The organism is Lysobacter sp. 2RAF19 (genome assembly GCF_052115395.1).
Classification (GTDB): domain Bacteria; phylum Pseudomonadota; class Gammaproteobacteria; order Xanthomonadales; family Xanthomonadaceae; genus Noviluteimonas.
Genome location: NZ_JBFRGO010000003.1, coordinates 166,133 through 221,028, shown reverse-complemented (window position 1 = coordinate 221,028; position 54,896 = coordinate 166,133). Strand labels below are relative to the sequence as shown.

Genomic DNA, 54,896 nt, shown 5'->3' with positions numbered 1-54,896 from the left:
GATGTCCGCGGTCTTCGAAGCGCGGTATCCGGGCATCGTGATGCAGGCGGTGCTGCTGACGATGGGCACGCTGTTCGCGCTGTTGATGGCCTATCGCTCGGGCCTGATCCGCGCGACGGAAAACTTCAAGCTCGGCGTCGTCGCGGCGACCGGCGGCATCGCGCTGATCTACCTCGCCACGATCGTGATGCGCATGTTCGGCACCGACATTCCCTACATCCACGAATCGGGCGTGATCGGCATCGGCTTCAGCCTGTTCGTCGTCGTGGTCGCCGCGATGAATTTGGTGCTCGACTTCGATTTCATCGAATCGGGCGTCGCGGCCAACGCACCGAAGTACATGGAGTGGTACGGCGCGTTCGGCCTGATGGTCACGCTGGTGTGGCTGTACGTCGAATTCCTGCGTTTGCTGTCGAAGTTGCGCGACTGAGGTCTGCACGCAAGGTTCGCGGTGGCTTGACCCCACCCAAAAAGAAACCCGCCATCGGCGGGTTTCTTTTTGACCTCCCCTGGAGCGGAGGTATTACACGCGCTTGGCGATGGCCTTGGCGAAGGACATCGTGTTGCCCTCGCCGCCCAGGTCGGGCGTGAGCGAATCCTTCGCTTCCAGCGTGGCGATGATCGCCTCGCGCAGCTTGGTCGCCTTGTCCGTCATGCCGAGGTGGTCGAGCATCTGCGCCGCGGCGAGCAGCAGCGCGCACGGATTGGCCAGGCCCTTGCCCGCGATGTCCGGCGCCGAGCCGTGCACGGCTTCGAAGATCGCCGCATCCGTGCCGATGTTCGCGCCCGGCGCGAGGCCCAGGCCGCCGACGAGGCCGGCGCACAGGTCGGAAATGATGTCGCCGAACAGGTTCGTCGTCACGATGATGTCGAACTGTTCGGGCTTCATCACCAGCTGCATGCAGGTGTTGTCCACGATCATCTCGTTGCACTGGATGTCGGGATATTCGGCCGCCACGATGCGCGCGGTCTTGAGGAACAGGCCCGAGGTCGACTTCAGGATGTTGGCCTTGTGCACCACCGTCACCTTCTTGCGACCGGTGCGGCGCGCGAGTTCGAACGCGTAGCGCACGATGCGCTCCGAACCGCGGCGCGTGACCTTCTGCGTGAGCAGCGCGGTCTCGCCGTCTTCCGACACCGACTGGCCTTCGCCGATGTACGCGCCTTCGGTGTTCTCGCGGACGGTGATCAGGTCCACGCCGGTCGGGAAGCGCGACTTGGTGTTCGGGAAGCTCTTGGCCGGGCGCACGTTGGCGTAGAGGTCGAAGCGCTTGCGCAGCTCGACGTTGATCGAGCTGAAGCCTTCGCCGACCGGCGTGGTCAGCGGGCTCTTGAGCGCGATGCGGTTCTTGCGGATCGATTCCATCGTCGCCGCCGGCAGCAGTTCGCCGACCTTCTCCAGCGCCGTCATGCCCGCTTCGGCGAACTCGTACTGAAGCCCGAGGTCCATCGTGTCCAGCACGTGGAGCGTGGCCTCCATGATTTCGGGGCCGATGCCGTCGCCGCGGAGGACGGTGATGGTGTGCGATGCGGGGGTCTGCGTCATTGGAGGCGTTCCGGACGTGCGGACGGCACGCAGGCGCGTGCCGTCGGGGTGTGGGAGCCCGCAATTATGCCAGACCGGGGCGGGGCTCCGTCCGGGGGCGTAGGGTCAGCCGTGATCGTGGGCGGACGCGGACGCGGCTTCCCCGGACTCGAGCTTGTCGAGGAAATCCACCGCGCGCCGCAGGTGCGGGATCACGATCGAACCACCGACCACCAGGCCGACCGAGAAGGTTTCGAACATCTCGTCGCGGGTCACGCCCGCCTCGCGGCACTGCGCCACGTGGTAGCTGATGCAGTCGTCGCAACGCAGGACCATCGAGGCGACCAGGCCCAGCAGCTCCTTGGTCTTCACGTCGAGCGCGCCGGCCTGGTAGGTCTGCGTGTCCAGCGCGAAGAAGCGGCGGACCACCTGGTTGGGCTCGGCCAGGATCCGCTCGTTCATCCGCTTGCGGAATTCGGTGAATTCGCGGACGCGATCCCCGCTCTCGCCGGAATCGGCGCCGCCCTCGCCGCTCATGCGCCCACCAGCAACGGTTCGAGCTTGCCTGCGCGATGCAGCGCCATCATGTCGTCGTAGCCGCCCACGTGCGTATCGCCCACGAAGATCTGCGGCACCGACGTGCGGCGCGTGCGCTCGACCATCTTGTCGCGCTCGCCCGGCGCGGTGTCGATGCGCACTTCGTTCCAGGCCAGGCCCTTGCTCTTCAGGAAGTTCTTGGCGGCGACGCAGTACGGGCAGATCGCCGTGCTGTAGATGGTGATGATGGGGTTGGTCATGGCGGCTCCGGAAACTTGTGGCGCTGTGCGATGGTCGGGAATATGGGACGACACGCCGCGCATTTCCACCCCTTTGGGGAAGCATGGGTGCAACACTGCGTAGGCGCACGCGGCCCGAAGCGTGGTTAGATGAATTAACCGGTGGTTCACCGGCCCCGTGCGAGGAAGCCTGCGTGCAGACCCCCATTCGATTCCGACCACGCCTGGCCCCGCTCGCCCTCGCCGTGCTGGCCACCCTGTCCTTCGCCGCGCCCCTGCTGGCGCAGAACACCATCAACAAAACGCGCCTGCCCGACATCGGTTCGTCGGCCGGCGAAGTCCTCGGCCCGTCGCAGCAGGCCGAATACGGCGCGATGACGCTCAGCCAGCTGCGCCACTACGGCTACATCCTCGACGATCCGCTTTTGGAGGACTGGCTGCAGGCGGTCGGCCACAAGCTGGCGGCCAACAGCGACAAGCCGCGCCAGAAATTCACCTTCTTCCTGATGAAGGACCGGCAGATCAACGCCTTCGCCACGCTGGGCGGCTACGTCGGCACCAACGCCGGCCTGGTGCTCGCCGCCTCGCGCGAGGACCAGGTGGCCAGCGTGCTGTCGCACGAAATCGCGCACGTCACGCAGGACCACGTGCTGCGCGGCGTCGAACGCGCGCAACGCGAAAGCGTGCCGATCCTGCTCGCGATGCTCGGCGCGATCCTCGTCGCGCAGCAGGCGGGCGGCAATTCCAGCGACGATGCGACGATGGCCGCGTTGTCCGCCGGCCAGGCGCTGATGTACCAGCGCCAGATCGACTACACCCGCGACAACGAAGCCGAAGCCGACCGCGTCGGCATGCAGACCCTCTGGCGCAGCGGCTACGACCCCAAGGCGATGGCCGAATTCTTCACCACGCTGCAGGGCTGGGTGCGCGCCAACCAGGGCGGCTCGCGCGAACGCACGCCCGATTACCTGCAGACCCACCCGATCACCGTCACGCGCATCAGCGAAGCGAAGGAACGCGCGGCGGCGCTGAAGGACACCAACAACTTCGCCGCGCCCACCACCGCCAACGTGATGCTGCCGGGCAACATCCGCCTGCCGCAGGCCTCGCTTTCGGCCGCGGGCACCGGCAACTTCGGCTGGGCGAAGGAACGCATGCGCGTGCTCAGCGCCAACACGCCCGCCGAGGCCGTGCGCGAATACGAGCAGATGCGCAACAAGGCGCCGCTCGACGACGCCCAGCAATACGGCCTTGCGCTCGCACGCCTGCAGGACAACCAGCCGGCGGCCGCGATGTCCGATCTCGACCCGGTGCTGAAGAAATTCCCGAACGACACGTGGCTGCAACTGGCGATGGGCGAAATGGAAGCCCGCGCCGGCAAGAAAGCCGATGCCGATGCGCGCTTCCAGCGCCTGGTCGACCGCATGCCGCGCAATCGCGCGGTGGTGCTGACCTACGCACAGGTTTTGGGCGAACGCGGCGATGCGGCTTCGGGCAAGAAGGCGCAGGGCATCCTGCGCGCACTGGCTGCGGTGGCCGCGGACGACCCGGTCTACCAGGAGACCTTCGCCCGTGCGAGCGACCTGGCCGGCGATCCCATCCGTGCCGGCGAAGCCCACGCCGAAGCCGAGTACCTGAACGGCCGCCCGGAACGCGCGCTGGTGCAACTGGAAAACCTCAAGAAGCGCGGCGACCTCGACTATTACGCCCGCGCCCGCATCGACGCGCGGATCGCACAGATCACCCCGACGGTGCTCGAACTGCACCGCCAGGGCGTGAAAGACGACAAGGTCGATCGCGATTGACCCGATGACCGTGTCACCCCACGGTCACAAAACCGTCGTCTACTGGCACCATGGTCCGCAAGACGCGGGCTCCATGGGCCCCCGACGCCAACACCATGCTCAAACGCATCCTCATCGTCGACGACGAACCGGCCATCCGCGACATGGTGGCCTTCGCCCTGCGCAAGGCCGAGTTCGAACCGGTCCACGCCGGTGACGCCCGCGAAGCCCAGTCGGCGATTGCCGACAAGGTCCCGGACCTGATCCTGCTGGACTGGATGCTGCCCGGCACCAGCGGCCTGGAACTCGCCCGCCGCTGGCGCAAGGAACACCTCACGCGCGAGGTGCCGATCATCATGCTCACCGCGCGCGGCGAGGAAAACGATCGCGTCGGCGGGCTGGAAGCGGGCGTGGACGATTACGTCGTCAAGCCCTTTTCCGCGCGCGAATTGCTGGCCCGTATCCGCGCGGTCATGCGCCGCTCGCGCGAAGACGACGAGGACGGCAGCGTCAAGGTCGGCGGTTTGCGCATCGATGGCGCGGCCCACCGCGTGTTCGCCGAGGACGCGCCGGTGCAGATCGGCCCGACCGAATATCGCCTGCTGCATTTCTTCATGACCCACCCCGAGCGGGTCTACACCCGCTCGCAACTGCTCGACCACGTGTGGGGCGGGAGCGTGTACGTCGAGGAACGCACTGTCGACGTCCACATCCGCCGCCTGCGCAAGACGCTGGAACCCCACCAGCTCGACCCAATGGTCCAGACCGTGCGCGGCGCAGGCTACCGCTTCTCCGCCGCGGTCTAGACTGGCGGCATGCCACCCCGCGCACGACAGACCTGGACCCGCACGCTCGGCCAGCTCGCCGCCGTCCTCGGTGGCGCGGTGGTCGTCGGGCTGATCGTCGGGTATCCGTGGCCGGTGGTGACGCTCGCGGCACTGGGCATCGTCGCCTGGCACTACACGCGCCTGCATGGCGTGCTCTCCCGTCTGTCCGCGGGGAGCCGCGTACCGCCGCCCCAGGGCGAAGGCGTGTGGAACGAACTCGACCGCCAACTGCACCGCAGCCAATCCGACGTGCGCGCGCGCAAACGCCGCCTGATCGCGATGCTGCGCGCCTATCGCGCCGCGGCGATGGCCCTGCCCGACGCGGTGGTCGTGATCGAACGCAACAGCCAGCGCGTGCAATGGTTCAACCCCGCGGCGACGACGCTGCTGGGTTTGCGTTATCCGCGCGATGCCGGCGCGCCGCTCGGCGAACGCCTGCATTCGATGTCGCTCTCGCGCTGGCTCGCCGCCGGTCGCAACGCGGAGCCTCTTCAAGACACGCCCTCGCCCGTCGACGCCACCACGCGGCTGAGCCTGCGCCTGATCCCGTACTCGGAAGACTTGTGGCTGCTCGTCGCGCGCGATGTCACCAAGCTGATGCGCCTGGAGCACATGCGCCGCGACTTCGTCGCGAACGTCTCGCACGAACTGCGCACGCCGCTGACCGTCGTCCACGGTTACCTGGACCTGCTCGATCCGGCCGACCAGCCCGAGTGGGCGCCGATGCTCGCCGAGATGCAGCGCCAATCGCAGCGCATGACGCAGCTCGTCGAAGATCTGCTGACGCTCTCGCGCCTGGAAGCGCAGGACGGTGTCGTCGACGATCCGGTGTCGATGGCCTCGATGCTCGCCACCCTGCGCCGCGAAGCCGAAGCGCTGAGCCAGGGCCGCCATCGCGTCGTCGTCGACGACATGACGCTGGCGCGCGGCACGCCGCTCGACCTGCGCGGTTCGACGAAGGAACTGCACAGTGCCTTCTCCAACCTGGTCAGCAACGCGGTGCGCTACACGCCGGTCGGCGGCACGATCACCGTGCGTTTTGCCCCCGAAGCCGACGGCGCGGTGCTCGCGGTGAACGACACCGGTTACGGCATCCCCGCCGCGCATCTGCCGCGCATCACCGAACGCTTCTATCGCGTGTCCACCAGCCGATCGCGCGAAAGCGGCGGCACCGGCCTGGGCCTTGCGATCGTCAAACACGTGTTGAACCTGCACGGCGCCCGCCTTTCGATCGACAGCGAAGTCGGCCTGGGCAGCACGTTCGCAGGCCACTTCCCCGCCGATCGCGTCCTGCCGCGCGACCCCCACGACGGCTTCCTTGCCCCGGCTGAGGCAGAATCCACGCACGCCCCGTCGACGCAGCCATGAACGCCGCCATCGAAACACCCCAGGACGTCGACCCGCTCCGCGACCCCGCGATGTACTTCAATCGCGAGCTGTCGCAGCTGGACTTCAACTTCCGCGTGCTCGCGCAAGCGCGCGACCCGCAGGTCCCGCTGCTCGAGCGCCTGCGCTACCTGTGCATCTCCTGCACCAACCTCGACGAGTTCTTCGAGATCCGCGCGGCCACCGTGCGCCATTCGCAGGACTTCGGCGTACCGCCCGGCCCCGACGGCATGGCGCCGGCGACGGTGCTGAAGGAAATCCATGCGCGCGCGCAGGACCTGGTCGATGCGCAATACCGCTGCTGGAACGAAGAGCTGCGCCCGCAACTGACCGAAGCCGGCATCCGCATCGCGCCGCGCGACGCGTGGACCGCAAGGCAAACACGCTGGCTGCGCGATTACTTCCGCGACGAAATCCTGCCGGTGCTCTCGCCGCTGGGCCTGGATCCGGCGCATCCGTTCCCGAAGATCCTCAACAAGTCGCTGAACATCGTCGTCGTGCTGAAGGGCAAGGACGCGTTCGGCCGTGCGGGCCACCTTGCGATCGTGCGCGCGCCGCGTTCGTTGCCGCGCATCATCCAGATCCCGCCGGAAGTCTCCGGCGGCCCGACCGACTTCGTGTTCCTCTCCGCCGTGCTGTCGGCCTTCGTCGACGAGCTGTTCCCGGGCATGCAGGTGAAGGGCGCCTACCAATTCCGCGTGACGCGCAACTCCGAGTTGATCGTCGACGAGGAAGAAGTGGAAAACCTCGCGCTGGCGTTGCGCGACGAACTCGTCGGCCGCGGCTACCTGCGCGCGATGCGCCTGGAGATCGCCGAGCAGTGCCCGACCGAGATCGTGCGCACGCTGCTGGTGAATTTCGATTTGCCGGAGAACGCGGTCTATCGCATCAACGGCCCGGTCAACCTCAATCGCGTCATCCAGGTCTACGACCTGGTGCAACGCGCCGACCTGAAATACGCAGCCTTCCAGCCGCGCAACCTGCGGGACATGGACGCGATGTTCGAACGCGTGTCCGAAGGCGACGTGTTGCTGCACCACCCCTTCGATTCCTTCGCGCCGGTGCTGGAGTTGATCAAGCAGGCGGCCGAAGACCCGAACGTGCTGGCGATCAAGCAGACGCTGTATCGCGCGGGCAAGGACTCGCCGATCGTCGACCAGCTCGTGCAGGCCGCGCGCAACGGCAAGGACGTCACGGTCGTCGTCGAGTTGCGCGCGCGTTTCGATGAAGAAGCCAACCTCGGCCTGGCCGATCGTTTACAGGACGCGGGCGTACAGGTGGTCTACGGCGTGGTCGGCTACAAGACGCACGCCAAGATGTTGCTCATCGTGCGCCGCGAAGGCCGCAAGCTGCGCCGTTACATCCACCTGGGCACGGGCAATTACCACTCCGGCACCGCGCGCGCCTACACCGACTTCGGCTTGATCACCGCCGATCCGGATATCGGCAACGATGTCGACCTGATCTTCCGCCAGCTCTCGGGCCTGGCCCCGGCGGTGAAGCTCAAGCGCCTGCTGCAGTCGCCCTTCACCCTGCATGCCGGCGTGTTGCAACGCATCGATCGCGAAACCAAGCACGCACGTGCGGGCAAACCGGCGCGCATCGTCGCCAAGATGAACGCACTCAACGAGCCGCAGGTCATCCGCGCGTTGTATGTCGCCTCGCAGGCGGGCGTGGAGATCGACCTGATCGTGCGCGGCGCCTGCGCGCTGCGCCCCGGCGTGCCGGGCGTGTCGGAGAACATCCGCGTGCGTTCCATCGTCGGGCGCTTCCTCGAACATCATCGCGTGTACTGGTTCGCCAACAACGGGGATCCGGAACTGTTCTGCTCCAGCGCCGACTGGCTGGAACGCAATCTGCTGCGGCGCATCGAAACCGGCTTCCCGGTGCTTGCACCGGACCTGGCCGAACGCGTGCGCGAAGAAGCGCTGGTCAATTACCTGGCCGATAATTTGAACGCGTGGGCGCTCGACGCCGACGGCCGTTACGAGCGCGTTCGCGCGCAGGGCGATGAAATGCCGCATTCGGCGCAGAACTGGTTGCTGGCGAAAATCTGCACGTGAACGAAATCCTCGCCCGCCCCCGCGCCACCGCCCTGCCCTTGCAGGACGGCGATCTGCTCGCCGCCGTGGACCTTGGGTCCAACAGTTTCCACATGGTCGTGGCGCGATACGTGCTCGGCCAGTTGCGCGTGGTCGACCGCATCCGCGACATGGTGCGGCTCGCCGAAGGCCTCGATGGCAAGGGCGGCCTGGATCCGGCCGTGCTGCGGCGCGCCTTGGTCAGTCTGGAGAAGTTCGGCCAGCGCCTGCGCGAGATTCCGCCGCAACGCGTGCGCGTGATCGCGACCAACACCGTGCGGCAACTGGCAATGCCGCAAGTGTTCCTGTTGCCCGCGGAAACCGCGCTCGGCCATGCCATCGAAGTCGTGTCCGGCCGCGAGGAAGCGCGCCTGGTCTACCTCGGCGTCGCGAATGCGCAGCCACCCAATCCGGGCGAGTTGCGGCTGGTGATCGACATCGGCGGCGGTTCCACCGAATGCATCATCGGCTCGGGCATGGATGCGATCGAACGCGAAAGCCTGCAGGCCGGTTGCGTCGCCAGCACGCGGCGTTTCTTCCCCGACGGCAAGCTCTCGCGCAAGCGCTGGAACAAGGCGCTGACCGAAGTCGCCGCCGAATTCCAGCAGTTCTCCAACACCTATCGCGCGCTGGGTTGGCACGAAGCGCTCGGCTCGTCGGGCACCAACAAGGCGATCGGCGAGATCTGCGCGGCGATGAAACTCACCAAGGGCGCCGTCACCGCGCAGGCCCTGCCGCAGGTGCGCGATCGCCTGCTGCAGGCCGAGACGATCGACCAGATCGATCTGCCCGGCCTCTCGGCCGAACGCAAGCCGATCATCGCCGGCGGCCTGCTCGTCCTCGAAGCGGCCTTCACGGTGCTGGGCCTCGAGCGCATGGCGGTGAGCAAGGCCGCGCTGCGCGAAGGCGTGTTGGTCGACATGCTCGGCCGCGGCGGCGCGGACGATCCGCGCGATGCTTCCGTCGCCGCGCTGATGCAGCGTTACGGCATCGATCCTGCGCAAGCGGCGCGCGTGAAAGAAACCGCGCTGAGCCTGTTCGACCAGGTCGCCGCGGAATGGAACCTGCCGATGGAAGCCCGCGCGATGCTCTCGCGCGCGGCGCAACTGCACGAACTCGGCCTGGCCATCGCGCACAGCCAATATCACGTGCATGGCGCCTACGTGCTCGAGCACTCCGATATTTCGGGCTTCTCGCAACAGGAACAACGCGTCCTCGCATCGCTCGTGCGCACGCATCGGCGCGGCATCCCGAAATCGGCCTTCGATCAGATTCCCGATCGACTGCTCGCACGCACCAAGCGCGCCGCCGCGCTGCTGCGCATCGCCGTGTTGCTGCACCGCGCGCACGAACCCGACGACATCCCGCGCGTGGAAGCCGTCGCCAACGGCGATAATCTGCTGCTCACGCTCGACAAGCGCTGGATGGACCAGCGCCCGCTGCTGCGCGAAGACATCAGCGGCGAGCCAAAGGATGCGGCCGACCTGGGCATCACGCTGCGCATCGGCGCGGATTGATCAATCGCGGAAATCGCTGCCCTTCAGCCGCATCTGTTTCGCAAGCGTGGCACGCAGCCCCGCATCCGGCGGCTCTGGCGCATCGCCTCCCAGGCGGCGGTGCAGCATGCGTTCGATGAGATACAGATAGGCCTCGCGCGTGCGCGGGTCGGCGACCGAGTGACGCGCATCCTGGTCGACGAACAAGCTCACGTCCTTGCCGTGCGACTGCAAGGCCGCCGCATAGTGCAGCACGCTCCGGATCGGCACGCGCTCGTCGTCGCCGCCGGCCAGCAGCAACACCGGACGCGAGAGTTCGGCGGCATGCGCGATCGGCGACTGCGCGCGCAAGCGCGCGGCGACGCCCGCATCGGCGGGATCCATGTCGAGCAGGCGCATGCTCGTGGACATCGGGATGCCCGGCGCCATCTGGTCGACGCTGCGCGAATACCAACGCAACACCCATCCCAGGTCGGCCGGCGGCACCGCGGCGACGCCGGCGCGGAACAAGTCCGGCTGGAACGTCACGCCCAGCAAGGTCGAGTAGCCGCCGAACGAAGCGCCCACGATCCCCGCGCGCGAGACATCGCCCATGCCGTTGCCGGCCAGGAAGCGCACGCCTTCGACGATGTCCTGCTGCACGCGGCCGTTGCCGAAGTCGCCTTTTCCGGCGCGCATGTAGGCGCGACCGAAACCGGTCGACCCGCGGAAGTTGGGTTCGAACACGACGTACCCGCGATTGGCGAGCAGTTGCGAAACGCTGGAGAACTCCGGCCCGACATGTGCGAACGGCCCGCCGTGGACGTTCGCGACGATCGGCGCACGTGCCGGATCCACGCCATGCGGCACCAACACGTAGCCGTGGAGCGCCATGCCGTCGGAGGCGCGGTAAACGAAAGGAATCTTTCGAGAAAGCGCGCGTTCGGGCAGCACGGGCGCGGGCTTGCCCCGCCAGAGCGTCGCGTTGTCGTTCAACAGATCGGCGAACGCGCCCGTCGCCGGATCGTAAACGTGCAGGCGCTCGCCCTTCATCGTTCCCGCGCGCTCGCGAACGAGCCAGCGCGTGGTCCCGACTTCGATGCGCAGGTTCCGTTGCGGCCAGTGCGCCTGGATGCGCGCGACGTGGCGTTGCGCGTCGGGCGTGAGGCCATGGTTTGCCGGCGTCGGCGTGCGGTAGCCGGCGATGATCGGTTGCTGCGTGCGCGCGTCGATCGCGACATCCTGCATGTCGGCCACGCCCTGCGGATCGACGTGCAGCGTGGTCAGGGTGTCGTCGGCTTCCAGGCGTGCGAGGCGGCGCAGGTTCGATCCGACGTCCGTGAGCAGCGTGGCGGTGCGGCCGTCCGCGGACGCCGCAAGCAAGGTGCAGCGCTCGAGGTCGACGCATCGCAGCGCGGGCGCAATCCGCGCACCGCGCACGCGGAACACGGTGTACTGCGCATCGGCCACGCGCGTGAAGAACGCCAGTTGCCCGCGCGCGTCGAAGGCAACGTCGACGATCTGCCGCGTGTCCTCGCGCAACAGCGTTTGCTTGCCGTGCGCGTCGATGCGGAAGACGCGCCAGCGACGTTCCAGGCGCGACACCACCGGCGGGCTTTCGAGGACGAGGATCGCCGCCGGCAGCACCGGATCGGCGGCGATCAAGGTGCGCGGCCAGCGGCCACCCAACTTCGCGATCGCGCCCGAACCGCCCTGCCCCGCCATCGCCAGCGCGAACACCTGTCGCGTCGATTGCAGGAACAACCAGCGCCCGTCGCGCGACCACGCCAGTTCCTGCGCATCGGTGTTGGCAAGTGTGCGCACCGGTGCGCCGCCGCTGGTCGAGGCGATCCACAGCGCACGATTGCGCCCTTCATCCCGCAGCCACGCCACGCGGCGCCCATCGGGCGACAACCAGGCGGCGTCGAGACTGGAGGTCGCGAGGAACGCGATGCGCGGCAGCTGTGGTGCGCGTGGCTGCGCACGTTCGGCGGCGACGGCCGCCTGCAGCGCATGCACGTCGAGCGCCTCCTGCGCCATCGCGGTGCCGCAAACGGCCATCGCGAAGGCGAGCAAGCCCTGCCCGAACCACTTCGGGATCCTGATCATCGTGTGTTCTCCGGACTCAGGCGATGGCGGGCTGCGCGGCGATTGCGATGTCGTCCACCGTTTCGCGCTTCGGATACAGCAGCCACAAGGCCATCAACGCAGGCAGGCTCACCACGCCGCAAACGATGACCCAACCGATGCGTGCGCGCGTCGACAGGTCCGTCTGACGTGTGCGCCACACTGCGCCGAACAGCGATACGAGCATCAGCAAACCCGCAAGCCACTGCATCGCGATCGGCACGGGCGCGGGGTGTTTGGGCAACGGCGCCATGCCGCCGGCGAACGCATTCTTCGCGGCCTTCTGCACCGCATACAACACGGGCGACGGGAACCAGTTCTGGTAGCGCCACGCATCGAAGTAATCGCGATCGACCTCGCGTCGCGCGACGGCATGGACACCGCCCTTGTCGTCGACGCGCACGATCTCCTGGAATGGCAGCGCACCTTCCGCGTTGTAGGACGAGCGCACGAAGGAGAAGGAGAGCAGCCAACCATCGAGCAACTCCATCGCATCCACGCGCTGCAGGTCGCCGGGCGCACCGGGCAAGGCGACGCGCTGGCGCGGCACGAGCACGCCATCGTCGCTCTCCAGCTCGCGCGCATCGTAGAAATACAGGGCGCGATCGCTCAATACGGCGACGTCGTCGCCCGCTTCGCCGACACCGGCCAGGCGTTCGCCCTGCGGCAGGCGCACGCGCGGCAGCACGAGCTGCGCGTCTTCGTCGAACTGATACACCGTCGCGCGATCGAACAAGAGGTTCTTCGGGCCCGGCATCACCGGGGCCGGGAACGGTTTGTCGCCGGCGATGCCGAGCGTCCCGACGCGCCGCCGATCACTGAGCCGGTAGCCTTCGAAATGCATCGTGTCGTGGCTGAACACCCAGCGGATCGTGCGCTCGCTGTCCGGCGCTTTCGCGTCGAACTCCATCGGCGCCAGGTTCATCAACTGTCCGCGCGCGGGTACGGTCCGCAGGCTCGGCCCGACTTCGAAGATTTCCGAGATCCGCGCCTGTTCGCGCCAGAGCGGTGCTTCGAGGTCGTGGCTGTTGGCGAGGCCGAGCCGGAACACATCCTTGCCTTCGGCATTCTCCAGTTCCTTTTCGCCACCCGCCTTCGGCACCTCGACGTTGTTGGGATGCGAGCCCTGCGCGATCCACGCGAACTCGAAGCCGAAACCCACGAGCACCAGCGCGATCCACATCGCGACCTGCAGCGGCGCGCCCACGATCACCGTGCTCACCAGGCCGCGCGGTGCCGCGCTGAGATCGGGCTTGAACGCCGCGAACACCATCGCCGCCAACCACGCGAGCGCCAACAATTGCAGCAACAGCGCGCCGGTTCCCGTGGCTTCGGACCCCGCGAACAAGGCCAGGAAGACACCGGCGCTGAAGCCGACGCGACGGTTCGAAAGCATCACGTAGCAGCCGGCGAGGTACGCACACGTCGCGATCAACCAGGCCGAAACGAGCAGCAACACATGGCGCGTATCGACGACGCGCGGCGTCATCCATTCCTGCCAACCCGCCACCACCAGCGCCGGCAGCAGGAGGCCGATCGCGAGCAGCAAGGCCGCCGCACCGGTGAGCGCGAACGCGATCTTCCCCGGCGGGATCGGACGATGCAGCAGGTTGAGCCACGTGTTCGGCCGGCGATATCCGCCCATCTGGTACAGGCCGAGCAACAGGCCCACCGCGCCGTATGCGATGGCGAACACTTGGTAGACCATCTCGGGTTGTTGCGCGAGATCCACCACGCGCGTGAGGAAGCCCAGCACGATCAGCTGGATGGCGGCGCATCCAGCGGCCCACCAGCGAAAGCGCAGCATTTCGGCTTTGAACAGATCGATCATGGGGAAGTGTTCCGGAGGCTTCATGCATGCGCCTGCGTGGGCGCTGCGTGGTTCTTTGCGAGGAAACCGTTGACGGCGCGATCCAGGCTCACCGGCATGCTCTGCACCGAGCGCGCGCCGCTGGCGCGCAGGAACTGCGCGAAGTCTTCGTCCTGGTCGAGCACCAGGTAATGATGCAAACCGTCGAGCCGCTGCAGTTGCAGCAGGCCCGGCACCGATTGCGGATCGGGGCCCTTGAAGGGAATGTCGGCCACCCAGTGCGTCACGCGCGCACAGAAATCGTCGGGCGCCGACATGTGCATCAGGCGCCCGCGCTCGAGGATGATCAGGTTGTCGGCGACGCGCTCGATCTCCTCCATCTGGTGCGAGCAATAGATCACCGTGCAGTCGTCGGTGGCGTTGCTGTACATCAGCGATTCGAGGAACGCGCGCTTGGCCACGACGTCCAGGCCGAGCGTGGGTTCGTCGAGCACCAGCAGTTCCGGGCCCTGCGCGAGTGCTAGCGCGAGGTTGAAGCCCGCGCGTTCGCCGCGCGACAGCTGCGAGACCTTCTGCTCGGGCAACACGTGGTAATGGCCCAGCACGCCCTGGAAGGCGGCTTCATTCCAGCGCTTGTATTGGCGACGATGCATGTCGATCACCGCGGCGATGCGCATCCACCCGGGCAAGGTGTGTTCTTCGTTGACGAAGCCGATGCGGCCGCGATCATCGGGGGTGAGGCGCTGCGAATCCACGCCGAGGATGCGCGCCGTGCCGGCCGTCGGCGGCAGGAAACCGAGCAGGATGCGGAAGAGCGTGGACTTTCCGGCGCCATTGGCGCCGACCACGGCGTGGATGCGGCCGCGCGGCACGCGCAGGTCGAGATGATCCAGCGCCAGCTTGCGCCCGTAGCGCTTGCTCAGCGCCTGCGTCTCGATCACGTAATCGTTCGAAGTCATGGATTGCGCACTCATCGCGAAGGCGGGTCAGGCGGACTTGCGGGGCGCAAGCGCGAGAAACTCGTGGATCAGGCGCGCCTGCACCTCGTCAGGCGCGAAGTCGAGCGCGATCACGTCGTGCAGGAAGCGCTGGATCGCTTCGTCCAGGCGCCGGCTGCGCTCGGCATCGCTCAATCGCTGGCGCGGCGGCGCGACATACAGGCCCAAGCCCTGCCGCGATTCCACCCAACCTTCGGCGATGAGCTCGGCGTAGGCCTTGGCGACCGTGTTCGGATTGACCGTCAGCTGTTGCGCCAGGCCGCGCACGCTGGGCAGTTGGTCGCCCGGCGAGAGCTCCGCGGTCGCGACCTTCATGCGCACGGCGTCGACGATCTGCTTGCTGATCGGCCGCGGGTCGCCGGTGGCGATCTGCAGCATCAAGGCCTGGGTGCGGGGCATCGGGGTGTCCTAGGTGTACTGTGGTGATTAGTACAGTACGAACACCGCGCGGGTGTCAAGCACCCGGCCGACGAGTGGTCGCGCGGAACTGTCACGCGCGAGCAACCGGCCCGTCATCGCCGCCGACCACCCTGCGCCCCATGCGCTACGCCATCGTCACCGAAACCTGGCCGCCCGAAGTCAACGGCGTTGCGCTGACCGTCGAAGGCCTGGCGTTGGGCCTGCGCGCACGCGGCCATGCGATCGACCTGGTGCGCCCACGCCAACCGGGCGACGGCGATGCACCCGATGACACCCTCCTCGTGCGCGGCTTCCCGCTGCCGCGCTACCCGGGCTTGCGATTCGGTGCGCCCGCATTGGGCGCGCTCACGCGGCATTGGAATGCGCAACGCCCCGATGCCGTCTACATCGCAACCGAAGGTCCACTGGGCTGGGCCGCGCGCCGCGTCGCGCGCCGCATCGGCGTGCCGGTCGCCACCGGTTTGCACACGCGCTTCGATCACTACATGCGCGATTACGGATTCGGATTCCTCGAACCGCTCGCGCTGCGCTGGATGCGCCGCTTCCACAACGCCGGCGACGCGACGATCGTGGCGACGCGGGAATTGCAGGACGAACTCGCACGACGCCGCTTCGACAACCCGTTGCGACTGGCGCGCGCGGTCGACGGCACACAGTTCCATCCGGTCAAGCGCGACGCGCAACTGCGCGCGACCTGGGGCGCGGGCGACGGCACGCTGGTCGCGATCCACGTCGGCCGCATCGCCGCCGAAAAGAATCTCGCACTGGCGATCGCCGCCTTCCGCGCACTGCAACGCGTGCGCCCGGAGTCGCGCATGGTCTTCGTCGGCGACGGCCCGTTGCGCGCATCGCTCGCGCAGGCGAATCCCGACCTGATCTTCGCCGGCCTGCAGCGCGGCGAAAACCTCGCAAGCCATTTCGCGAGCGGCGACGTCTTCCTCTTCCCCAGCCGCAGCGAAACCTTCGGCAACGTCACGCTCGAAGCGATGGCCAGCGGCGTGGCGACGATCGCCTTCGACTACGGCGCCGCGCGCGAACACCTGCGCCACGGCGAACACGGCCTGCGCGTCCCCGACGGCGACGCCGCCGCCTTCATCGCCGCCGCCGTGCGCCTGGCGCGCGACGAAGTCGGCCTGCGCCGCATGCGCGTCGCCGCGCGCGGCGCGATCGAACACCTGCACCCCGACCAGGTCGCCGCCGAATTCGACGCCCTGCTCCAACTGCTCGCCCGCCGCAGGAGGATCGCCGATGCCCAGCTTGCCCCGGATTGACTCGGCCTGGTGCCTCAAGGCCAATCACTGGTGCGAACACCGCGGTGTCCGCGCCGTCTTCGCCCTGGTCAGCCGCCTCGGAGACGGCGGCGCCTGGTATGCACTGATGGCCGCGATGGTCGTCTTCGATGGCCGCCACGGCCTGTTCGCCGCGGCGCACCTTGCAGTGACCGGCGCCATCGCAGTCGGCTTGTACGCGCTTCTGAAACGCTGGACGAAACGGCCGCGCCCATTCGCCTCCGATGCACGCATCCACGCGTGGGTCGCACCGCTCGACGAATTCAGTTTCCCATCAGGGCACACCCTGCACGCCGTGGCATTCACGCTCGTCGCGCTGGCGCATTACCCAATCCTTGCATGGATCCTTGTGCCGTTCGCATCGACCGTCGCAGTTTCGCGCGTCGTCCTCGGCTTGCATTACCCAAGCGACGTATTGGCCGCAACGGCGATCGGCACGGCAATCGCATCGATATCGTTGTGGTGCGTCCCAGGCGTAACCCTGTTCTAGCACCTGCTACGGCAACGATCAGCTTCCTGCAAAGCGCGCTTTGCAGACCCCAATGAAGGCTCGAGCGAAAGCCCACTGATCGAAGCGACCCGCAAGGTAATGCCCCAGCGTGGGGAGTTTCAAATTTTTTTCCCAAAAGAATTTGGAACTTCACACGTTCGGGCGGCGCGCCAATGACGCAAGTCGAGCTCTTGCTGCGAACGGACGCCTCGCCACCTGATGTGGCGAGGCTAGTCCGAAGTCAACGCTGCAACGCGTACCAATCCACCTTGCGCGTCACCACCATCACCGTCGCCAACACCACGAACAACAGTCCCGCGCCAAGCACCAACGCGTTGTCCTCCGACACCAACACCCCATACAACGCCGCGTACAACGTCGCCAACATCCCCGCGAAACCCAACCCGCGCACCACACTCCGCAACACCGCACTCAGATAGAACCCGAGCAACCCGATGCACACCGCAGCCGACGCCAGGTAAGCCGAACCAAACGGGATGTGCTCACTCAGACTCACGAGCAACAGGAAGAAAATCGCCAACGCCAGACCGACCAGCCCGTACTGGATCGGATGGATCGGCAACTGCTTGATCAACTCGAACATGAAAAAACCGACGAACGTCAGCAACACGAACAGAATCCCGTACTTCGTCGCGCGATCGGCCAGCGTGTAACTGTCCACCGCGTCGAACAGCGTCACGCCCACCGCGTCGATCCCCGACGACGCCGTGTCCGCACCGCGCATCGACGCCAACCGCAGCAGGTTCGCCGGCTCGTTGCTGTCGAGGAAGGACGTCTGCGCACTGGTCGCGAGCGAGGAGATCTCCCACTGCGCGCGAAATCCCTTCGCATCCACCGTGCGCGTGCGCGGCAGGAAGCTGCCGCCGAAGATCGGATCGGGCCACGTCGACTTCAACGCGAACCGGTTGTCGCGCGCGATCGGCACCAGCGCGAGCGCTTCGGTGCCGCCGATCACCGCGTCGAAGGCCAGGTCCATCGCAAGCTCCTGTCCCGCCACCGGCGCATCCAACCGCGCATGCACGCCGCCGATCGGCTGGCTGCCGAAACCTGCCTTCAAGGGCAGCGCCTTGCCATTCAAGCGCAAGGTCGGCGTACCGACGAACCCGCGCACGTCCGAAGCACCGACGCTGAGGTAGGGACGCCCGATGCGTCGCGGATGCACGCCATCGGCAGGAATCTGCGCGCGAATCGCCGCGACCGCATGCATGCCCAGTTCGTACACCGGCACGCGATACAGCCCGCGCTTGCGCGTGTCGGGTTTCATCGTGCCGTCGATGACCAGCGTTTCGGGGAAGAAGGTCCACTTGCCCGCCTGCTCCTTCAGCACCTTTCGCGTGCCCTGCGGCGTGACCTCGTCCTGTTCGACGAGTTCGACATAGGGCACCACCAGCACGGGCCCCAGCACCGCCTGCCTGCCGGCGCTCGTGGCGGCCACGTTGGCCACCGCCTCGGCGCGATAGGCCTCGCGCTCCTCGATCGTGCGATGGATGAGCATCAAGGGGATCAGCAAGCCGAGCGTGAGGAAGAAAACGACGACCGCTTTGAAGGCGAAGCGCATGGCAGGTCCTTTCCTGGCCTTGGGATGCGCGCAGCTTCGCGCCGGTGCGTGCGGCGCCGATGGCGAATGTGTGTGGCGACGGTGAAGTCAGGCTTCGGGCAATTCGAGCGTGGCGATCGCACCGCCGTTCGGGGCGTTTTCCAGCGTCGCGCGGCCACCGTGCAATGCGGCCACCTCGGCGACGAAGCACAGGCCCAGGCCGCTGCTGCGGCTGCCGCCTTCCGGGCGCGGCAAGGAGTAGAAGCGTTCGAACACACGCGGCAATGCATAGTCCGGGATGCCGGGGCCGGCATCGATCACGCGCACGAGGCACTGACCCTGTCCGTCCGATGCGACTTCGACATCGATGCCGCGGCCCGTCGGCGAGAACGACACCGCGTTGTCGAGCAGATTGACGATGGCCTGCCGCAGCAGGAACGGATCGCCTTCCACGTGACACGCGCCGCCCTTGAGGCGGATCTCGACATCACCTTTCGCGCAGTGCGCGATCGCATCCTCGGCCACGTCGTTCAAGGCGAGGCGATCGCGCACTTCCAGCGTCTGCTGGTGTTCGACGGCAGCCAACGCCAGCAACTTGTCGATCATCTGCGCAAGGCGCTCGCTCTGCGCGCGAATCGCGCCGGCGAAACGCGCGCGGTCGGCTTCGGCCATCGGCGCTTCGAGCAACTCCGCGCTGCCGCGGATCGCGGCGAGCGGGCTCTTCATCTCGTGCGTCAACGTGTGCACGTACTGCTCGACGTATTGCTTGCCTTCCAGGCGCACGCGCATGGTTTCCAGCGCCTGCCCGAGATCGCCGAACTCGCCGGCGGCATCGGGCAGCGTCGCGCGCTCACCCGCAGTCACCGCATGCGCGTAGCGCTGCAACGCGCCCAGCTGTCGCGAAAACCACCACGCCGTCGTCAGCCCGATCAACAGGGCCACGCCCATCAACAACCAACCCCAACGCATCACCTTCGACTGGCTGCGCGCGATAAACGGCGCGAGTGTCTGATTCGGCTTGGCGACGGTGAGCACTCCGACGATGCGGCCGTTCGCATCGCGCAAGGGCGCCGCGACGTGCATGACCGTCGAATTCGGATCCGCGGGATCGCTGCGCGTGGACCGCGCGCCATAACGCCCGTGCAGCGTGAGGTAGACGTCGTTCCAGCGCGAATAGTCCTTGCCGACATCGCGCCCCGCGCTGTCGAACACCACGATCCCCTTCGCATCGGTGACGTAGATGCGCGTGGTCACCGCGCGCTTCTGGAACCCCCAGATCTGCGCACCCGGGTCGCGCGAGCGCACGGCCTTGACGCGTTGCGCGAAGTGCCCGTCGGCGATGTGCCCTGCGAGGAAATCGTCGGTGGCGATCTCCGCGAGCACGTTGGCCGTTTCCGCCAACGTATCTTCCATTGCCTGGCGAACGCCGGGCTTGACCTCGGCGACGAACACGCGTGCGAGCAGCAGCGCCGCGAGCGCGACGATCGCGAAGTACCCGAGGAAAACGCGCAGGCCGATGCGCATGCCGCGTCAGGCGTCGATCGAATAGCCGATGCCGCGGTGCGTGCGGATCGGGTCGCAGGAAGGGTCGAAGGCGTGCAGCTTCGCGCGCAGCGTCTTGACGTGCGTGTCCACGGTGCGATCGCCGCTTTCCAGCGCGTCGCCCCACACGCGGTCCATCAATTGCGCGCGCGTGAGCACCGCACCGGGCCGTTGCAGGAGCGCGGCCAGCAGGCCGTATTCGTAGCGCGTGAGGTCGAGCCAACGCCCGCGCCAGCGAATGCGGTGGCCTTCGGCATCGTGCGCGAACCCGTTGCCCGGCGCCGGTTCCGGATGCGCGGCCACGCGCCGCAACACCGCGCGCACGCGCGCCACCAGTTCGCGCGGCGAGAAGGGCTTGGTGACGTAATCGTCGGCGCCCAGTTCGAAGCCCAGTACCCGCTCGGCCTCGGCCGCGTGCGCGGTGAGGAAGATCACCGGCAGGTCGCCCCCGCGGCGCAATTCCCGGCACAGCGCGAAGCCGCCGAGGTCGGGCAGGCCGACATCGAGGATCGCCAGGTCGAAGGGCGTTTGTCCCGCGGCCTGCAGCGCGTCGCCGGCGGTCAGGCAATGGCGCACGTCGAAGCCGTCCTCGCGCAAGGCGTAGGCCACGGTGTCGGCGATGGCGGTCTCGTCTTCCACAAGCAGCAGGCGCATGCGCGGAGCATAGCCGCCCAACGCGTATCCTGCGCACCATGAACTACCGCCACGCCTTCCATGCCGGCAACCACGCCGACGTGCTCAAGCACGTCGCCCTCCTCTCCTTGTGCGAGGCGCTGCGCGCCAAACCCGCCGCATGCTTCGCGCTGGATACCCACGCCGGGCGCGGCCTGTACTCCCTCGATGCCGTGGCGGCCAAGCGCACGGCCGAGGCCGAGGGCGGCGTCGCGAAACTGCGCGCCACCGGCGACGTCAACATCACCCGTTACCTGGCCGCCATCGAAGCCTGCCGCGCCGCGCACGGCCCGCGCGCCTACCCCGGTTCGCCCTGGCTGCTCGCGCATGCCCTGCGCGAACAGGACCGCATCACCTGCTGCGAATTGCAGCCCGATGAAGCGTCGATCCTCGGGATCGAGTTCCGCGACGACCCGCGCGTGAACGTGCAACGCGGCGACGGCTATGCGGCGATGAAGGCCCTGCTGCCTCCGCGTTCGGGCCAGACGCGTCTTTCGCGTGGGCTGGTGCTGATCGATCCGCCGTACGAAGCGCAGCTGGAGGAATTCGATTTCGCGATCACCGCCCTGCGCGATGGCCTGCAACGTTGGCCGCAGGGGATGTTCGCGCTGTGGTATCCGATCAAGCTGCGGCGTTCCCTGCCGCCGTTCTATCGGCGGGCCGCGGCACTGGAAGCGAAATCGGCGCTGGTCATCGAGTTGCTGGTGCGTCCCGACGACTCACCCTTGCGCATGAACGGCAGCGGCTTGCTCGTGTTGAATGCGCCGTGGCAATTCGACCGGCATTTCCGGCCGACGCTCAACGCACTGCGCAATACGCTGCAGGAAGCCGCGGGCGGCAACGCGCACATGGAGTGGTTGCGCGCGCCGGCTTGAAGCGCGCTCGTGAATCAGAGCGTCGCCGGCCCGTAATCCTGGTCGCGCGTGCTACATCCGGGCATTTCCGGTTCGAAGAAACTCCAGCGCACCGTCTGGAAACGCGCCTTCAGGTCCTTCTCGATCGCGTTGATGCCGTCGATCAGCGCACGCGAGCTGCCGGTTTCGTGCATCTCGGCGTGCACCGACACCATCATCTCGTTGCCCAGCTGCAGCGTGATCAGGCTGATCACGCGCGAGATCTCCGGGCGACCTTCCAGGAAGGTGCGGATGTCGGCCTGCACTTTGACATCCACGCTCTGCCCGATCAGCAGCGCCTTGACCTCGACGGCGACGAATATCGCCACGACGATCAGCAACACGCCGATGCCGATGGTGCCGATCGCATCCCATGTCGGGTTGCCCGTGACCACCGAGAGACCGATCGCGACGAGTGCGAACACCAGGCCGAGCAGCGCCGCCAGATCCTCGCCGAAGATGACGACCAGTTCGGCCTGCCGGCTTTCATGGAACCACTGCCACAGCGAACGTTCGCCGCGGCACTTGTTCACTTCCTGCAGGCAGGCGCGCATCGAGATGCCTTCGGCGACGATGCCGAAGGTCAACACGCCGGCGGCCCACCACCAATGCAGGATCGGCTGGGGGTTGTGCAGTTTGTGCACGCCTTCGTAGAGGCTGAACATCCCGCCGACCGAGAAGAGCATCAACGCCACGAGGAAGGACCAGAAGTAGATGGCCTTGCCGTAGCCCAGCGGGTAATCGGCGTTGGGCGGCTTCTTGGCCTGCTTCAGGCCCAGCAGCAACAACAGCTGGTTGCCGCAGTCGGCCAGCGAATGCACCGTCTCGGCGAGCATCGCGCTGGAATTGGTCATGTAAGCCGCAAAGCCTTTGGCGCAGGCGATGGCGAAATTGGCCCCGAGGGCGAAGAGGATTGCGCGATTGGAGTCGCCGCTGCCGGCCATTGGCGTTTCGATACATGAATGGGAGAGCGCGCAAGCATAACAATCGGGTGCGTTAGGCTCGGTGTTGGCGGCCGCTTAACACGCGTCTAGAGCTGGGCTTCACCTGCCCTCTGGCAATGTCGCTGAATGGCGGCCCGCAACCGACTTCCCCCGTGGCACGAACAGATCCGGCTCAGCAATGGGCGTGAGGTGCTCATCCGTCCGATCCGGCCGGCCGACGCCGATCCCTTGCGGCAGGGCTTCGCCCTGCTCGAGCCCGACGAAATCCGACAACGCTTCCTGCACGCGGTGCGCGAACTCACGCCCGAGATGGCGGAGAAACTCGCGCGGCCCGACGCCAAGCGCGAATTCGCGCTCGTCGCCGCCGAACCCCTGCCGCCGGGCGAAGCCCTCGTCGGCGCAGTGGCGCGCGCATCGATCTCCGAATCCGGCCGCGAGGCGGAGTTCGCGATCCTCGTCAGCCACTACATCTCCGGGCTGGGCCTGGGCCGACACCTGATGCGCCGCCTGGTGCGCTGGGCGAAGGGCCGCCGCCTGGAACGTCTGTGGGGCGACGTGCTCGAACACAACCAGCCGATGTTGGCGCTCGCCGCCTCACTGGGGTTCCGTCGTGAACCCACGCAGCAGCCCGGATTGGTGCGCGTGGTGCTGGACCTGCAGCCCAGTCGCGACACGCACGTGCACGACGAACCGCAAGCCGCCTGAGCCCCGGTAAACTCGCCGTCCTCCTTCCCGCTGGCCGCGAAAGCGTCCGGGCGATGCGCTGCTTTTCTTCGCGGACACGATGAACGACATCACCGACTCCCTGACCCCGCCCCTTCCCCGCGCCGGCCAATCGCGCGCCTGGTGGCGCGCGCCCGCCTCCGCCTCCGCGCTCGCCTTCCACATCGCGCGCGCCGCGCGCGTGCACGAGGGCCCGGTGCTCGTGGTCGCGAAAGACAACCACGGCGCGCACCAGCTCGAATCCGACCTGCATACGCTGCTCGGCGACGACGCATCGCTGCCCGTGCTGCCCTTCCCCGATTGGGAAACGCTGCCCTACGACCAGATCAGCCCGCACGCCGACATCGTGTCGCAGCGCCTTGCCGCGCTGCTGCGTCTTCCGACGCTCAAGCGCGGCATCGTCGTCGTGCCGGTGCAGACGCTGCTGCAACGCGTGGCGCCGGTGCGTTACGTGGTCGGCAACACCTTCGACGTGCGCGTCGGCCAGGTGTTCGACCTGGATGCGGAGAAGCGCCGCCTGGAAAGCGCGGGCTATCGCAACGTGCCGCAGGTTTTCGATCCCGGCGACTTCGCCGTGCGCGGCGGTTTGCTCGACGTCTATCCGATGGGCGCGCACGAACCGTATCGCGTGGAGTTGTTCGACGACCAGATCGATTCGATCCGCGCCTTCGATCCCGAATCGCAGCGTTCGCTCGACAAGGTCGACGCAGTGCAGATGCTGCCCGGCCGCGAAGTCCCGCTCGACGAAGACGCGCGCAAGCGTGCGATGGACGCCTTGCGCGATCGTTTCGACATCGACACGCGCCGCAGCGCGCTGTTCCAGGATCTGAAGGTCGGCCTGGCACCGGCCGGCATCGAGTATTACCTGCCGCTGTTCTTCGAAGCCACGCGCGGCGAAGGCACGACCGCGACGCTGTTCGATTACCTCGGCGATCGCATGTTGCCCATCGTGACCGAAGGCGCGCTCGCCTGTGCGGATGTGTTCTGGACGCAGACCGCCGAGCGTTACGAACAACGCCGGCACGACATCGAACGGCCGCTGCTCGCGCCCAACGAGATTTACCTCTCGCCCGACCAGTTGCGCGAAACGCTCAACGCACGTCCGCGCGTGGATGTGGTCGGCGGCGAAGATGCGAAGGCCGCGAAGGCACAAGCGCTCGGCGACCAGCCCGCGCCCGACCTGCCCATCGCCGCGCGCGAAGCCGGCGCCGGCGCGCTGCAATCCTTCCTCTCGACCTATCCCGGCCGCGTGCTCATTGCCGCCGATTCCGCCGGCCGTCGCGAAGCCTTGCTCGACGTGTTGCATGCGGCGGGCGTGAATCCCGAAACCATCGCCGACTGGCAAGCCTTCCTCGCCGGCACGATGCGCTTCGCCATCGCGGTCGCGCCCCTGGAAGATGGCTTCGCGCTCGACGGCGCGCTGGTCGGCGGCACACCGATCGCCCTGCTCACCGAACGCCAACTCTTTCCCGAACGCGCCTCGCAACCGCGCCGCCGCAAGCGCGCTGGCCGCGAACCCGAACAGATCATCCGCGACCTCGGCGAGTTGAGCGAAGGCGCGCCGATCGTCCACGAAGATCACGGCGTCGGCCGTTACCGCGGCCTGGTCACGCTCGAAGCCGGCGGCACGCCCGCCGAGTACGTCGAAATCGAATACGCCAAGGGCGATCGCCTGTACGTGCCGGTGGCGCAACTGGATCGCATCTCGCGTTACTCCGGCGCCTCGCCGGAAACCGCGCCGCTGCACAACCTCGGCGGCGAGCAATGGACCAAGGCCAAGCGCAAGGCCGCCGAGAAGGTGCGCGACGTCGCCGCCGAACTGCTCGAAATCCAGGCCAAGCGCCACGCGCGCGCGGGCATCGCGCTCGACGTGGATCGTGCCCTGTACGAACCTTTCGCCGCGACTTTCCCCTTCGAGGAGACGCCCGACCAGCACGCGGCGATCGAAGCGGTGATCCGCGACCTCGCCTCTTCGCAGCCGATGGACCGCGTGGTGTGCGGCGACGTGGGCTTCGGCAAGACCGAAGTCGCGGTGCGCGCGGCCTTCGTGGCCGCGACCGGCGGCAAGCAGGTCGCGGTGCTCGTGCCCACGACGCTGCTCGCCGAACAGCATTACCGCAACTTCCGCGATCGCTTCGCCGATTGGCCGCTCAAGGTCGAAGTGCTCTCGCGCTTCAAGAGCACCAAGGAGATCAAGGCCGAACTCGACAAGCTCGCCGAAGGCAAGATCGACGTCATCGTCGGCACGCATCGCTTGTTGCAGAAGGACGTGCGCTTCAAGGACCTCGGCCTGGTGATCGTCGACGAGGAGCAGCGTTTCGGCGTGCGCCAGAAGGAAGCCCTGAAGGCCCTGCGCGCGAACGTCCATCTGCTCACGCTGACCGCCACGCCGATCCCGCGCACGCTCAACATGGCGATGGCGGGCCTGCGCGACCTGTCGATCATCGCCACGCCGCCGGCGCATCGCCTCGCGGTGCAGACCTTCGTCACGCCGTGGGACGGCGCCCTGCTGCGCGAGGCGCACCAGCGCGAACTCGCGCGCGGCGGCCAGGTGTACTTCCTGCACAACGACGTGGAGACCATCGGCCGCATGCAGCGCGACCTGCAGGACCTCGTGCCCGAAGCGCGCATCGGCATCGCGCACGGCCAGATGCCCGAGCGCGAACTGGAACGCGTGATGTTCGATTTCCACAAGCAGCGCTTCAACGTGTTGCTGTGCACGACGATCATCGAGTCGGGCATCGACATTCCCAACGCGAACACGATCATCATGAACCGCGCCGACAAACTCGGCCTGGCGCAGATGCATCAGTTGCGCGGCCGCGTCGGTCGTTCGCACCATCGCGCGTACGCCTACCTCGTCGCGCCCGACAACCGCAGCATCACCGTCGATGCGCGCAAGCGCCTGGAGGCGATCGCCTCGATGGACGAACTCGGCGCCGGCTTCACGCTGGCCACGCACGACCTGGAAATCCGCGGCGCGGGCGAGTTGCTCGGCGAAGACCAGAGCGGGCAGATGGCGGAAGTCGGTTTCAGCCTGTACACCGAACTGCTCGAGCGCGCGGTGCGTTCGATCAAGCAAGGCAAGCTGCCAGACGAAGATCCGAACTTCGAGCATCGCGGCGCGGAAGTGGTGCTCAACGTGCCGGCGCTGATCCCCGACGACTATCTCCCCGACGTGCATGCGCGCCTGACGCTATACAAGCGCATCAGCAGCGCGCGCTCGGCCGACGAACTGCGCGACCTCCAGGTCGAAATGATCGATCGCTTCGGCCTGTTGCCCGATCCGGCCAAGCATCTGTTCGCCATCGCCGAACTCAAGCTGCAGGCAACGCGCATCGGCATCCGCAAGATCGACCTCGGGCCGGCGGGCGGTCGCCTGCAATTCGAATCCAAGCCCGACGTCGACCCGATGACGGTGATCCGGATGATCCAGAAACAGCCGCAGCACTACGCGATGGACGGCCCCGACAAGCTGCGCCTGAAGCTGGACTTGCCCGATGCCGCCGCCCGGGTGCAGGCTGCGCGGGGGTTGCTGACGGCATTGCAGCGGGCGGCTTGAGCCGGCGGCCGGGCCTGGGCGGGCTTGCGTGACGGCCGCTTGGCCGGCACCTTCGCGCGCGGCCGGTATGCTCTGACCCATGACCAATCTCGAACACAATCCCCTCGACCCCTGGGACGGCAGCGTCGCCCAGGCGCGCGCCCTGCAGGACATGATGGCGCGGCGCGTGTTGTTGCGCGACGGATTCCGCTCGCCCTTGCGCGCCGTCGCGGGGTTCGCGGTGGCGATGGAGGACGAGGGCACGCGTACGCGGGCGGTCGCTGTGTTGATCGACGCCGAGTCGATGGACCTGATCGATGCGCAGGTGGCGCATGTATCGGCGTCGACGAAGTACGTGCCGGGGTTCCTGTCGTTCCAGGTGATGCCGGCGTTGTTGCGGGTGCTCGACATGTTGCCGCAGGCGCCGGATCTGGTGTTGTTCGACGGGGACGGGATCGCGCATCCGCAGCGGTTCGGGATCGCGTCGCATTTCGGCGTGGTGTCGGGGTTGCCGACGATCGGGATCGGGAACAAATTGTTGTTGGGCACGGCGGCGGATCTGCAGCAGGTGCGCGGGGCGTATACGCCGTTGCGGGATCACGGTGAGCAGATCGGTTGGGTGTTGCGCAGCAAGCCGGAGGTGTCGCCGATCATCGTTTCGCCGGGGCATCGGGTGGCGATGGCGTCGGCTGCGGATCTGGTGAAGCGGTTTGTCGCGGAGGAGCGGATGCCGGAGCCGGTGCAGATGGCCCAGCATCTGGGCGCGCGGGGGATGCGCGTTTAGTTGCGTAGGTTTGTGTTTTGTTGCGCCACCAGATTTGCGCATCGGCACGCCGTGCTGGATGTCCTTTTGACTGCGCTGAAAAGCAAACGCTCCGCAAAAGGACATCCAACACGACGCACCGCTGCGCTCGCGGCTGATGGTCTCGCGACAGCACTTGATGAGTGTGTGCGTCGCGGCTGATGGATCCGCGCCTACTGCCAGCACACCAGATGGACGGAACGTCGCCCACCTCGGCGCTCGCGTCGTCGCGCATGGTCGCCTCTGGCAGGCGACGTTCCTCGCAGCGATCTGATCGGAAAGCGGAATGCGAGGATGTTCAACATTACGCAGAGGCTGGGCCGTGCAGAATTTCGAATCGATGGAAGACGCAGTTCGAATCGCCGGGCAAATCCTGGCCGGCGTCATGGAGCCGAATTTGGGGTGCGGCTTGATCGCAGGAATCGGCCAGAAGCTCGGTCTTCCTCCGGAGCTGGATAAATTCATGGTCCTCGACCACGAGCAGCACGGCCATGAAGGCCTCGGCATGACAGCCGAATCGTGCGTCCCACAAATCCTGGAAGCGTGCCGCGAACTGACAGCACCACGCTAACCCCGCTCTCAATCAGATCGCCGCGAAGGCGCCGACGCCCGAGAGAGGACATCGCGCTTGCGAGGACCAGCACCCACGCAAGTCGTGATGTCCTCGACGGGCGAGGCGCCGGCCCGTCTGGTGTGCTGGCTGTACGCGCGCAGGCCTGAATTCGCGACGCCCCCGTTCCCCACAGTGCTGTCGCGCAACCCGACGCCTGGTGCGCGGTGGTCGTCGCGTTGGAGGGCCTCATTGCGGAGCGTGAGCTCTTGCGGAGCAATGAGGCCCTCCAATGCGACGGCACGCCGCGCAATTCTGGTGGAGGCGAACCCGCCAACGCGATGCAAGATTCAACGAACCCCGCTTCACCGCTCAGGCAAAGGAATGAACTCCGTCTCCCCAGCGATCTTCCCGAACTTGTCCTCGAGCCAATCCTGCTTGGCCTGCTCGATCCGCTCCTTCGACGAAGAAACAAAATTCCACCACATATGCCGAGGCGCATCCAACGGCTCACCGCCCAACAACATCGCCTTGACGATGCCGAGCGCACGCACGCGATGCTTCACCCCGCGATCCAGAACCACCAGATGCTGCTCGGGAATATCCGCACCATCCAACTGCAACTTCCCTTCGAGTACATACAACGCACGCTCCACCGCACGCGCATCGACCTCGAACTCCGCGTCCGGCGCCATGTCGACCGCCACGTTGAACGTATCGGTGAACACCGCCACCGGCGACTCCTCGCCGAACGCACGCCCCGCGATCACCCGCAACGTGACACCCGGCCGCGTGATCATCGGCAACGCATCGGCTGCGTGATGGAAGAACGCAGGCGCGACTTCCTCGTGCGACTTCGGCAACGCGACCCAGGTCTGCATCCCGTGCACCGGATGCGGCGCCTCGCGCAAGCCCGGGGGCGTGCGCTCCGAATGCGCGATGCCGCGCCCCGCCGTCATCCAGTTGACATCGCCCGGACGAATGTCCTGCACGCTGCCCAAGGTATCGCGATGCGAAATCGTGCCCGCCCACAGGAAGGTCACCGTCGCCAGCCCGATGTGCGGATGCGGCCGCACATCGATGCCGCGGCCCGGCTCGAACAGAGCCGGGCCCATGTGATCGACGAACACGAACGGCCCCACGCTGCGCGCCTGGATCGAAGGCACGGCGCGGCGCACCTGGAAACCGCCGAGATCATGGACACGCGGAGCGACGATCGTGGTCATTGCATTGCCTTTGTTATTGGGCCGGATCCACGCGGATCGTGACCGCCGGCTTTTCGTTGAATTCGAGGGCTTCGACCGTCAGGCGCCAGGCGCCCATGTTCTTCGACGGCGCCTCGGGCAGGTTCGCCTGCACCGTCGCCTGCGCGCCGTTGGCGAACACGAACTCGATGTCGGCATCGCCGGCGCGGATGCAGCGCGCGTTCGGCGGGCAGCGCGAATCCTGCGTCACCGACACGTACTGCAACGTCGCGCCGTCGGGCAAACGGACGGTTTCCTTCGGCGCGAGTTTTTCCGAAGCACCGGCGGTGATCGAACGCATCGTGCTCTCCTGCGAAGTCGTGCCGCCGCCATCGGATGCATTGCTGGCGCAGGCGGTCAGGGCGCAGGCCGCGAGGAACGCGGCGAGGGTCGTGCGAAGCATCGGCAACTCCGTTTGCTGGGGTGTGACGGCAAGTCTAGGACGGGTTCCTGAACGTCGCCGTCATCAGAACTGGCCGCCCTGGAAGTCCGCGAAGGCCTGCATGATCTCTTCCTTCGTGTTCATCACGAACGGGCCGTAGCGTGCGACCGGCTCGCGCAGCGGGCGGCCTGCGACGACGATGAAACGCGCGCCCTGCGCACCCGAGGATGCAATCAGCGTATCGCCGCCGCCGAGCACCGCGAGTTCCTGCTTGTCCAGCGCACGCGCGTCTTCGCCTTCGCCGATCGTCGCATCGCCTTCGAACACATACGCGAATGCGTTGTGGCCTTCGGGCAAGGCATACGACCAGCTCGTCGACGGCGCGAGTTCGATGTCGAGGTAAACGGGCGAGGTCGCCGGCTGCACGATCGGACCGCGCACCTCACCGACACTGCCGGCGATCACTTTCACCGACACCCCCGGCGCGGGATGCGCCACGGGAATGCGATCGGGCGCGAACTCCTGGTACTGCGGCGCGTCCATCTTGTTGGCCTTGGGCAGGTTGACCCACAACTGGAAACCGCGCATGCGGCCTTCCTGCTGCTCGGGCATTTCGCTGTGCACCAGGCCGCGGCCGGCGGTCATCCACTGCACGCTGCCCGGCACGAGCAACCCTTCGTTGCCGTGGTTGTCGCGGTGGCGCATGCGGCCGTCGAGCATGTAGGTCACCGTTTCGAACCCACGATGCGGGTGGTCGGGGAACCCGGCGAGGTAATCCTCGGCCTTGTCGGTGCCGAATTCATCGAGCATCAGGAACGGGTCGAGCATGTCGAGCTCGGGCGTGCCGATGACGCGCGTGAGCTTCACGCCGGCGCCGTCGGACGTCGGGCGGCCGCGCAGCTTGCGGGCGACGCGGGCGGCGGACTGGGTCGTGGTGGACATGGAGACCTCCTTCGTTGCGAAGCCGGAACGATGGCGGTGGGGCGAAGGCGAAACCAGTGCCGTGCGTGGAACGCAGGGTTTGGACGCCCGCCAGCCGCCGGGTAAGCTCTTCAGCCATGCAAGATGACTTGCCGTCGGAAGAATACCTCCCGCCTCGCCCGTGGCCGTGGCCGATTCGCGTCCTCGCCGGTTTGTTCGTTGCATTCGTCGCGCTGTGTTGCCTGGTCGTCTCGTCCATCCCCCTGTACCTCGATCCCCAGCCAGACGGCGCCGGCCTGGGCAGGTTCGGCGGCACGGTGCTGGCGTTGGTCAGCCTCTGGGTGCTCTCCCTCGCCCTGCGCTTGATCTTCAATCGACCCGACCATGGCGGACTCCTTCCACCCTGGTTCTTCCGGCTTTTCGCGGTGTACCTGGTGGCGTTCCCCATCTTCATCGTGCTGACCGGCCGCGACGCCGGTTGGTCGATCGGACAATACGTACAAGCGGGGTGTGCCGTGTTTACCGGCGTCGGTTACTGGGGGTTGGCGGCTTGGCGCAAGGCGAGTCAGATCCGGGCTTAGGAACTCCAACCGCGCCCTTGGCGACAGCGCTCAGAACTCGACGACGGTGACAGGCCCGCCCAGTTCCTCCGACAGTCGCTCCGCAAGGAAGACCGCGTCGTCGAGCGTTTCGTCCGCACCGTGGGAGGCCGTCAACATGAAATATGGAGTTGCGCCGTCACCGATGCACAGATCATCGATTGCATCTTCGATCCGCGCGGCCTCAACACCCACGACCCCGACATACTTGACCCCTTCCCGAATCCAACTCGCGATCAACGTGTTGAGTTCGGGCCGATAGCCCAGAGTCGAGTGCAGAACGATTTTTCGAGGACTCGTCATTGCATTCGGTATCTGCAAGCGCTCAAAAGGCGATATAGAGCATGACGAAACTGGCCAACGATGCGACCAGGCACGCGATGGCCAGCACGCGTCGACGCCGATCGAGCGTCCGCCATGCGGGAACGCACCATGCCAGGCACCACATCGACCAAACCACGGTCGTCGCTGTTGGCGGTAATCCCAGGAGGGGGCACAACATCTCGCATCCTGGCGGGCGCGCGAACAAAACCAGATAGTTCGAGTAAATCGCGAAACCGGCGATGCCCAAGCCCACGAGCAGGCTTGGAATCGAGAGTGCGATCCTTGCGAATGGATCTTGCTCCATCGCTCCTGCCCCCGGCACCGACTGTCCTAGTCCCTCATGAGTTTGCCAAACGCCTCCGGTGAATACACCCGGATATCCGAGATCTCCGACGTATTTCCGGGAGCGAACGCCCGTTCGAACTCCACGACAGGTCCGTAGGCCGTGCCGTGAACCTCGCCGAAGTCGGACAGGCTGATCAGGATCGTCAGCCGATAGCCCTTCCCCTGGTAAAACGTCGTACCGCCATCGGCAGGGAGCGGCGCATCTTTGTCGAAGACCGCGTGGACCGGCTTTTTTCCCTCCACGACGGCGCGGAAGTCCTCGGATGCCTCGGTGATGATCCTGCGGTCACCCTCTGGCAGCTTCGGGAGGTCCAGCCCAACGAAGGGCCCCGCGGAATTCGGCGCTTGCGGGGTCTGCACGCAACTTGCCGCGAGCAACACGATTGCCATGGCGACGATCAGCTTGGTCATGGACGGATTGTGCCCTGATGTCTTCAGCGCCGCTCATACACATACACGGTCGCCGGCGGCACGTTACGCAGCACGAAGCCCCCGCGCCGCACCTTCAGGCGCAAGGCCTGCTGCACCGATTCGGACACCGGAGCCTGCGGGCCGTAGGTGAACTGGATGAAGCGCCCGCCCGGGCGCAGGCACGCGAAGGATGCGGCCAGGATGCGTTGCTGCAGGTCCTCCGGCATCGCGAGCAGGCCCAGGCTCGACACGATCGCATCTGCCAGGCCGCCTGCGAGGAATCCACAGTGCGCGGCGATCTCGGGCAGGTCGCTCGCATCGCCCAATGCGACGCGCACCGCCGGGAATCGTTTGCGCAAATGCGCATGCAGCGATTCGCTGAGTTCGATCACCAGTAGATCATTGCCACGCAATCCATGCGCCATCAACGCGCGCGTGACCGATCCGGTGCCGCCGCCAAGTTCGATGACGCGGTGTGTGTCGTGCGGCAATTCATCGACCATCGCCTGCGCGAGATCGCGGCTCGAGGGCGCGATCGACGCGGTCTGCAGCGGATTGCGCAACCACTGTCCGAACAGCGCCCACCAGCCGGCGCGCACGTTCATCCGCGCGCGTCCATGCCCAGGCGCCGCAAGCGCCAGCAACGGTGGATGCGGGCGTCGCGTGCGAAATCCGGCGGGATCGTCGAGGCGGTGACGTCTTCGATCGAGGCGATGTCGGACAAGGCCGCTTCGTCGAGCTTGAAGCGGCGGAAGTTGTTCGAGAAGTACAGCGAGCCGCCCTGCGCCAGGCGCATGAGTGCGGCGCGCAGCAGGCGCACGTGTTCGCGTTGTACGTCGAAGTCGTTGGCCCGCGCGGAATTCGAGAACGTCGGTGGATCGCAGAAAATCAGGTCGTAGTCCCCGCGGTCGGCGAGGAGCCATTGGATCGCGTCGGCCTGTACGAGGCGGTGACGGCCGCCGCCGATGCCGTTCTCGGCGAGGTTGTCGGTCAACCATTGCAGGTAGGTGCCGCTGAGGTCGACGCTGGTGGTGCTCGATGCCCCGCCGCGCGCGGCCTGCACGGTCGCAGCGCCGGTGTAACAGAACAGGTTGAGGAAACGTTTGTTGCGTGCCTCTTCCGCGATGCGCAGGCGCAGCGGGCGATGGTCGAGGAACACGCCGGTGTCGAGGTAATCGAACAGGTTCACGCGCAGGCGCGCGTCGCCTTCGCGCACGACGAGATATTCACCGCGGCGGTCGAAGCGCCCGTACTTGCTGCCGCCCTTGCCGACGCTGCGCGTCTTCAGCGCGATGCGTTCCTTCGGAATGCCGAAGACCTCGCGCGTGGCGGCGAGCAAGGCGTTGAGGCGCTTGCGCGTGGTCTCTTCGGGGATCTCCGCGGGCGCCGCGTATTCCTGCACGTGCAGCCATTGTTCGCGCGAGTCGGCGTCGGTGTAGACGTCGATCGCGGCGGCGTATTCGGGCAGGTCCGCATCGTAGGCGCGGAAGTTGTCGACGCCTTCGCGCTCGCGCCAGGCCTTCAGTTTCTTCAGGTTCTTGCGCAGGCGGTTGGCGACCATCTGCGCGCCTTCCGACAACACCGGCGCGGGTGCGTCGACCGAACGCTGCGGCGGTGCGATCGGGTCGCACACGATCAGCGTGCATTCGATCGCGCCGTTGAACAGTTGATAGCGCTTGTTCGCGCGCAGGCCGGTGGCGCGTGCGAGATCGTCGTCGCCGCACAGCAGGCTGGCGCGCCACTCCGGCGCGTTGCGGCGCAATGCGTCGCCGAGTGCGCGATACAGCGCCGGATCGGCGGCCAGGCGCGCGTCGTAGGGCGGGTTGCAAACCACGAGGCCGCGCGGGCCGAAGTCGGTTGCGCGCGTGAGCGATTCGACGGGCGTCGGGCGCAGGTCGAGCACATGGCCGACGCCGGCGGCCTGCGCGTTGCCGCGCGAGGCTTCGAGGATGCGCGCATCGGCATCGCTGCCGAAAAAGGCGGGGCGCAAGGCAAGCAGACCGGCATCGCGCCGGCGCATTGCATCGTCGACCAGCGATTGCCATGCCGAGTTGTCAAACCCGCGCCAACGCGTCGGCAACGCCGCACCGTGACGCTGCAAGCCCGGCGCAACATCGCCGGCCATCAATGCGCCTTCGATCAACAACGTGCCGCTGCCGCACATCGGATCGAGCAGCGATGCGCCTTCGCGATACAGCGTCGGCCATTGGCCGCGCATCAACACCGCGGCCGCGAGGTTTTCCTTCAGCGGCGCTTCGCCTTGCGCGCTGCGCCAGCCGCGGCGATGCAGCGGGCCGCCGCCGAGGTCGATCGAGAGGATCGCGCGGTTTTTGCGCACGACGAGGTTCAAGCGCACGTCCGGCGATTCGATGTCGACATCGGGCCGCGCGCCGGTCTTCTGGCGCAGCACGTCGACGACGCCATCCTTCACGCGTTGCGCTGCGTAGCGTGCATGCGTCAGCGCTTCGCCCGAGACGTGCGCATCGACGGCGAGCGTGTGCCCCGGGCCGAGGTGCGTTTCCCAATCCACGGCCGACACGCCTGCGTACAGCGCATGTTCGTCCGCGCAATCGAATTCGGTGATCGGCCACAGCACGCGGCTGGCCAGGCGCGACCACAACACGGCGCGTTGCGCGTCGAGCAGCTCGCCTTCGACGTTGACGCCCGCCATCGTCGCGGTGGCGCGCGTGCAGCCGAGCGCGATCAACTCGTCGGTCAACAGGTATTCCAGGCCCTTTCCGCAGCTGGCGAAGAATTTCATGTCAGAGCTTCGCAAGCAGCGCGGCGAATGCGTCGGCGCTGGCCTGCACGTGCGCGGAGAGGCGATGGCCGTCGTCGACCATCAACAAGGCCGCGCGACGCGACTGCGCCCAGGCGACGACATCGCGTGCGGGAATGAGTTCGTCCTCCCATCCGTGGATGATCGAGGTCGGAACGCCGGCGGCATCGAAGGGATGGGTCTTGTCCAGTGCGATCGGCGGCGCCATGAGGAACAAACCGGCGACCGGCACCTGCAGCGACACGCGGCCGGAGATCCATGCGCCGAGGCTCGAACCGGCGAGCACGACCGGCCCGTTCGCGGCGGCCTCGCTGGTGATGCGCAGCAAACGTTGCACGCGCGCGGCGACATCGCCGAGGTCGCTGACCTCGCGCTTGCCGTCCAGATCGGTGAAATCCGGCCGCTCGTGGCTCCAGCCGAAACGCTCGGCCACCTCGGCGAGCGCCGTGACCTTGGTGGCATCGGGCCCGCTTTCGAACCCGTGCGACAAAATGCAATGACCGCGCATCAACCGTCCTTGTCTTCGATCGCCGACACCGCGTCGCCGATGCCGAACCGCCCGCCTTCCACGATGCGCGCGCACAGGCCGCCCATGTGGCGCATCGCGTTGAACCCGCCGGGGCCCAGCGCTTCTTCCATGCGCGAACACGGATCGCAGGCGTCGGTGCCTTCCAGCACGACCTCGCCGATGCGGAAGCGCCGGCCCTTCAACGCGATCAGGGGAATGCCGGAGACCACGACGTTGCGGCGGAGCAAGGCCGGCGAAACCGATGCATGCCCCGACAGGGCCGCGATGGCCGGCAGGTGTTCGGCCTGGATGAGCGTGACGCCGCGGTTGCCGCTGCCGCCGGTGTAGCGGTCGCCGACCAGGCCTTTGCCCGTCTTGGCTTCGACCGATTCGGCAGGCGCCATCGGCACGTCGCGCTTGGGCCGCAACCCGATCCATTCCACGCGGCCGGCGCGCGGCAACGTCGCCATGAGGCGGCCGAGCGCGGAACCGGGGGGCGGAATGGCGGGCATGCTTGCTTGTGGGGGAGGAAACATCGCGATGCTAGCATCGCGGCCATGGTGCCCATGCCGCCGCCGGAGCTTCCGGTCGAAATCACACCCCTGCCCTACGAGGCCCGGCTCGACGCGCGCCCCCGTGCGCAAATCGACCTGGTCGTCATCCATTGCACGGAGCTGCCGGACCTGGCGACCGCGCGCGACTACGGGCAGCGCGTGCTCTATCCCGATTCGGGCCAGGGCAACAGCGGCCACTACTACATCGATCGCGACGGCTCGGTGCACCTGTGGGTCTCGCCCGAGCGCGTGGCCAACCACACGCGCGGCTACAACCCGCGTTCGATCGGCATCGAGCTGGTGAACACCGGGCGCTACCCGCGCTGGCTCGACGCGAACCACCAGGCGATGGACGAGCCCTACACCGATGCGCAGATCGTCGCGCTGATCGCCTTGCTGAAGGTGTTGGCGCAGGACTATCCGGCGCTGCGCTTCATCGCCGGGCACGAGGACCTGGACACGACCACCGTCGCGGCCGAAGACGATCCGACGAAGACGGTGCATCGCAAGCTGGATCCCGGACCGTTGTTCCCGTGGGACCGCGTGCTGCGCGAAGTCCGGCTCAAGCGCTTCGAACCGAACCCGTTCGAGCCTTGACGCCAGGGGCGCCGTCTATACTCCGGCCATGAACGCGCCCCCCGTTTCCGAACTCATCGAACTGCTTTCCCTCGAACGCCTCGAGGACAACCTGTTCCGCGGCCAGAGCCGCGACATCGGCACGAAATACGTGTTCGGCGGACAGGTGCTCGGGCAGGCGCTGTCGGCGGCGCAGGCGACGATGGATGCGGTCACCGAGCCGCGCAGCGCGCATTCGCTCCATGCGTATTTCCTGCGCGCGGGCGACATCGATGCACCGATCGTCTACCTCGTCGACCGCACGCGCGACGGCGGCAGCTTCTCCGTGCGGCGCGTCACCGCGGTCCAGCACGGCCAGCCGATCTTCTTCCTCGCAGCGTCTTTCCAACGCGCGGAAGAGGGCCAGGGCCAGCATCAATTGTCGATGCCCGAAGTGCCCATGCCCGAGGACATCGCGCCGACCGCCGATCTCACGCCCGATCATCTGGCGCGTTTGCCCTCGAAGGTGCAGCGCTGGTTGTCGCGCCAGGGGCCGTTCGAATTCCGCCATGTGTATCCGCGCGACGAACTCAATCCGCCCAAGCGCCCGCCCTTCCAGCACGTGTGGTTCCGCCTGGGCGAACGCGTTGGCGATGCGCCGGAATTGCATCGCGCGTTGCTGGCGTATGCGTCGGATTTCCATCTGCTCGGCACCGCGACTTTCCCGCACGGGATCAGTTACTACCAGCCGAATGTGTTGATGGCTTCGCTCGATCACGCGCTGTGGTTCCATCGTCCCTTCCGCGCGGACGAATGGCTGCTGTATTCCATCGACAGCCCGACGGCGCAGGACGGGCGCGGCCTCGCGCGCGGCCAGATCTACGACCGCGCCGGCAAGCTGGTGGCGAGCACCGCGCAGGAAGGCCTGATCCGCGTCATCAACGAAGGCAAGGCCTGACATGCGGCAAGTGTTTTCCAGCCCGCGCCTGTCCAACGTCGAAGGCATCGCGAAGATGCTCGCCGACGAAGGCATCGAAGTACGCATCACGCACGGGCGCTCGTACAAGAGCGCCTGGAGCGGGCGGCGCACATACAAGGACGACGAAGCCGGCGGCCCCTTGCCCGCGGTGTGGGTGTTGAAGTCGGAAGACCAGCCACGCGCGCGGCAGATCCTGCGCGAAGCGGGCCTGCTCGACTCCACGCGCGGCGGGAGCGACAGCTTCCTGCCGGAGTCGACAATCACCGGGACCTACGAATTGCGCGCCGCGGTGGCGCCGACCAAGCGCGCGTTCCGTTACAAGATGGGCTTGTTGGTGCTGATCGTCGTTGCGGTCGGGCTGGCGTGGGTTGCGGCGCATCGGGCGAATACGTCGGCACCGGTTGCGAAGGCGCCGGTTGCAGCGACCCCTGTTGCCGCGGCGCCCGCCGCTGCACAGACCGCGCCGGTCGATCCGGTGCCCGGCGCGTATCCCGTGGAAACCCCGCCCGCGCTGGCGGCGATGCTCACCGGCGTCGAACTCACCGCAGACGCACCGGCAGTGGCCTGCGTTCGCATCGACGGCACGCCTGCGACCAAGGCCCAACTCGCCGACCTGCCCGCTTCGAAGACCCGCTTCGATTGCGCGGACACGACCGGCAAGACGGCCGTCCTCATCGACATCCGCGACTACCGCACCGACGGCTCGGGCACCGGCACGGTCGAGCTTGCCGTCATCAGCGCAGGCGCGCAGGCCACCCAGGTCCGCACGCTGCTGGTGCGCCGGACCGAGGCGACCTGGCGCGTGTTGCGGGTCCTCGCGGTCCGTTGAGTCACATCCGGCGACCAGCGACGTCCTGATGCCCATGGACACCACCATCGACCAGCTGATCCGCCTGGAACTCCCCGCTGCGCGCGAGGGGGACCGCGATGCCTACGGGCGCATCGTGATCGCCTGCCAGAACACGATCACGGCGATTGCGCTGGCGATCACGCGCGACGTGCCGAGCAGCGAGGACATCGCGCAGGACGCCTTCCTCAGCGCATGGCAGCACCTGCGCCGCCTGCACAACGCCGACAGCTTCCTGCCCTGGCTGCGGCAGATCACGCGCAACCTCGCACGCGATCATTTGCGCGCGAAGGTACGCGGCCCCTTCCCGGTCGATGACATGGAGGCCGCGATCGCAGCCGCCGCCGATCCCGCGCCCTCGCCCTTGCATGCGCTGATCGACGAAGAGCGCCACGTCGCCGCCGCCGACGTGATTTCCGCCTTGCCCGAAGACAGCCGCGAAACGCTGCTGCTGTTCTATCGCGAGGGCCAGAGTTCCAAACAGGTCGCCGCACTGCTCGGCTTGTCCGATGCCGCGGTGCGCAAGCGTCTGTCGCGTGCGCGCCAACAGGTACAGGACGACTTGCTCCAGCGCTTCGGCGAATTCGCGAAGGGCTCGGCGCCGGCCGCTGCCTTCGCGACCATCGTGACCAGCGCGCTCGTGGTCGCCAGCCCGTCGGCCGCCGCGGCGACGATGATCGGCGGCGCGGGCCTGGGCGCGAAGACGATCGGGCAGGTGCTGCTCGGCGCCGCCTCGGGCGTCGGCATCGGGCTGGTGGCGGCGAACGCGAGCATCTTCTGGGGCTGGCGCAAGCAGATGCGCGAAGCGATGGACGCGGAAGAACGGCGAGCGCTCACCCGTTCGGCCATCGTGAATGTGTTCGCGATCTTCGGTTACCTCGTGTCGATGCTGCTGACCACGACCTCCACCCGCGGATGGGTGCCGGCGACGCTCGCCACCTGCGTGTTCATGGGCATCGTGTTCTGGCAGACCGGCGTCGTGCAGCCCCGCGCGAAAGCGCGCCGCTTCGCGGTGGAAGCGCGCGTCGACCCCGAAGGCGCGGCCAAACGCAGGCGCCGCGAGCGCATCCACTGCCGCATCGGCCTGGTGCTCGGGACGCTGGGCGGTTTGGGCGGGCTGATCGCCGGTCTGGTGGCATCGGGCCGCGTGACGTTCTGACGCGGACTTCACGACATCGCGTGACGGGGACGCGACAACGTCTTCGCATTCGATGGCGGTATGCTCCGGCCATGGGCGCCAACAACACCCCGGACCAGGATGAACTCCGCGTCTTCCACACCGGCGACCACGCGTGTGGTTATTGGCCCACGCGCATCGCACGCGACCTGGTGCTCGATCCGCGCGACCCGCGCATGCCCAACCTGTATCCGCTCGCGCTGGGGTGGGGTTTCCGCCGCTCCGGCGACATCGTGTATCGGCCGCATTGCCAGGGTTGCCGCGCGTGTGTCGCGGTGCGCATCCCGGTTGCGCAGTTCACGCCCGATCGCAGTCAGCGCCGTTGCCTGACACGCAATGCCCATGTGGAGTCCCGCATCGTTCCCGCGGAGCGAACGGAAGAACAGTTGGCGCTGTACCAACGTTACCTGCGGGCGCGGCATCGCGGTGGCGGCATGGACGAACACGGCGGCATCGAGTTCGATCAGTTCCTGATCGGCAGTTGGTCGCACGGGCGCTTCATGGAATTGCGCGAGCGCAGCGAAGGCAAGGGGCCGGGGCGGTTGTTGTCCGTTGCGATCACCGACGTCGTCGAGAATGCGTTGTCGGCCGTGTACACCTTCTTCGACCCGGATCTGCCCGAGCGTGGGCTGGGGACTTTGTCGTTGCTGCGGCAGATCGCGTGGGCGCAACGGGATAATCGCGCGCATCTGTATCTGGGGTACTGGATCGAGGGGCACGACAAGATGGATTACAAACGGCGCTTCCGACCTTTGGAAGCGTTCGATGGCAGGGCGTGGCAAGGGATGGTGTGAGGGGCCGAAGCAGCAAGAGCCCGCCTGCGTCATTGACGCGCCGCCCGAACGTTGTGAGTTTCAAATTTTTTTGGGAAAAAAATTTKAAACTCACAACGCTGGGGCATCGCCTTTCGAGCGCTGGCTCTCGCTCGGGCGATTCGCTTGAACGTTGGTTTTCCGGTGCGAAGCAAGCTTCGCACTGACCCGATTGTTGTCGAGGAAGCGGCTGTCAACCTTCCGGCGGCAGATTTGTTGCCTCGGCCTTCGGTGCTTCGCCCGTTTGCGGCACCGCTTGCGGGGGGGCGCTGGGGGCGGGTGCCTTTCCCGCCACCGGCGGCAAGGACGCCATCAGGGCCGGGGCCACTCGGGGCGAAAATCCGAACTCCGCCTCACTGTGCGCGGAGACCACCATGCGCACCATCGACTGCGGGACCATCAACTCCAGCGCAACGGTGCGCCCGTCTTTGGCCTGTGCCTGGATCGTCATCTCCAGCAACGCGCCCGCCGTATCGATCTCGTGGCAGAGCACGTGCTCGCCGCCCGGCCCTTCGCGGAGATAGGGCTTGATCGCTTCGCCGAGTGCTTCCAGCGCCTGCGGGAAAAAGTAGACGACGTAACCTTCGGATTCGTTCATCGCGTCATTGTTCCAAACGGATGGTGATGGCGGCGGCGGCATCGCGCGCACGCGCGCGGGCCGCGTCGATGTCCGTGCCGCGCGCGAGGGTGACGCCCACGCGGCGATGCCCTTCCACGCGCGGTTTGCCGAACAGGCGCAGCGCAGTGTCCGCCTCGCGCAATGCGCCTTCGACATTGTCGAACACCGGCACGCCGTGGCCCTGCGCGAGCATCGCGCACGAAGCGGTGGGGCCGAGTTGGCGGATCGCGGGAATGGGCAGTCCGAGGATCGCGCGCGCATGCAGCGCGAACTGGCTGAGATCCTGCGAGGCGAGCGTGACCAGGCCGGTGTCGTGTGGGCGCGGGGAGACTTCGGAGAACCACACTTGGTCGCCCTTGACGAAGAGCTCGACGCCGAACACGCCCCAACCGCCGAGGTCGTCGGTCACGGCTTTCGCGATTTGCTGCGAGCGTTCGAGTGCCTTCGGCGACATCGGCTGCGGTTGCCAGCTTTCGCGATAGTCGCCGTCGCGCTGCAGGTGTCCGATGGGTTCGCAGAAGCTGGTGCCGCCGGCGTGGCGCACGGTGAGCAGCGTGATTTCGTAATCGAAGTCGACGAAGCCTTCGACGATGACGCGGCCCGCGCCGGCGCGGCCGCCGGTCTGCGCGTAATCCCACGCCGCGTCGATGTCGGCTTGCGTGCGCACCAGGCTCTGGCCCTTGCCGGAGGAGGACATCACCGGCTTGACCACGCACGGCAGGCCGACGGCCTGCACGGCGTCGCGATAGTCGGCGAGCGTGTCGACGAAGCGATACGCGGACGTCGCCAGCCCGAGCGTTTCCGCGGCGAGGCGCCGGATGCCTTCGCGATCCATCGTGAGCCGCGCGGCGCGCGCAGTGGGGATGACGCGCAGGCTGCCCTTCGCTTCGGCTTCGATCTCGATGAGCGTCGGCGTGCTGATCGCTTCGATTTCCGGCACCACGATGTGCGGCCGTTCGCGTTCGATCAGCGCGCGCACCGCGTTGCCGTCGAGCATGTCGAGCACATGGCTGCGGTGCGCCACCTGCATCGCAGGTGCGTCGGCATAGCGGTCGGCGGCGATGACTTCCACGCCGAAGCGTTGCAATTCCAGCGCCACTTCCTTGCCCAGTTCGCCCGAGCCGAGCAGGAGCACGCGCGTGGCGTGCGGGGACAGGGGCGTACCGATCGTGGGCATCGAACAGGTGCCGAAAGATGGGGCGCGTAGTGTACCCGCGCCGGCCATGCCATCCTGCGCGCCTCATGCGTATGCCCCGTGCCCTGACCGCCCTGACCTGTTGCGCGCTGCTCGCCGCATGCGACGGCCAGGGCCTGCAACCGCGCCTGGCAGGCGTGATCCTCGACGGTTCGATCGACGAGACCAGCGGCCTTGCGACGTCCACCGTGCATCGCGACACACTGTGGTTGCTCCAGGACGGCGGCAACGGGCCGATGTTGCATGCGATCTCGCGGCGGGGTTCGCGTATCGCGAGCGTGCGCGTGGCGGGCGTGCGCAACACCGATTGGGAAGACCTCGACGCCTTCCAGTGGGAGGGCCGCCACTGGCTGCTGATCGCCGACACCGGCGACAACGGCGGCCTGCGTCGCACGGCGCAGTTGCATGTCGTTCCCGAGCCCGATCCGCTGGTCGATGGTGGCGCGGTGTCGGCCGCATGGTCGATCGCCTTCCGCTGGCCCGACGGTCCGCGCGATTGCGAAGCCGTCGCGGTGGATGCGCAGGCCGGCGAAGTGCTGCTGATATCGAAGAAGCGCAAACCGGCGCAATTGTTCTCGGTGCCCTTGCATCCGGCACGGGGCGCAGTGGTCGTCGCGCGCCGCATCGGCACCCTGGCCGAAGCGCCGGCCGAATCCGGCGTCTCCGATCCGCGGCGCATCGCGCTCGGCCGCCAGGTCACCGCGGCCGATCTCTCGCCCGATGGCCTGACCCTCGCGGTGCTGACCTACGACCGCTTGCTGCTCTATCGCCGGGCGCCCGGCGAATCGTGGCCGCAGGCGGTCGCGCGCGTGCCCGCTACGCAGCCGCTGCCCTGGTTGCACCAGGCCGAAGCCCTGGCTTGGCTGCCGAACGGCAAGGGCCTGATCGCGACCGGCGAGTTCAGCCCGGCGCCGCTGGTCTGGCTCCCGGCGACCCGCTGAGCGTCGCCATTCGTCGCCCAGCGCTTGCTTAGCTGATATCAGAGTGATATCACATCGGCGCGCCCCAATCCCGGGGCTTGTCGAGGCCTTCGATGAAAGAGAACCCCATCCGTTCCGCCGCGGGCATCCCCATGCTGCTCATGCTGCTGGCGGTGCTGCTGGTCGGCGGATTCCTGATGTTCAACGGCATCCGCATGGAGGCGCCCCTTTGGGTCGTCCTGGGCTTGCTGACCGATCTGCTCGCCTTCTTCTGCCTGTTCGGCCTGTACATGGTCGAGCCCAACAAGGCCGCGGTGCTGAGCCTGTTCGGCAAGTACGTCGGCACGGTCAAGGAAAACGGCCTGCGCTGGAACAACCCCTTCTACGCCAAGCGGAAGGTGAGCCAGCGCGTGCGCAATTTCGAAAGCGGCAAGCTCAAGGTCAACGAGCTCGACGGCAGCCCGATCGAAATCGCCGCGGTGATCGTGTGGCAGGTCGTGGATTCGGCAGAGGCGGTCTACAACGTCGACGACTACGAAAGCTTCGTGCAGATCCAGTCCGAATCGGCGTTGCGCGCGATGGCCACCAGCTATCCCTACGACCAGCACGAGGACGGACAGCTGTCGTTGCGCAGCCACGCGGCGGAAATCAGCACGCATCTGTCGCAGGAATTGTCCGAACGCCTGGCCGATGCCGGCGTGCAGGTGATCGACGCGCGCATCAGCCACCTGGCCTACGCCCCGGAAATCGCGCAGGCGATGCTGCAGCGCCAGCAGGCCAACGCGATCATCGCCGCGCGCACGCGCATCGTCGCCGGCGCGGTGGGCATGGTCGAAATGGCCCTGGCCGAGCTGCAGAAGAACGGCGTCGTGCACCTGGATGAAGAGCGCAAGGCGCAGATGGTCAGCAACCTGCTGGTCGTCTTGTGCGGCGAACGCTCCACGCAGCCGATCGTCAACGCGGGCACGCTCTACTGATGGGTGAGAAGAAGGCCTATCCGCTGCGCATCAACGCGGACGTGTTGAACGCCGCGCAGCGGTGGGCCGACGACGAGATCCGTTCGCTCAACGCGCAGATCGAATACGTGTTGCGCGACGCCTTGCGCAAGGCGGGGCGCCTGCCGGCGCCGCCGCCGACGAAAGAAGAGGAACACAACGATGGCGAGTGACCGTTGGACTTACCAGGTCGTGCAGGTCAAGCCCGGCTTCCTGGGCATGGCGCGCGACGTGGTGCAGGAAAAGCTCGTGCAACTCGGCCTGCAGGGCTGGGAGTTGGTAAGTGTCGTGCAGACGCACCCGTTCAAGCCCGTGCAGCTCTACCTGAAAAAACCCCTCTGAGGAAACCGGCCATGGCGACATCGCACCGTGGGTATGTCACTGCTTCGGCGATCTTGTTCACGCTCGTCGCGCTGTTGCAGGCCTGGCGCGCGCTGGTCGGCGCGCCCGTGGAGATCGGCGGGCAGGCGATTCCGGTCGCGGCCTCCTGGGTCGCGGCGCTCGTCGCCGGCGGTCTGGCGGCATGGGGCTGGCGCACGCGCTGACGGCCTCGGGTACCCTTGGCGCATGCGACGTAGCCCCAAGGTGTTGCTCAACACGCCGGACATCGAGCTGTGGCCCGGCGGCTTGCTCCGCGCGCGCAGCAACCATGACGCGCGCGTGCTCTCGCGCGCCTCGTGCGTGTTGCGCCGCAAGCGCGACGGCCGCTATCTGGCGGCAGAGTTGCCGGAAGGTTTGATGCCGCTGGTGCCCTCGCTGCAGCGCGAGGACGGGATCGGCGAAGCGCTCGACGCACTCGACAGTTTCTCGCCGCATGCGCGGTGGGGCGTGGAGCGTGTGTACGAGCTTCCGCTCTCCCGCCTGCACGAACGCCTGGACCAACTCGACATCGACGAAGCCGCGTACACGCAGCGCACCGGCCTGTCGCTCGTCGCCGAACCCGATCGCCTCGACGTCGCCGGCTTCGACCGCTTCCGCCGCCCGCTCTGGTTGCGCCCCGGCGCCGCGCGCGCGTGGCTGCACATGCGGGCCGAAGCGCTGCGCGATGACGTCGTGCTGGAGTCGATCAGCGGCTATCGCTCGCACGACTATCAACTGGGCATCTTCGAACGCAAGCTTGCGCGCGGGCAGACGGTCGAGGAGATCCTCACCGTCAACGCCGCGCCCGGTTTCAGCGAACACCACGGCGGGCGGGCGCTCGACATCGGCACGCCGGACGAACCGCCGGCGGAAGAAAGCTTCGAGAAGACGCGCGCGTTCGCGTGGTTGCAGGACAACGCGCAAGGACATGGGTTCGTGCTGAGTTACCCGCGCGAGAACCCGCACGGCATCGTCTACGAGCCCTGGCATTGGTGCTGGCGTGGCGGGTGAGCGCACGCTGGCGTCCGCCTGGGCGTCGGGCCACAACCATTTCAATGTCCTGCGCCTGATCGCCGCCTGGCTGGTGATCTACGGCCACGCATGGGCGATCACCGGCACGCCGGGCGGGGACTTGCTGGCGCGCGCGACGCAGGTGAAATTCGCCGGCGCGATCGCGGTGGACATGTTCTTCGTGATCAGCGGCTTCTTGATCGCCGCGAGCCTGCAGCGCAACAGCGTGCGCGGGTATCTCGGGTCGCGCGCGTTGCGGATCCTGCCGGCGCTGGTCGCCTGCGTGTTGCTGAGCGTGTTCGTGCTCGGGCCGATGATGACGACCTCGCACGATTACTGGTCGGCCGATACGTGGCGCTACCTGTGGTCGAACGCGACGCTGTGGCGCGCGGAATTCCATCTCCCCGGCGTGTTCGAAACGCTGCCGCAAACGGCCGTCAACGGGTCGCTCTGGACCTTGCCCGTGGAAGCGCGTTTGTATCTGTTGTTGCTGGGTGCCTCGTTGGTCGGTCTGTTGACGGCGAAGCGTTACCTGTTGCCGTGGCTGGCCTTGATCGCAGGGATCGCGGCATTCGCATGGTTCCGGTCGCCGCTGCCGGATTGGTTGGGCAACGATTTGTGGTGCGTTGCGTTTTTCGTCACCGGCACCGCAGCCTGGTTGTGGCGTGAGCGCATCCGCTTGTCGTGGATGCCGGTCGTCGCGCTGTTGATCCTCGCGGCACTGTTGCGCGGCACGCCCTGGTTCGCGGCGCCCTACTTCGCACTCGTGGCCTACGGGACCTTGTGGCTCGCATTTGCGCCGGTGCCGGCGAAGCTCGCGCACCACGATCTGTCTTACGGCCTGTATCTCTACGGTTGGCCTAGCGCGCAAATCGTGCAGACGTATTCGCCGGGACCGCCGATGCACAACGTGCTGTGGGCGAGCGTGCTGGCCTTCGCATGCGCGGCGGCGAGCTGGTTCCTGGTCGAGCGCCCTGCCCTGCAGTTCAAGCGCCGCTTCGGCACGCGCACGCCGGTCGAATCGCCGGCGCGTCCGACGCACGCCTGACGCATCACGCGCATCAACCCTGCGAGCGCTTCACCGGCTTGGCATCCTTCGCCTTCGGGGCATTCGCCAGATCGGCGATGCGCCACAGGTAGAGGCTCGCGTAGGTGCGATACGGCCCCCACTTCTCGCCGCGCGCCAGCAAGGCTTTAGGCGCGGGCATTTCGACGAGTTTGTCGATCGCCTGTGCGCCCTTGCGGATGCCGAGGTCGTCGACGGGCAACACGTCGGGGCGGCCGAGGCGGAACATCAGCATCATCTCCACCGTCCAGCGGCCGATGCCGCGGACCGGTACGAGCGCGGCGATGATCGCGTCCTCGTCCATCGTCGCCATTTGCCGCAGCGTGGGGATTTCGCCGCGTTCCTCGCGCAGCGCGAGATCGCGCAAGGCGAGCGACTTGTTGCCCGACACACCGCAGGCCCGCAGCGCCGCATCGTCGATGCGCGCGAGCGTGTCGCAATGGAAGCGGTCGCTGCCGATCGCGGCTTCCACGCGGCCGACGATCGTCGCCGCGGCCTTGCCGCTCAACTGCTGGTAGAGGATCGCCCGCGCGAGCGCGTCGACCGGATCGAAGGGTTTGCGCCAACGCGGGTCGGGCGCGATCGGCCCGAGCTTTTCCATCCACTTGCCGAGCTTGCGGTCGCGCCTGGTCAGGTGCGACCAGGCCGCGTCGGTGTCGAACCCCCGTGTGCGTCGTGCCATCGCGGCTCCTTCAGCGTCGCAGGCTGTGCAGGGCGAAGACCAGCCAGCCCGCGATGGTGATCATGCCGCCCAGCGGCGCGAATGTCGTGGGCGTGTGCACCACCGCGGCGCCGACCAGGCTGCCGGAAAACAGCAACACGCCCGCGAGCAGGGCAAACAGCGACAGCGCACCCAACCAATGCGCGCCATGCCGTGCAAGCGCCGCCAGCGCGATGCCGTGGCCGAAAGCGAAGGCCGCGCCGATGATCACCTGTTCGCGTGCGTGCGGCTCGAGTTCGGCATGCATCGCATACGCCGAGAGCGCGACCGCGCACGCGGCGAACAGGCCACCGGCGAAACCGGCCAGGCGGATGGTGATCGTGCGTTCGCCCGTGCGCATTGGCGTTCCTCCAAAACGACGAACGCCGCGAGCGCGGCGTTCGTCTTCGTGCAGCGATGTCGAAGGCTTACTTCAGCTGCCAGTACAACTGGTAGTGGCCGTCGTCGGTGAAGCCCGAATCCACGCCGTTGGTCCACGCTTCGAACGGGCGGCCGGTGGTTTCGTAACCGCGGGTCATCGTCCAGGCGCGCAGCGAGTCGCGCACCTTCGCCAGGTTGATCATGTGGCCGGTGAAGCCGGCGCTGGCGTAGCGCGCAGGCGTGGTGCGGATGAACTGCACCTGCTGCTCCAGCTTCGGCGCCGGGATTTCGGCGTTCGGATCGGTCGCGCCCTTCTTGCGCACCGGCATCGCGGTGTCGAAGGAGTAGGCGTCGGCGGCGAACTCGGTGGTGATCACGCGGATCGGGCCGGCCGATTCCAGGCCGTTGGCGTCCATCACCTTCTTGATCCACTGCACGTTGGCGTTCATCGCCTGCTGGATCTTGTCGGGGTCGCGCTCGACGGTGGCCGGCGCGAACAGCAGGTTCTCCGCCGGGAGCTCGACGACCTTCGGCAGGTCGGCCTGGGTCTTGCGGCCGAAGTCGGCGTTGTAGTCGTAGTTCGGCACGCCGGCGAGCATGTTGGTGAACTTGCCCAGGCCCAGCTTGATGTCGTCGCCGATCGAGCGGACGTACAGGCCGGAGTAGCGGCCGAGCAGGTCGAAGCCGTAATCCACGTCGTAGGTCTGCATGACTTCGACGTTGCGGTTGTTGCGGCCCGTCGGCTTGAGCATGAACGCGGTTTTCTTGTTGGTGCCGCGGCTGCTGTCGACGATCTGGTATTCGATGAGGTTGGGTTCGCTCTTGGTCAGCGTCCACTTGCCCGAGCCGACCATCTTGTTGGTCGAGGCGTATTCGAAGCCGGCGCCCACGCCGGTATCGGGACCGAAGAACTTCCACTCCATGCGCGGGTCGCGCAGCGCCAGCGTGTTCCACTCCTTGAAGCGGCGCGGACTGGTGAGCGTGTCGCGCACGATGATCATCTTGCGGTTCGTCTCGATGCTCTCGGACACGTGGCGCGAGGACGGCAGCGCGATGCCGACGACGACGAACAGCACGGCGACGATCGCCAGGGAAATCAGGATCTCGATCAAACGGGTCATTCGGAAGGTCTCCAGACCGGGCCGCCGCCGGGCGGCCCGCACAGACCGGCGATGCTAGCAGGTGAGCGGCCGTGCTTGCGAGCCATCCGCACGCGAGGTCGCGTGCGGCCGCCGTCACGGGGCCTTCGTCACACCAATTGCAGTTCGAAGGCCTTGAGCACGGCGCGGGTGCGATCGCGCACGCCGAGCTTGGACAGGATGTTGGACACGTGGTTCTTGATCGTGCCCTCGGCCACGCCCAGCGAATTGGCGATCTCCTTGTTCGAAAAGCCGCTTGCCATCAGCCGCAGGATCTCGGTTTCGCGGTCGGTCAGGGGGTCGGGACGGTCGAGGCTGACGAAGTCGTTGCGCATGTGCTCCAGGCCCGACAGCAGCCGCTGCGTCACGGCCGGTTGGACCAGCGAGCCGCCCGCGGCGACGGTCTGGATCGCGCCGACCAGCTGTTCCAGCGTCACGTCCTTGAGCAGATACCCCTTGGCGCCGGCCTTCAGGCCCGCAAGGACGAGTTGGTCGTCGTCGAAGGTGGTGAGGATGATCGTCGGCGGCAGGGTGTTGGCGCGGCCCAGTGCCTGCAGGGCTTCCAGGCCCGACATCACCGGCATGCGCATGTCCATGAGGACGACGTCCGGCTGGACCTGGGGGATGAGCTCGACGGCCTGGCGCCCGTCGCCGGCTTCGGCGACGACCTCCATCCCCGGTGCGAGGGCCAGCAGCGAACGAATGCCCTGCCGCACGAGGGTCTGGTCGTCGACCAGGCAGATGCGGATGGTGGCGGTGTTCATGACGCGGTGGCTCCTTCGGGGGTGGTCTGCCCCTGCTCGGGCGGGAGTTGCGATGGGTTGGACACCGGAGCGGCCGCAAGGTTGCCCAGCGGCACGCCCAGCATGGTTGCCGGCAAGGTCAGGCGCAGCGCGAAACCGGCGCCCGGCCGCGATTCGACCTGCAGGTCGCCGCCGTGCTGGGCGAGGCGTTCGCGCATGCCGCGCAGGCCGTTGCCGGGCACGAGCGCGTCGGCGCCGGCGCCGTCGTCGCGCGCCTGGATGACGATGCCGCCGTCGGCGCGGCGCGCATCGATCCACAGGTTGCGCGCGCCGGCGTGGCGCACCGCATTCGTGATGATTTCCTGCGTGCAGCGCAGCAACACGTGTGCGCGCTCGGGATCGTCGAGCGTCAGCGGCTCTTCCAGGTCCATGTGGATCGCGAGCGAGGGCACGTTCTCGGCGAGTGGGCGCAGTGCGGCGGCCAGGTCGATCGCCCCGCCCTCGCGCAACTGGCTCACCGCTTCGCGCACGTCGGTCAGCAACAGGCGCGCGAGCGTGTGCGCCTGCTGCACGTGTTCCTTCACCCGCCCGTCGGACAGATGGCCCGCGACTTCCAGATTCAGGCTGAGCGCGGTGAGATGGTGGCCGAGCAGGTCGTGCAATTCGCGCGAGATGCGCGTGCGTTCGTTGACGCGCGCGCTTTCGGCCAGCAATGCGCGCGTGGCGCGCAATTCGGAATTCAGCCGTCGTTGTTCTTCGCGCGCCTGCGCCTGTTGCCGCGCGACCAGGCTGGTGACGAACACGAACCCGGAGAAGCCCGCATACAACACCGACTGCATCAAGGCTTCGAGCAGCGGGAAGTTGAGCCCGTGCACGAACACCGGCACCACCGCGAGCTGGCTCAGGACCAGCCACGCCACGCCGAGCGGGAGCGGCAACAGCCACGGCAGCACGCACGCGGCGACCATCAGCAGCACACTGCCCAGGCCGCTCTCGTTCCAGTAGCTCACGCCCACCGCGGCCAGGGTGAGAATCAGCAACAGCGCGAAATCGCCGACCGTGCGCCGCCGCACGCCCAGCCCGCGCGTGAGCCACGCATAGCTCAGGCCGAAGGCGAAGTAGGACAGCCATCCCTGCCAGGGCATCGGGCGCAGCGCGAGTTGCGCATCGGCGCCGTCGCCGAGCAAGGGCACCAGCCAGGAATAGACGAGGGGCAGGCTGACGACGGCCCAGGTGAACAGGCCGGCGTAGCGCAGGAGGCGGTCGTGGCCGAATCGGGCGAACATGCCCAATCCTAGCCCTCCGGGGCAGCAGGTGCGGGAGGCCGAAAGTCATGCCCCGGGCACCGGATCGCGTGCGATAATCCGCGCCAGCGCCGGGGACAGCGCGTCCCTCCTCGCCCGCAAGACCTGAGAAAGACCGGAGCCGTCAATGTCGATTGTTGTCCGCGACGTGCGAGAGCACGAGCTGGATTCCGTCCTTGCCCTCAACAATGCCGCCGGCCCCGCCATCCTGCCGCTCGACGCGGCAAAGCTCCGCAGCTTCTTCGATTCCGCCGAATACTTCCGCGTCGCCGTGCGCGACGGGACGATCGCCGGCTTCCTCGTCGGCTTCGGTTCGGACACGGCGCACGACAGCGACAACTTCGCGTGGTTCCGTGCGCGCCAGGGGGCGTTCTTCTACATCGACCGCATCGTGGTGGCCTCGCGCCGCCGTGGCGGCGGCGTGGGCCGCGCCCTGTACGCCGACGTCCAGAGCTACGCCGAACTGCGCTATCCGCAGTTGTGCTGCGAAGTGCTGCTCGAACCGGGCACCGACCACGCCCTGCTCTTCCACGGCAGCTTCGGCTTCCGTGAAGTCGGCCAGAACGTCATGCACAACGGCCATCGCGCCGCGATGCTGATGAAGGACCTGTGCAGCTACGCCTGGGTGCGCGACACCTACGGCGATGCCCTGCCCGCCGCACCCTGGTTGCCGATGCCGCGCCCGCAGTCGCGTACGCTCGCGCACCGCCCCACCGGAACCTGCGCGTGAGCACGGCCATCGATTACGAACAGGCAGGCGAACTCAAGATCGGCCAGGTCGGCATCGCCAACCTGCGCGTGCGCACGCTCGACGTCGCGCAACTGACGGCCGAAATGCGCGACCGCGTGCAGCGCGCGCCCAAGCTGTTCGAACGCGCCGCGGTGATCCTGGATTTCGGCGGCCTGACGAAGACGCCCGACGCCGACACCGCGCGCAAGCTCGTCGACGGCCTGCGCGCCGCCGGCGTGCTGCCGGTGGCGCTGGCCTACGGCACGCGCGAGATCGAAGAACTCTCGGCCGCGCTGGGCCTTCCACTGCTCGCCAAGTTCCGCGCGCAGTACGAACGCGTGGGCGAAGCGCCGGCCGAAGCGGCGCCTGCGCCGCGCGCCGCATCGAAAGCCGCCGCTGAACAAAAGCCGGCGCCCGCGCCCGCCGCGTCGCAAGCCGGCGCCGCACCGGGCATGATGCAAGTCACGCCCGTGCGCAGTGGCCAGCAGGTGTACGCGGAAAATTGCGACCTCACCGTGGTGACCACCGTCGGCGCGGGCGCCGAAGTGATCGCCGACGGCTCCATCCACATCTACGGTGCGTTGCGCGGTCGCGCGCTCGCCGGCGCGCAAGGCAACGAGAAGGCGCGGATTTTCTGCCGCGAATTCCACGCCGAGCTCGTCGCGGTCGCAGGCCACTACAAGGTGCTGGAAGACATTCCGAAAGAGCTGCGCGGCAAGGCCGTGCAGGTCTGGCTCGACCAGGGGCAGCTCCGCATCGCGGCGCTGGACTGACAACAACAACAAGAATCAGGGAGGCATCACTTGGCCGAAATCATCGTAGTCACCTCCGGCAAGGGCGGCGTGGGCAAGACCACGACCAGCGCAAGCATCGCTTGCGGCCTGGCACGCCAGGGCAAGAAGGTCGCCGTCATCGACTTCGACGTCGGCCTGCGCAACCTCGACCTGATCATGGGTTGCGAGCGCCGCGTGGTGTACGACTTCGTCAACGTGATCCACGGCGAAGCTTCGTTGAAGCAGGCGCTGATCAAGGACAAGCGCTTCGACACGCTGCACGTGCTGGCCGCTTCGCAGACGCGCGACAAGGATGCGCTGGCGAAGGAAGGCGTCGAAAAGGTGCTCAACGACCTGGCCGAAGACGGCTTCGACTACATCGTGTGCGATTCGCCGGCCGGCATCGAGAAGGGCGCGTTCCTCGCGATGTACTTCGCCGACCAGGCGATCGTCGTGGTGAACCCGGAAGTCTCCTCGGTGCGCGACTCCGACCGCATCCTCGGCCTGCTGGCCTCCAAGACGCGCAAGGCCGAGAACGGCGAGCGCGTGAAGGAACACCTGCTGCTCACCCGCTACAGCCCCTCGCGCGTGGAAACCGGCGAGATGTTGTCGATCACCGACGTGGAGGAAGTGCTCGGCCTGAAGACGATCGGCGTGATCCCCGAATCCGGCGACGTGCTCAACGCCTCCAACAAGGGCGAGCCGGTGATCCTGGACATGGAATCCAACGCCGGCCAGGCCTACGACGACGCGGTTGCGCGCCTGATGGGACAGGAACGTCCCATGCGCTTCACGCTGCCCGAGAAGAAGGGATTCTTCACCAAACTCTTCGGGGGCTGAGCCATGTCGATCTTCGATTTCCTCAAGCCCAAGAAGAACACCGCCGCGGTCGCCAAGGACCGCCTGCGCATCATCATCGCGCAGGAACGCAGCGCCCACGGCGGGCCCGATTACTTGCCCCTCCTCCGTCGCGAGTTGCTGGAGGTGATCCGCAAGTACGTCAACGTCGACGCGGAAGCTGTGAAGGTCGACGTGGTCAAGGACGGCGAACACGACGTACTGGACATCTCGGTGGCGTTGCCGGAGGAGCGCGCCGCGGTGGGTTGAGCGATGTCGGTGCTCACGCTCTCCGACATCGACCACGGGCACGTCGCCGCGTTGCTCGGCGCATACGGGTTGCAACTGGTGCACGTCGATGACGGTGCCACCATTCCAGGCAGTTACTGGGGCGAGCCCGAAGCCGGGCTCGTCGGCGCGACGGTGTATGCGCGCGCGGACACGCCGGTGCATTCGTTGTTGCACGAAGCGGCGCATCTGATCGTGTTGCCGCCGGAGAAGCGTGCGTTCGTGCATACCGACGCGACGGATTCGGTCGCCGAGGAGGACGCTGTTTGTGTCCTGCAGTCTTTGTTGGGGGATGCGATTCCGGGCGTGGGCGCTGCGCGTGTGTTCGCCGACATGGATGCGTGGGGGTATACGTTCCGGTTGGGGTCTGCGCGTGCTTATGTCGAGCAGGATGCGACGGAAGCCTGGGAGTGGTTGGCGCGTCGTGGGTTGGTGGATGTTGAGTCCAAGAGCCTGGTGCAGCCTACGGTTTGATCCCGTCGGCGGGTTGCGGGCCACCAGAATTGCGCAGCGGCGCGCCGCATTGAAGGCCACATTGCTCCGCAAGAGCTCACGCTCCGCAATGTGGCCTTCAACGCGACGACCGCTGCGCTTGCGGCTGGTGGTTTCGCGACAGCACTTGATGAGTGTGTGCGTCGCGGGCTGATTGGTTCGCGCCAACTGCCAGCACTCCAGACGGGCGGCGCCTCGCCCGTCGAGGGCATCTCGGAGCCGAGCTCCAGTCGCGCGTTCTCCTCGATGCCCTCTCTCGGGCAAGACGCCTTCGCAGCGATCTGATGGGTGAAGCGGGGCTCGCGCGTTCTTCGGGAAACGATCGGCTTTCTGCAAAGCTTGCTTTGCAGCTCCCACTGAAAGCTCGAGCGAAAGCCGCCGATCGAAGCGACCCGCAAGGTGATGCCCCAGCGTGGGGGAGTTTCAAATTTTTTTCCCAAAAAAATTTGGAACTTCACACGTTCGGGCGGCGCGAAAATGCTGGGGGAACGCTCTTTGCGCCGCCCCGGGAAGGACCCTATCGCGCCCCCACACCCGCTTTGCTAGCCTGCCGTCCTCCGCGCCCGCCCGGCGCACGCCCAGGACCGCCCCGTGAAGCCACGCCACCTCCTGCTCGCCCTGGCCGTCACCGCGGGCATGCTCGCGCTCGCGGGCTGCAAGAAGCCTGCGGAACAGGCACCGGGACCCACCGGC

At 67.1% G+C, this 54,896-nt stretch carries 58 protein-coding genes and 1 pseudogene (2 of these 59 running past the window's edge); 32 read left to right on the top strand and 27 right to left on the bottom strand.

The window, feature by feature from the left end; genetic code table 11:
- Positions 1-430 carry the 3' portion of a Bax inhibitor-1/YccA family protein gene (locus AB4059_RS12450; protein ID WP_498979315.1) on the top strand. Its footprint begins 329 nt before the window's first position, so only the last 430 of its 759 coding nucleotides appear in the window; its start codon lies beyond the left edge, outside the window; the stop codon is at positions 428-430.
- 93 nt (positions 431-523) lie between these two features.
- Here AB4059_RS12450 and AB4059_RS12445 read toward each other — a convergent pair whose 3' ends face one another.
- The 3 genes from AB4059_RS12445 to grxC form a co-directional block, all read right to left on the bottom strand.
- A complete protein-coding gene (locus AB4059_RS12445) occupies positions 524-1,546 on the bottom strand; it encodes an isocitrate dehydrogenase (RefSeq protein ID WP_498979314.1) in 1,023 nt (340 codons plus the stop codon).
- Positions 1,547-1,651: 105 nt separating this feature from the next.
- Positions 1,652-2,062 (bottom strand): carboxymuconolactone decarboxylase family protein, encoded by a 411-nt coding sequence (locus AB4059_RS12440; protein WP_498979312.1) that lies wholly within the window; start codon positions 2,060-2,062, stop codon positions 1,652-1,654.
- A complete protein-coding gene (gene grxC, locus AB4059_RS12435) occupies positions 2,059-2,322 on the bottom strand; it encodes a glutaredoxin 3 (RefSeq protein WP_498963901.1) in 264 nt (87 codons plus the stop codon). The genes AB4059_RS12440 and grxC overlap by 4 nt, the downstream gene beginning before the upstream one ends.
- A gap of 203 nt (positions 2,323-2,525) precedes the next feature.
- On the opposite strand from grxC, the gene AB4059_RS12430 reads away from it, so the two are divergent.
- The 5 genes from AB4059_RS12430 (at position 2,526) to AB4059_RS12410 (ending at position 9,896) form a co-directional block, all read left to right on the top strand.
- Entirely contained in the window at positions 2,526-4,106 is a 1,581-nt protein-coding gene (locus tag AB4059_RS12430; protein ID WP_498979699.1) for a M48 family metalloprotease, read from the top strand.
- A gap of 95 nt (positions 4,107-4,201) precedes the next feature.
- The gene (gene phoB, locus AB4059_RS12425; RefSeq protein ID WP_156641493.1) at positions 4,202-4,891 is read left to right on the top strand and encodes a phosphate regulon transcriptional regulator PhoB; all 690 of its coding nucleotides are present in this window, start codon (positions 4,202-4,204) and stop codon (positions 4,889-4,891) included.
- Between the two features lie 9 nt (positions 4,892-4,900).
- Positions 4,901-6,280 carry a phosphate regulon sensor histidine kinase PhoR gene (gene phoR / locus AB4059_RS12420; protein ID WP_498979310.1) on the top strand — a complete coding sequence of 460 codons (1,380 nt, stop codon included), beginning with the start codon at positions 4,901-4,903 and terminating at the stop codon, positions 6,278-6,280.
- Positions 6,277-8,361 (top strand): polyphosphate kinase 1, encoded by a 2,085-nt coding sequence (gene ppk1, locus AB4059_RS12415; RefSeq protein ID WP_498979308.1) that lies wholly within the window; start codon positions 6,277-6,279, stop codon positions 8,359-8,361. Before phoR ends, ppk1 begins: the two co-directional genes overlap by 4 nt.
- Before the next feature lie 92 nt (positions 8,362-8,453).
- Positions 8,454-9,896 (top strand): Ppx/GppA phosphatase family protein, encoded by a 1,443-nt coding sequence (locus AB4059_RS12410; RefSeq protein ID WP_498979697.1) that lies wholly within the window; start codon positions 8,454-8,456, stop codon positions 9,894-9,896.
- On the opposite strand, the gene AB4059_RS12405 is transcribed toward AB4059_RS12410, so the two are convergent.
- From AB4059_RS12405 to AB4059_RS12390, 4 genes are read right to left on the bottom strand one after another with little or no spacing between them, the layout of a single operon-like run.
- Positions 9,897-11,963: a S9 family peptidase gene (locus AB4059_RS12405; RefSeq protein ID WP_498979306.1), complete on the bottom strand. Its 2,067-nt coding sequence runs from the start codon at positions 11,961-11,963 to the stop codon at positions 9,897-9,899.
- A 16-nt stretch (positions 11,964-11,979) separates the two neighbouring features.
- Entirely contained in the window at positions 11,980-13,812 is a 1,833-nt protein-coding gene (locus AB4059_RS12400) for a hypothetical protein (RefSeq protein WP_498979305.1), read from the bottom strand.
- Between the two features lie 20 nt (positions 13,813-13,832).
- Positions 13,833-14,750, bottom strand: coding sequence for an ABC transporter ATP-binding protein (locus tag AB4059_RS12395; RefSeq protein WP_498979303.1), 918 nt, complete (start codon positions 14,748-14,750; stop codon positions 13,833-13,835).
- 27 nt (positions 14,751-14,777) lie between these two features.
- Positions 14,778-15,188: a GntR family transcriptional regulator gene (locus AB4059_RS12390; protein WP_498979302.1), complete on the bottom strand. Its 411-nt coding sequence runs from the start codon at positions 15,186-15,188 to the stop codon at positions 14,778-14,780.
- 140 nt (positions 15,189-15,328) lie between these two features.
- On the opposite strand from AB4059_RS12390, the gene AB4059_RS12385 reads away from it, so the two are divergent.
- Positions 15,329-16,480, top strand: coding sequence for a glycosyltransferase family 4 protein (locus AB4059_RS12385; protein WP_498979300.1), 1,152 nt, complete (start codon positions 15,329-15,331; stop codon positions 16,478-16,480).
- Entirely contained in the window at positions 16,458-16,988 is a 531-nt protein-coding gene (locus tag AB4059_RS12380) for a phosphatase PAP2 family protein (RefSeq protein ID WP_498979299.1), read from the top strand. The genes AB4059_RS12385 and AB4059_RS12380 overlap by 23 nt, the downstream gene beginning before the upstream one ends.
- Positions 16,989-17,229: 241 nt before the next feature.
- On the opposite strand, the gene creD is transcribed toward AB4059_RS12380, so the two are convergent.
- From creD to creB, 3 genes are all read right to left on the bottom strand, one after another.
- A complete protein-coding gene (creD, locus tag AB4059_RS12375) occupies positions 17,230-18,567 on the bottom strand; it encodes a cell envelope integrity protein CreD (RefSeq protein ID WP_498979298.1) in 1,338 nt (445 codons plus the stop codon).
- Between the two features lie 87 nt (positions 18,568-18,654).
- Positions 18,655-20,070, bottom strand: a complete 1,416-nt coding sequence (gene creC, locus AB4059_RS12370) for a two-component system sensor histidine kinase CreC (protein ID WP_498979297.1) — start codon at positions 20,068-20,070, stop codon at positions 18,655-18,657.
- 6 nt (positions 20,071-20,076) lie between these two features.
- Entirely contained in the window at positions 20,077-20,742 is a 666-nt protein-coding gene (gene creB / locus AB4059_RS12365) for a two-component system response regulator CreB (protein ID WP_498979295.1), read from the bottom strand.
- A 38-nt stretch (positions 20,743-20,780) separates the two neighbouring features.
- Here creB and AB4059_RS12360 point away from each other — a divergent pair, with 38 nt between their 5' ends.
- On the top strand, positions 20,781-21,635 hold the full coding sequence (locus tag AB4059_RS12360; protein WP_498979292.1) for a 23S rRNA (adenine(2030)-N(6))-methyltransferase RlmJ: 855 nt from the start codon (positions 20,781-20,783) through the stop codon (positions 21,633-21,635).
- Positions 21,636-21,649: 14 nt separating this feature from the next.
- Here AB4059_RS12360 and AB4059_RS12355 read toward each other — a convergent pair whose 3' ends face one another.
- A complete protein-coding gene (locus AB4059_RS12355; RefSeq protein ID WP_498979291.1) occupies positions 21,650-22,597 on the bottom strand; it encodes a cation diffusion facilitator family transporter in 948 nt (315 codons plus the stop codon).
- A 126-nt stretch (positions 22,598-22,723) separates the two neighbouring features.
- Here AB4059_RS12355 and AB4059_RS12350 point away from each other — a divergent pair, with 126 nt between their 5' ends.
- From AB4059_RS12350 to AB4059_RS12335, 4 genes are all read left to right on the top strand, one after another.
- The gene (locus AB4059_RS12350; RefSeq protein WP_498979290.1) at positions 22,724-23,302 is read left to right on the top strand and encodes a GNAT family N-acetyltransferase; all 579 of its coding nucleotides are present in this window, start codon (positions 22,724-22,726) and stop codon (positions 23,300-23,302) included.
- 79 nt (positions 23,303-23,381) lie between these two features.
- Complete coding sequence (gene mfd, locus AB4059_RS12345) at positions 23,382-26,882, top strand: transcription-repair coupling factor (protein WP_498979288.1); 3,501 nt, start codon at positions 23,382-23,384, stop codon at positions 26,880-26,882.
- Between the two features lie 79 nt (positions 26,883-26,961).
- Entirely contained in the window at positions 26,962-27,645 is a 684-nt protein-coding gene (gene nfi / locus AB4059_RS12340; RefSeq protein ID WP_498979287.1) for a deoxyribonuclease V, read from the top strand.
- 358 nt (positions 27,646-28,003) lie between these two features.
- On the top strand, positions 28,004-28,234 hold the full coding sequence (locus AB4059_RS12335) for a hypothetical protein (protein ID WP_498979286.1): 231 nt from the start codon (positions 28,004-28,006) through the stop codon (positions 28,232-28,234).
- 344 nt (positions 28,235-28,578) lie between these two features.
- Here AB4059_RS12335 and AB4059_RS12330 read toward each other — a convergent pair whose 3' ends face one another.
- The 3 genes from AB4059_RS12330 to AB4059_RS12320 form a co-directional block, all read right to left on the bottom strand.
- The gene (locus AB4059_RS12330) at positions 28,579-29,439 is read right to left on the bottom strand and encodes a pirin family protein (protein ID WP_498979285.1); all 861 of its coding nucleotides are present in this window, start codon (positions 29,437-29,439) and stop codon (positions 28,579-28,581) included.
- Positions 29,440-29,452: 13 nt separating this feature from the next.
- The gene (locus AB4059_RS12325) at positions 29,453-29,860 is read right to left on the bottom strand and encodes a hypothetical protein (protein WP_498979284.1); all 408 of its coding nucleotides are present in this window, start codon (positions 29,858-29,860) and stop codon (positions 29,453-29,455) included.
- A gap of 63 nt (positions 29,861-29,923) precedes the next feature.
- Positions 29,924-30,781, bottom strand: a complete 858-nt coding sequence (locus tag AB4059_RS12320) for a pirin family protein (protein ID WP_498979282.1) — start codon at positions 30,779-30,781, stop codon at positions 29,924-29,926.
- Positions 30,782-30,897: 116 nt separating this feature from the next.
- On the opposite strand from AB4059_RS12320, the gene AB4059_RS12315 reads away from it, so the two are divergent.
- Positions 30,898-31,341 (top strand): hypothetical protein, encoded by a 444-nt coding sequence (locus AB4059_RS12315; RefSeq protein ID WP_498964501.1) that lies wholly within the window; start codon positions 30,898-30,900, stop codon positions 31,339-31,341.
- A 30-nt stretch (positions 31,342-31,371) separates the two neighbouring features.
- On the opposite strand, the gene AB4059_RS12310 is transcribed toward AB4059_RS12315, so the two are convergent.
- The 6 genes from AB4059_RS12310 to AB4059_RS12285 form a co-directional block, all read right to left on the bottom strand.
- On the bottom strand, positions 31,372-31,662 hold the full coding sequence (locus AB4059_RS12310) for a DUF7684 family protein (RefSeq protein ID WP_498979280.1): 291 nt from the start codon (positions 31,660-31,662) through the stop codon (positions 31,372-31,374).
- 351 nt (positions 31,663-32,013) lie between these two features.
- Complete coding sequence (locus AB4059_RS12305) at positions 32,014-32,439, bottom strand: hypothetical protein (protein ID WP_498979279.1); 426 nt, start codon at positions 32,437-32,439, stop codon at positions 32,014-32,016.
- Between the two features lie 23 nt (positions 32,440-32,462).
- Positions 32,463-33,044, bottom strand: coding sequence for a class I SAM-dependent methyltransferase (locus tag AB4059_RS12300; protein ID WP_498979278.1), 582 nt, complete (start codon positions 33,042-33,044; stop codon positions 32,463-32,465).
- Complete coding sequence (gene rlmKL, locus AB4059_RS12295; RefSeq protein ID WP_498979277.1) at positions 33,041-35,200, bottom strand: bifunctional 23S rRNA (guanine(2069)-N(7))-methyltransferase RlmK/23S rRNA (guanine(2445)-N(2))-methyltransferase RlmL; 2,160 nt, start codon at positions 35,198-35,200, stop codon at positions 33,041-33,043. Before rlmKL ends, AB4059_RS12300 begins: the two co-directional genes overlap by 4 nt.
- A gap of 1 nt (position 35,201) precedes the next feature.
- Positions 35,202-35,729, bottom strand: a complete 528-nt coding sequence (locus tag AB4059_RS12290) for an alpha/beta hydrolase (RefSeq protein ID WP_498979276.1) — start codon at positions 35,727-35,729, stop codon at positions 35,202-35,204.
- The gene (locus tag AB4059_RS12285; RefSeq protein WP_498979275.1) at positions 35,726-36,238 is read right to left on the bottom strand and encodes an MOSC domain-containing protein; all 513 of its coding nucleotides are present in this window, start codon (positions 36,236-36,238) and stop codon (positions 35,726-35,728) included. The genes AB4059_RS12290 and AB4059_RS12285 overlap by 4 nt, the downstream gene beginning before the upstream one ends.
- Before the next feature lie 54 nt (positions 36,239-36,292).
- Between AB4059_RS12285 and AB4059_RS12280 the strand changes: the two genes are divergently transcribed.
- The 5 genes from AB4059_RS12280 (at position 36,293) to AB4059_RS12260 (ending at position 40,632) form a co-directional block, all read left to right on the top strand.
- Positions 36,293-36,877, top strand: a complete 585-nt coding sequence (locus tag AB4059_RS12280; RefSeq protein ID WP_498979696.1) for an N-acetylmuramoyl-L-alanine amidase — start codon at positions 36,293-36,295, stop codon at positions 36,875-36,877.
- 28 nt (positions 36,878-36,905) lie between these two features.
- Positions 36,906-37,793, top strand: coding sequence for an acyl-CoA thioesterase (locus tag AB4059_RS12275; protein ID WP_498964493.1), 888 nt, complete (start codon positions 36,906-36,908; stop codon positions 37,791-37,793).
- A 1-nt stretch (position 37,794) separates the two neighbouring features.
- A complete protein-coding gene (locus tag AB4059_RS12270; protein WP_498979274.1) occupies positions 37,795-38,643 on the top strand; it encodes a hypothetical protein in 849 nt (282 codons plus the stop codon).
- Positions 38,644-38,677: 34 nt separating this feature from the next.
- Positions 38,678-39,820: an RNA polymerase sigma factor gene (locus tag AB4059_RS12265; protein ID WP_498979272.1), complete on the top strand. Its 1,143-nt coding sequence runs from the start codon at positions 38,678-38,680 to the stop codon at positions 39,818-39,820.
- Positions 39,821-39,891: 71 nt separating this feature from the next.
- The gene (locus tag AB4059_RS12260) at positions 39,892-40,632 is read left to right on the top strand and encodes an arginyltransferase (RefSeq protein ID WP_498979271.1); all 741 of its coding nucleotides are present in this window, start codon (positions 39,892-39,894) and stop codon (positions 40,630-40,632) included.
- A 211-nt stretch (positions 40,633-40,843) separates the two neighbouring features.
- Here AB4059_RS12260 and AB4059_RS12255 read toward each other — a convergent pair whose 3' ends face one another.
- Positions 40,844-41,248 (bottom strand): hypothetical protein, encoded by a 405-nt coding sequence (locus AB4059_RS12255; RefSeq protein WP_498979269.1) that lies wholly within the window; start codon positions 41,246-41,248, stop codon positions 40,844-40,846.
- Positions 41,249-41,252: 4 nt separating this feature from the next.
- Complete coding sequence (gene purT, locus AB4059_RS12250; RefSeq protein ID WP_498979268.1) at positions 41,253-42,446, bottom strand: formate-dependent phosphoribosylglycinamide formyltransferase; 1,194 nt, start codon at positions 42,444-42,446, stop codon at positions 41,253-41,255.
- A 65-nt stretch (positions 42,447-42,511) separates the two neighbouring features.
- On the opposite strand from purT, the gene AB4059_RS12245 reads away from it, so the two are divergent.
- The 7 genes from AB4059_RS12245 (at position 42,512) to AB4059_RS12215 (ending at position 46,798) form a co-directional block, all read left to right on the top strand.
- Complete coding sequence (locus tag AB4059_RS12245; RefSeq protein ID WP_498979266.1) at positions 42,512-43,405, top strand: hypothetical protein; 894 nt, start codon at positions 42,512-42,514, stop codon at positions 43,403-43,405.
- A gap of 92 nt (positions 43,406-43,497) precedes the next feature.
- Positions 43,498-44,361, top strand: coding sequence for an SPFH domain-containing protein (locus AB4059_RS12240; protein WP_498979265.1), 864 nt, complete (start codon positions 43,498-43,500; stop codon positions 44,359-44,361).
- Positions 44,361-44,552 (top strand): type II toxin-antitoxin system antitoxin, encoded by a 192-nt coding sequence (locus tag AB4059_RS12235; protein ID WP_498979263.1) that lies wholly within the window; start codon positions 44,361-44,363, stop codon positions 44,550-44,552. Before AB4059_RS12240 ends, AB4059_RS12235 begins: the two co-directional genes overlap by 1 nt.
- Positions 44,542-44,721, top strand: coding sequence for a DUF4177 domain-containing protein (locus AB4059_RS12230; RefSeq protein ID WP_498979261.1), 180 nt, complete (start codon positions 44,542-44,544; stop codon positions 44,719-44,721). The genes AB4059_RS12235 and AB4059_RS12230 overlap by 11 nt, the downstream gene beginning before the upstream one ends.
- 11 nt (positions 44,722-44,732) lie before the next feature.
- Positions 44,733-44,924 (top strand): hypothetical protein, encoded by a 192-nt coding sequence (locus tag AB4059_RS12225; RefSeq protein WP_498979260.1) that lies wholly within the window; start codon positions 44,733-44,735, stop codon positions 44,922-44,924.
- A gap of 22 nt (positions 44,925-44,946) precedes the next feature.
- Positions 44,947-45,750, top strand: coding sequence for a M15 family metallopeptidase (locus AB4059_RS12220; RefSeq protein WP_498979259.1), 804 nt, complete (start codon positions 44,947-44,949; stop codon positions 45,748-45,750).
- Entirely contained in the window at positions 45,740-46,798 is a 1,059-nt protein-coding gene (locus tag AB4059_RS12215) for an acyltransferase family protein (RefSeq protein WP_498979257.1), read from the top strand. Before AB4059_RS12220 ends, AB4059_RS12215 begins: the two co-directional genes overlap by 11 nt.
- A gap of 13 nt (positions 46,799-46,811) precedes the next feature.
- On the opposite strand, the gene AB4059_RS12210 is transcribed toward AB4059_RS12215, so the two are convergent.
- From AB4059_RS12210 to AB4059_RS12190, 5 genes and pseudogenes are all read right to left on the bottom strand, one after another.
- Positions 46,812-47,498, bottom strand: coding sequence for a DNA-3-methyladenine glycosylase family protein (locus tag AB4059_RS12210; protein ID WP_498979256.1), 687 nt, complete (start codon positions 47,496-47,498; stop codon positions 46,812-46,814).
- A gap of 10 nt (positions 47,499-47,508) precedes the next feature.
- Positions 47,509-47,877: a DUF423 domain-containing protein gene (locus AB4059_RS12205; RefSeq protein ID WP_498979254.1), complete on the bottom strand. Its 369-nt coding sequence runs from the start codon at positions 47,875-47,877 to the stop codon at positions 47,509-47,511.
- Between the two features lie 67 nt (positions 47,878-47,944).
- Positions 47,945-49,018: a polyketide cyclase gene (locus AB4059_RS12200; protein ID WP_498979253.1), complete on the bottom strand. Its 1,074-nt coding sequence runs from the start codon at positions 49,016-49,018 to the stop codon at positions 47,945-47,947.
- 128 nt (positions 49,019-49,146) lie between these two features.
- Positions 49,147-49,800 (bottom strand): response regulator, encoded by a 654-nt coding sequence (locus AB4059_RS12195; protein ID WP_498964463.1) that lies wholly within the window; start codon positions 49,798-49,800, stop codon positions 49,147-49,149.
- Positions 49,801-49,889: 89 nt separating this feature from the next.
- Positions 49,890-51,065 (bottom strand): annotated as a pseudogene (locus AB4059_RS12190) (sensor histidine kinase); the annotation flags it as partial.
- 145 nt (positions 51,066-51,210) lie between these two features.
- On the opposite strand from AB4059_RS12190, the gene AB4059_RS12185 reads away from it, so the two are divergent.
- The 6 genes from AB4059_RS12185 to AB4059_RS12160 all read left to right on the top strand — a co-directional run.
- Positions 51,211-51,813: a GNAT family N-acetyltransferase gene (locus tag AB4059_RS12185; RefSeq protein ID WP_498964459.1), complete on the top strand. Its 603-nt coding sequence runs from the start codon at positions 51,211-51,213 to the stop codon at positions 51,811-51,813.
- Positions 51,810-52,586, top strand: a complete 777-nt coding sequence (gene minC, locus AB4059_RS12180) for a septum site-determining protein MinC (RefSeq protein ID WP_498979251.1) — start codon at positions 51,810-51,812, stop codon at positions 52,584-52,586. The genes AB4059_RS12185 and minC overlap by 4 nt, the downstream gene beginning before the upstream one ends.
- A 30-nt stretch (positions 52,587-52,616) precedes the next feature.
- Positions 52,617-53,426 carry a septum site-determining protein MinD gene (minD, locus tag AB4059_RS12175; RefSeq protein ID WP_156641447.1) on the top strand — a complete coding sequence of 270 codons (810 nt, stop codon included), beginning with the start codon at positions 52,617-52,619 and terminating at the stop codon, positions 53,424-53,426.
- Positions 53,427-53,429: 3 nt separating this feature from the next.
- The gene (gene minE, locus AB4059_RS12170; RefSeq protein ID WP_156641446.1) at positions 53,430-53,693 is read left to right on the top strand and encodes a cell division topological specificity factor MinE; all 264 of its coding nucleotides are present in this window, start codon (positions 53,430-53,432) and stop codon (positions 53,691-53,693) included.
- A 3-nt stretch (positions 53,694-53,696) separates the two neighbouring features.
- A complete protein-coding gene (locus AB4059_RS12165) occupies positions 53,697-54,185 on the top strand; it encodes a hypothetical protein (protein WP_498979249.1) in 489 nt (162 codons plus the stop codon).
- 609 nt (positions 54,186-54,794) lie between these two features.
- Positions 54,795-54,896, top strand: the beginning of a protein-coding gene (locus AB4059_RS12160; RefSeq protein WP_498979247.1) for a M2 family metallopeptidase. It continues 1,878 nt past the right edge of the window; only the first 102 of its 1,980 coding nucleotides appear in the window; it begins with the start codon at positions 54,795-54,797; the stop codon falls past the right edge of the window.

Bases quoted from the DNA above. Each gene is read 5' to 3' on its own strand.
- AB4059_RS12445 (WP_498979314.1), bottom strand. From the start codon at position 1,546: ATGACGCAGACCCCCGCATCGCACACCATCACCGTCCTCCGCGGCGAC.
- AB4059_RS12440 (WP_498979312.1), bottom strand. From the start codon at position 2,062: ATGAGCGGCGAGGGCGGCGCCGATTCCGGCGAGAGCGGGGATCGCGTC.
- grxC (WP_498963901.1), bottom strand. From the start codon at position 2,322: ATGACCAACCCCATCATCACCATCTACAGCACGGCGATCTGCCCGTAC.
- phoB (WP_156641493.1), top strand. From the start codon at position 4,202: ATGCTCAAACGCATCCTCATCGTCGACGACGAACCGGCCATCCGCGAC.
- phoR (WP_498979310.1), top strand. From the start codon at position 4,901: ATGCCACCCCGCGCACGACAGACCTGGACCCGCACGCTCGGCCAGCTC.
- ppk1 (WP_498979308.1), top strand. From the start codon at position 6,277: ATGAACGCCGCCATCGAAACACCCCAGGACGTCGACCCGCTCCGCGAC.
- AB4059_RS12410 (WP_498979697.1), top strand. From the start codon at position 8,454: ATGGTCGTGGCGCGATACGTGCTCGGCCAGTTGCGCGTGGTCGACCGC.
- AB4059_RS12405 (WP_498979306.1), bottom strand. From the start codon at position 11,963: ATGATCAGGATCCCGAAGTGGTTCGGGCAGGGCTTGCTCGCCTTCGCG.
- AB4059_RS12400 (WP_498979305.1), bottom strand. From the start codon at position 13,812: ATGATCGATCTGTTCAAAGCCGAAATGCTGCGCTTTCGCTGGTGGGCC.
- AB4059_RS12395 (WP_498979303.1), bottom strand. From the start codon at position 14,750: ATGACTTCGAACGATTACGTGATCGAGACGCAGGCGCTGAGCAAGCGC.
- AB4059_RS12390 (WP_498979302.1), bottom strand. From the start codon at position 15,188: ATGCCCCGCACCCAGGCCTTGATGCTGCAGATCGCCACCGGCGACCCG.
- AB4059_RS12385 (WP_498979300.1), top strand. From the start codon at position 15,329: ATGCGCTACGCCATCGTCACCGAAACCTGGCCGCCCGAAGTCAACGGC.
- AB4059_RS12380 (WP_498979299.1), top strand. From the start codon at position 16,458: ATGCCCAGCTTGCCCCGGATTGACTCGGCCTGGTGCCTCAAGGCCAAT.
- creD (WP_498979298.1), bottom strand. From the start codon at position 18,567: ATGCGCTTCGCCTTCAAAGCGGTCGTCGTTTTCTTCCTCACGCTCGGC.
- creC (WP_498979297.1), bottom strand. From the start codon at position 20,070: ATGCGCATCGGCCTGCGCGTTTTCCTCGGGTACTTCGCGATCGTCGCG.
- creB (WP_498979295.1), bottom strand. From the start codon at position 20,742: ATGCGCCTGCTGCTTGTGGAAGACGAGACCGCCATCGCCGACACCGTG.
- AB4059_RS12360 (WP_498979292.1), top strand. From the start codon at position 20,781: ATGAACTACCGCCACGCCTTCCATGCCGGCAACCACGCCGACGTGCTC.
- AB4059_RS12355 (WP_498979291.1), bottom strand. From the start codon at position 22,597: ATGGCCGGCAGCGGCGACTCCAATCGCGCAATCCTCTTCGCCCTCGGG.
- AB4059_RS12350 (WP_498979290.1), top strand. From the start codon at position 22,724: ATGGCGGCCCGCAACCGACTTCCCCCGTGGCACGAACAGATCCGGCTC.
- mfd (WP_498979288.1), top strand. From the start codon at position 23,382: ATGAACGACATCACCGACTCCCTGACCCCGCCCCTTCCCCGCGCCGGC.
- nfi (WP_498979287.1), top strand. From the start codon at position 26,962: ATGACCAATCTCGAACACAATCCCCTCGACCCCTGGGACGGCAGCGTC.
- AB4059_RS12335 (WP_498979286.1), top strand. From the start codon at position 28,004: ATGGAAGACGCAGTTCGAATCGCCGGGCAAATCCTGGCCGGCGTCATG.
- AB4059_RS12330 (WP_498979285.1), bottom strand. From the start codon at position 29,439: ATGACCACGATCGTCGCTCCGCGTGTCCATGATCTCGGCGGTTTCCAG.
- AB4059_RS12325 (WP_498979284.1), bottom strand. From the start codon at position 29,860: ATGCTTCGCACGACCCTCGCCGCGTTCCTCGCGGCCTGCGCCCTGACC.
- AB4059_RS12320 (WP_498979282.1), bottom strand. From the start codon at position 30,781: ATGTCCACCACGACCCAGTCCGCCGCCCGCGTCGCCCGCAAGCTGCGC.
- AB4059_RS12315 (WP_498964501.1), top strand. From the start codon at position 30,898: ATGCAAGATGACTTGCCGTCGGAAGAATACCTCCCGCCTCGCCCGTGG.
- AB4059_RS12310 (WP_498979280.1), bottom strand. From the start codon at position 31,662: ATGACGAGTCCTCGAAAAATCGTTCTGCACTCGACTCTGGGCTATCGG.
- AB4059_RS12305 (WP_498979279.1), bottom strand. From the start codon at position 32,439: ATGACCAAGCTGATCGTCGCCATGGCAATCGTGTTGCTCGCGGCAAGT.
- AB4059_RS12300 (WP_498979278.1), bottom strand. From the start codon at position 33,044: ATGAACGTGCGCGCCGGCTGGTGGGCGCTGTTCGGACAGTGGTTGCGC.
- rlmKL (WP_498979277.1), bottom strand. From the start codon at position 35,200: ATGAAATTCTTCGCCAGCTGCGGAAAGGGCCTGGAATACCTGTTGACC.
- AB4059_RS12285 (WP_498979275.1), bottom strand. From the start codon at position 36,238: ATGCCCGCCATTCCGCCCCCCGGTTCCGCGCTCGGCCGCCTCATGGCG.
- AB4059_RS12280 (WP_498979696.1), top strand. From the start codon at position 36,293: ATGCCGCCGCCGGAGCTTCCGGTCGAAATCACACCCCTGCCCTACGAG.
- AB4059_RS12275 (WP_498964493.1), top strand. From the start codon at position 36,906: ATGAACGCGCCCCCCGTTTCCGAACTCATCGAACTGCTTTCCCTCGAA.
- AB4059_RS12270 (WP_498979274.1), top strand. From the start codon at position 37,795: ATGCGGCAAGTGTTTTCCAGCCCGCGCCTGTCCAACGTCGAAGGCATC.
- AB4059_RS12265 (WP_498979272.1), top strand. From the start codon at position 38,678: ATGGACACCACCATCGACCAGCTGATCCGCCTGGAACTCCCCGCTGCG.
- AB4059_RS12260 (WP_498979271.1), top strand. From the start codon at position 39,892: ATGGGCGCCAACAACACCCCGGACCAGGATGAACTCCGCGTCTTCCAC.
- AB4059_RS12255 (WP_498979269.1), bottom strand. From the start codon at position 41,248: ATGAACGAATCCGAAGGTTACGTCGTCTACTTTTTCCCGCAGGCGCTG.
- purT (WP_498979268.1), bottom strand. From the start codon at position 42,446: ATGCCCACGATCGGTACGCCCCTGTCCCCGCACGCCACGCGCGTGCTC.
- AB4059_RS12245 (WP_498979266.1), top strand. From the start codon at position 42,512: ATGCGTATGCCCCGTGCCCTGACCGCCCTGACCTGTTGCGCGCTGCTC.
- AB4059_RS12240 (WP_498979265.1), top strand. From the start codon at position 43,498: ATGAAAGAGAACCCCATCCGTTCCGCCGCGGGCATCCCCATGCTGCTC.
- AB4059_RS12235 (WP_498979263.1), top strand. From the start codon at position 44,361: ATGGGTGAGAAGAAGGCCTATCCGCTGCGCATCAACGCGGACGTGTTG.
- AB4059_RS12230 (WP_498979261.1), top strand. From the start codon at position 44,542: ATGGCGAGTGACCGTTGGACTTACCAGGTCGTGCAGGTCAAGCCCGGC.
- AB4059_RS12225 (WP_498979260.1), top strand. From the start codon at position 44,733: ATGGCGACATCGCACCGTGGGTATGTCACTGCTTCGGCGATCTTGTTC.
- AB4059_RS12220 (WP_498979259.1), top strand. From the start codon at position 44,947: ATGCGACGTAGCCCCAAGGTGTTGCTCAACACGCCGGACATCGAGCTG.
- AB4059_RS12210 (WP_498979256.1), bottom strand. From the start codon at position 47,498: ATGGCACGACGCACACGGGGGTTCGACACCGACGCGGCCTGGTCGCAC.
- AB4059_RS12205 (WP_498979254.1), bottom strand. From the start codon at position 47,877: ATGCGCACGGGCGAACGCACGATCACCATCCGCCTGGCCGGTTTCGCC.
- AB4059_RS12200 (WP_498979253.1), bottom strand. From the start codon at position 49,018: ATGACCCGTTTGATCGAGATCCTGATTTCCCTGGCGATCGTCGCCGTG.
- AB4059_RS12195 (WP_498964463.1), bottom strand. From the start codon at position 49,800: ATGAACACCGCCACCATCCGCATCTGCCTGGTCGACGACCAGACCCTC.
- AB4059_RS12185 (WP_498964459.1), top strand. From the start codon at position 51,211: ATGTCGATTGTTGTCCGCGACGTGCGAGAGCACGAGCTGGATTCCGTC.
- minE (WP_156641446.1), top strand. From the start codon at position 53,430: ATGTCGATCTTCGATTTCCTCAAGCCCAAGAAGAACACCGCCGCGGTC.
- AB4059_RS12165 (WP_498979249.1), top strand. From the start codon at position 53,697: ATGTCGGTGCTCACGCTCTCCGACATCGACCACGGGCACGTCGCCGCG.